The organism is Paenibacillus sp. J22P143, from assembly GCF_059692035.1.
Genome location: NZ_JCAUAQ010000008.1, coordinates 57,672 through 114,821, shown reverse-complemented (window position 1 = coordinate 114,821; position 57,150 = coordinate 57,672). Strand labels below are relative to the sequence as shown.

The window sequence follows — 57,150 nt, the reverse complement described above, 5'->3', positions numbered from 1 at the left end:
GGATTCGGATGGTCCAGCCATGAGTTTGGAAATAAGTTTTTTTACTGTTTCGTAGTTCAACTGGACTTCCACAATCCCTTGCTGATTGGATCCGAACTCCCAAGGAAACATCCTAGTCAATGAAATTACTTCTTTGTTTCTTGAGCTCCAATCGTCGAGATGCGGAGCGGTTACAAACTTTCTGCCGTCTCGATCCAGCGATTCTTTTACCCAATCTAGCTCTTCCGGCCTGCTGCCGAAAGAGGTAATCAAAGAATTGTTGCCGATTCCTACAAATCTTCCTTTGATATCGAATAAATTAATTTGCCAATCCAGCTGAAGAGGCCCCATGATGGAATATATGATCTCATTGATTTGGCGTTGAATACCCAACGAAACATTTGTATCGGTGAAATCTTGATCTTGAAAGAATAAATCCCTCACTTTTCCAGAAGAGATGACTTTAACTGCTGTATTATCCATGTTTTCTATTTGAGAGTCCAATTGGGTCGATATGTAGGATGCCGACTGGTACGCGGATTCGGAAGCTCTTTCTTTGAGAATATGAGCTATATAATAATAAAACGGTGCGGAAAGAAGCATTACAATGCTGACAATAAGAATCGAAAATGTGAAAAACAATTTGGATTGAATCGTCTTTATCGCAAATCTTGGCATGGTAAGACCCATCTCCTGAGGTTCTATTTTGGTTCCCATTATAACATGTACTTAATGGAACTCAATCAAAATAAAGAGGTGAATTTCGTCCAGTTGATAGGTGGATTTTGTGCATCGCAAATGATTTGAAAGCGTTTTATACTGACGTTAGACACTCGAGGGTCTCACAATATAATTAGGGGGAATTGCAAATGAAACGCAAATTAATATCCGTTTTTGCTCTCGCCACTACATTGACTGTAATCGCAACAGGTTGCGGAACTAAGACAGAAGTATCAACAACACCGGCAGCAAGTGAGAAGGCACCAGCAAGTACAGTAGCAAGCACACCAGCAGCAGTGAAAAAAGATGTGACACTTACAGTAGGTGCTTCGCAAAACTGGATTAAGGACATCGATCGTAAGCAAGCGGAAGCGTTTACGAAGGAAACGGGTATCAAAATCGATTTTCAAGTCAATCCAGACGATCAGTATATGAATATTGTGAAAACGAAGATATCGACGCATGAAGCGCCGGATGTCATCTATATGCAGTCAGGCATCGGAATGGACAATTTCCAGCCAGATAAAAATTTCCTTGATTTATCCAACGAGCCTTGGGCAGCCAATTTGAAAGGTTGGGCTAAGAGCGGAGCCTCGATAAATGGCAAGCTGTACGGATTTAACACTTGGTCCGTTGATGGTTGGGGAGTACTATACAACACGGATTTGTTTGCCAAATATAGTTTAACACCTCCAAAAACATACGCGGAATTCGCAGCACTTTGCGATAAGTTGTTAGCGAACGGCATCACACCAATCTACGAAAATGGAAAAGATGAATGGCATTTGCCGCTTTGGCTGTCAGGCGTGTCGACAGTAGCAGGGGCTGGGGCTGACTTAACGGCTAAATTTAACAAAAACGAAGCGAAATTTGCTGATCAGGCAGTTTTGGAAACAGCGATGACGCAATTAAATGAAATGAACAAAAAAGGTTATTTTGGAAAAAATGTTTTATCTAACGATTGGGATCATGGCTATGAAGCAATAGGAAGTGGTAAATACGCGATGGATCTTGTTTATACAACGTATCAGCAAGAAGTGGTTCAAAAGTTCCCTAATTCGGGTGCGGATAAATGGAAAATGTTCCCTATACCACTAGGGGATAATCAAGGGTTCGCAACCTCTTCGGGAGGTGTCGTCCGCGTTGTTAACAAAGAAAGCAAAAATATTGACGCTGTGAAACAATACTTTGCATTCCTTTCCAAACCAGACAACTTGAAAGCCTACTATACGGAGAGAAAAGATTTGGGTGAAGCTTCTTTTAACGGTATTGAAGTGGCACCGCCAACCGCAGCTCTGAAAAGCATCAATGAAATTGCAGGTAAAAACATTAGCCAAGCTTACGAGGTTTCCCTAAAGTTCTGGGATGGCGGACTAGTAGGCAAGTCAATTCAGGATATGCTTGCAGGGGCATCGCAGCCGAAGCAAGTTCTGCAAAAGTTGGATGAAAGCCGCGATAAATCCTTTAAAGTAGCAAAGTAATTCCGATGTCAAATAAGGGGGAATTGTCGGATATAAGGCGATGTCTTATCAGGACATTCCTCCTTTTTTACCTCAAAAAACAAATAGATCAGCTGTGCGAGCAAGAGGAGTGAGAAAACCATGAATATGAAAAAAATTTACCCTATGTATTTTTTAATTGTTCCTGTAATTATTTATACGCTGTTGTTTTTTATACCTAGTTTGTTTAGCTTCTATTACTCGTTAACGGATTGGAATACGTTCAGCGATGATGTTAATTTCGTAGGCTTCGATAATTTCAAACAGATGATCACGGAAGGGAAAGTTTTCGTTAAATACATTGAAAATACAGCGGGATTTGCGTTGTTCACTACGTTACTTAAAAATGTGCTGGGGCTGTTGCTTGCGCTCTTATTGCATGAAGGGCTGAAGTCGAAGAACGTGCTCCGCACCCTGTTTTACTTACCCGTGACGATTTCTCCGCTTATTATAGGACTTGTTTTTTCATCCGTATTCGACGCGAATCATGGCATTATCAATTCGGCTCTTACCTCGATTGGCTTGGAATCCTGGACGCAAGGTTGGCTAGTAGATATCAAGTTTGCATTGGCTTCAGTCATTACCGTAGAAACTTGGAAATTTGTTGGCTTCAACATGATTATTTATTTGGCCGGCTTGCAAACGATCGATAAGTCTTACTACGAGGCTGCTTCCATGGATGGAGCTAATGCGTGGAGTAAATTTTGGAACGTTACACTGCCTTTAATTATGCCGGCATTAACGATTAATTTAGTTCTGAACCTGATAAATGGATTCAAAGTGTTCGATTTGATATTTGTATTAACAAAAGGTGGGCCTGGCAATGCTACAGAAGTGCTAAATACTGCCGTTTTCAGGGAGTTTTCAGCAGGGCGTTACGGACTTGCTACCGCATATGGTGTGCTAATATTCCTGTTAACTACGATTGTCGCACTTTCCGCGCTTTCCATTTTATCTAGAAAGTCTGAGGTGGAAGCATGAGAAGTGTGAAAGAGGCTGGAGTATGGATCATTACATTGATTTTTTTAGTGCCACTTTTTTTAGTGCTTATAAACGCATTTAAAACGCCAGTTGAAGCTGATTTAATGAATTTACGTCTGCCAGCTCATTTTCAATTTAAAAATTTTTGGACGGTTATTGAAGAAGGGCATATGATCCGCGCTTTCAGGAACAGCACGATCATTTCGATGGGGTCGGTCTTGTTGACAAATGTCGCTTCCGCGATGGGGGCATATATTTTGTCCCGCAGAAGAACAAAGGCTAATCGTGCACTGTATCTTTATTTTATTATCGGATTGATCGCACCGTTTAATATAATCCCTACGATTAAGGTCATGCAGCTCTTGCATGTCATGAATACATTTCAAGGCATTATCTTGCTCTATTCGGCGCTAATGATCCCTTTTACAGTGTTTCTATACTATGGGTTTATCTCCTCCGTGCCTAGAGACTTAGACGAGTCTGCCGTAATCGACGGATGCGGCCCGTGGCAGCTTTTTTTCAAGATTTTGTTTCCACTACTAATACCAGTCTCGATTACGGCGCTGTTGATTAATTTTATGAACGCTTGGAACGATTTTGTCATTCCACTTTATGTGCTCAATAAGACAGCCTACAATCCGATGACACTGGCCGTTTATAACTTCTACGGAACTTATATTTCCAGTTGGAATTTGGTATGCGCATCAATCGTTTTAACGACGTTGCCGATCATTATCGCCTATGTAATCGGTCAACGTTACATCATATCAGGCATGATGTCCGGCGCAGTAAAAGGCTAATGGAGGATGACGATGATACATTTTGATGAGAAAAGAACGATCTGGGTACTCGAAACAAAAACGATGGCGTATGCGATCGGGCTTTGTGAAACAGGGACAATTAATCAAACCTATTTTGGTGCCAAACTTCCCTACCTTTCCGATTATCCCAACGCAGACACTGAGGCAGAATATCCATTTACTTTGGGGAGCGAATTAAGCGCCGAGGAATATATGGGGTGGTCCAAAGCTAAATATACGGAACCATGCTTAAAAGCAACATTTTCCGATCATGTGCGAGATGTCGTGCTTGAGTATGAAACTTGGAGCATGACATCCGATACGTTGACAATTACGCTTAAAGACAATCACTATCCGTTAATTGTTCATCTAAGTTACAAGATATATGAAAATATCGACATTATGGAACGGAAAGCGGAGATCGTGAATGGCGGCGAGACTAGCATAGCATTGGAAACGGCATTATCCGGTTCTACGTACGTGCCTAAACATAAAGATTATCGGCTCAGCTATTTGACAGGGAAGTGGGTCGGAGAAACCCAATTCAGTCAGATCATGCTTCCAACTACCAAAGTAGTGCTGGAAAGTAGAAGAGGTACGACTAGTCATTATGCGAATCCTTTTTATACGTTAGATCCGAATGGACTTGCGACAGAATCAGTAGGCGAAGTGTATTTTGGAGCACTTGCGTTTAGCGGTAATTGGAAAATTGCGATTGAAAAGGACCATTTTGGACTGGTCAAAGTGAGCGCAGGCGTGAATGATTTTGATTTCTGTTGGGATTTAAAACCGCAATCCAGCTTTACTACGCCTGGTTTTTTTATCGGTTATACCAGTGGTGGATTTGGAGAAGCGAGCCGCAATCTTCACCGTCTGCAGCTGCAATATTTACTGCCTGCTCCTAACAGAGAAAAGCTCAGAAAAGTATTCTATAATTCGTGGGAAGCGACTAGTTTTGACGTGAGGGAGGATCAGCAAGTCAACCTTGCAGAAATTGCTTCTTCCATTGGCGTTGAGTTGTTCGTAATGGACGATGGATGGTTTGGAGCACGAAACAGTGATCGAGCAGGTTTAGGCGATTGGCATGTCAACCCAGAGAAATTCCCGCAAGGCTTGGAAGGCTTGATTTCTAAGGTAAATGCATTGGGCATGGATTTCGGACTGTGGGTGGAACCGGAAATGGTCAATCCGGACAGCGAATTATATCGGTCCCATCCTGATTGGGTCTATCATTTTCCAACGAGGCAACGAACTGAAATTCGAAACCAGTTGATTTTAAATTTGACTAGGGAAGATGTACGCCAATATATTTTTAATTTTATGGATCAGCTTTTGGGCACCTACAACATCAAATTTATTAAATGGGATATGAATCGGAATTTTAGCGAGCCTGGATTCCCTTCCGTTGCTGTAACGGAACAACGGGAGATTTGGGTAAAACATGCTATGGGCGTATATGAAATTGTGAAAAAGTTGAAGGAACGATATCCTGATGTCATTTTTCAATCTTGCTCCGGTGGCGGCGGTAGGGTTGATCTAGGCGTATTGCAATATTTTGATCAAGTCTGGACTAGCGATAATACGGACGCATTTGATCGGTTGCGAATTCAAGAAGGGTTTTCATTTGCTTATTGCGCCAAAATTATGGAATCCTGGGTGACGGACGAAGTCAATTGGGTGAATCAAAGAAAGTTATCTTTAAAGTTCAGATTCCATTGCGCCATGATGGGGAACTTGGGGATTGGCGACAATCTGCTGCATTGGTCCGAGTTGGAGAGGGAAGAAGCTAGGGAGCTTACCCTACTTTATAAAGAGATTCGTTCAACTGTACAGCATGGTGATCAGTACAGACTTCTTTCACCGAGAGAAAATAGTGTGTCAGCGAGTATGTATGTGAACGCAGATCAAGATGAAGCCGTTGTATTCGCCTTTTTGCACAGCAATTCATTCGGAAATCAATTGCCTCGTGTCCGTCTTGCGGGTTTGGATAAACATGCGCTTTATTCGATTGACTCCGACCCGCAACATGCCAGTGGTGAAGCATTGATGCAGATTGGGATTAAGCTGGAATTGAAAGGTGATTTTGATAGTGCGGTTATTCGTATTACTAAAGTCTGAGACAAAAAAACTCAACCTAAATTCGCTCTGAACTTAACAATTATACGACTAAACTTTCATTATTGGTTTGAGAGTCAGATCTTGAGAAGACAGGCTAGTTGCCTGCTTCTTTGAGGAGTTAATTATAATCGCTTACATTTTAATTTTTTACCTACTTGGCCGATTAACGCGTCGACGACGGTTTTGGCCTTGTCGCTGATGGGAAACATCCGACCGTTGTCCTCTTCTTTGAGTGGATGCCGAGATTTTCAAAAAACGCAATAATGTCCTTATTCCCGAAATAGGTGAATGCACTATAAAAGAAGCGCCCGTTGCCAGGGATATGCTTGATCAATTCATCCATGTCTTTGTTGTTTGTCACGTTGCATCTGCCGCCGCCAGAAATGATGCGTAGGGCTCCATATTCAAAAGATACACACAACCCGTGGATAACTTGTTAATAAAACGGGTGTTTTTGTGGGTAACTAACATCTCGAGTGTGGATAAATGAAGTTGAATTGTGGATAACACCTTGTTTTCCTAATTTCATCCACAAACAATCTCTTTCTTACATTCTTTAGACGAAGCTATCAACATCATCACGAAGATTACTGTCACTAAAATGGTAATGATCCACCTCCAGGTCTAACCATCGTTGTCCAAGAGAATCTTCTTTCCCGTAGTAGTGCAGCTCGCCTTGCTTGGAAAGTACAATAGCTTCGCATGCTTCGCTGCGTTTGGCAAGAGGGGCTAGCCCAGCCTCCAGCCCAAATGAGCCCAACAATCGTGCCCATACGTGGCACTCCACTAGGTCTTGACCCGCAACCGTACATTGCAGCACATCGCTGCTAGCGTCACCCTGCTTGTGATCCTGAAGCGGGCTGTACGTAGAGAGCGCACCCTCCAGCATCACAATCGCAGCTAGTTTGGCGTTCTTGTTCCATGGATTTTGAATCCCGATCGTCCATGGCTCCTGCTGAGCCCCAGATTGCCCCCATGCCGTCACATCACCCTCGGATAGCATGAGCCCCCGTGCAAGCGATAAGGTTTTCTTCATATAATTGACAAATCGTTTCAACGACCAGCTTTTCTCAAGACCTTGCAAATGAATACGTGTATGCGGAGGCAGTGTGACCGATTTCATTGTTGGATTGACTCGCCAGCCAAGTGAACTTGGCGTTTGCTTGGGTGTTCCCGGGGGTGATTGGATAGAAAGCAGCGGTGTATAATAGCCATCCGTGATAGCTTGATACATTTCAGCAAGAAATAGTACCTCCAGCATTGTCGTGGACACGAGGCAGCTTTCACCTGCCAACGTATTAAGAAGGTTGATTTCGCTGTCAGCTACATCTGAACTGAATCTTTTGTACTCCCGTCCAAACCAATCTTTGCCGATATCTTGTATACATCGTTTATCCTTATTAGATACGATCAGTATAGGGGATTTACCTGAGATTCAATTGATCGTTAGCTGAAAAATGGCTGAAGATTTCCTGATTTTCAGCAAGTTTTCAGCCACTGCTCAGATTGCTTTTAGGCAGGATATGGGATACTGATTGTAGAAGTCGTGTACGAATGAAATGCGGGGGAGTCGAATGGGAATGCAGATGCGTCAATTAAAAGGTATTAAAATTTTACTCGTCGATGACGAGCCTCATATCTTAGAATTTCTAGAGCTCGGGCTTACAAACGAAGGCTTCGAGGTGATGACAGCACAGGATGGCATCAGTGCGATCACAGCTTGTAATAAATTTCAGCCGCATATCGCGATTCTGGATGTCATGATGCCTGGCATGGACGGGTTCGAGGTGTGCCGCATGATTAAGAAGACGGACAACGTCGCGGTTATTATGTTGACAGCTAAAGATGAAATCGATGATCGGGTGAAGGGGCTCACATTAGGAGCCGATGATTACATGATTAAGCCGTTTAGCTTTGAGGAGCTCCTGGCGCGCATCTACGCGCGGATTCGGAACCATTTTCCAAACTTGTTCGGGGAAGTCATTATTGGGCCATTACGTATGGATGATCGCCGCAAAGAAATTTCCATGCATGATCGTGTCTTAGAACTATCGCCGACGGAGTACGAACTGCTTAAATTTATGTCGATCAATCACGGTCTTGTGCTAAGTAAGACGATGATTCTGGATAAAGTGTGGGGCTATGATTTTGGCGGTGAAGAAAATATTGTGGAAGTGTACATACGCTCCCTGCGCGAAAAGCTTGGAGATAAGGAGCATAAGCTGATTCGCACCATTCGCGGCGCGGGGTATCGGATGGATTTGACATGAAGAGGCGTGACTGGTTTGCAAATAGCTTCGAGACCCGATCCTTAAAGTTTCAAATCTTATCACGCACGTTATTGGTCATGTCCGCACTATTGCTGTTAATTGGTGTGTTTCAATATGTGTTCATGCAGCAGTTTATGTTTCAAAATAAGGCGGAGACCATTCGCAATCAGCTTGCTGCGCTGCCGCCCAACGTGTGGCTTCGAGCTGAGCAAGGGCTAGATAAGGGAACGAGTCCATTCCTTCCTAGGCAGGATTTCATGCGCAATAATCGGCAGGATGCTTTCGGTGAAGGCCCGCGGATTTTTGTGCCGGATTTAACCATTGCGCTGATTGATGACAAAGGGACATATAAACTGGTTTCATCGCAGGATGAACAGTCGACGTTGGAGTTAGATAAGGAAGCATATTTAAAAATCCTGCAAAAGAGATCGAAGAAGCAGGAGCATTTGATTATGGAAGACAGTCAAGGGAACGAACAGTTGGTTGTCTTTCATCAAATAGGAGGCGGGGAACCTGATCGTTCCCGCGGCTATCAGGCGCTCATTCAAGCAAGCACAAGCACCGCTCCGATCAAAGATGTTCTTCTAAGGCAGCTGCTTACCTTCTTATTTCTATCGATGCTCGCGATGGTTATTGGGCTGCTAGGCTTCCTGCCGGTGCTGAGACGGACACTCGTGCCACTGTCCAATTTAGTAGATACGGTGAAAAGTATTGATTCGGGTAACTTGAATGAACGCTTTCCCGATCATCAGGGGCAGGCGGAGATGGATCGTTTGGCTACCTCCTTCAACAGCATGCTAGAGCGTTTGGAATTTTCATTTGAAGCTGAAAAGGAAGCGAAAGAACAGATGCGCCGTTTTGCTGCAGATGCCTCGCATGAGCTTCGAACACCGCTGACCTCGATACACGGCTTCCTGGAGGTATTGCTGCGCGGAGCGTATCAACAGCCCGAACAACTGTTGAAAGCGTTGAAAAGCATGCACGGCGAATCGGTCCGCATTAATAAATTAGTCGAGGATCTGCTGCTGTTGGCGCGGCTTGATCGAACGCCGTCTTTTCAGAAGACGGAGGCAGCTATGGATGACTTGCTCCACGAGATGGAGCACCAATTGCGTCTGCTTGCAGGTGAGAGAACAGTCACCTTCCTTTTGGAGCCAGAAACACAGTGTCATTGTGATCCGGACAAAATCAAACAAGTGATCCTCAACTTGTTCCACAACGCGGTTCAGCATACGCATCCGGAGACGGGTGAGGTGAGAGTCTCACTGACGCGAACGAACGCAGGCGTTGAAATCGCTGTACGCGATAACGGACCCGGGATTGCGCCAGAGCATATTGCGCATTTGTTCGATCGGTTCTACCGCATCGATTCCTCGCGGGCAAGACGCAGCGGCGGCGCGGGCTTGGGCCTATCGATTACTCGTTCCATTGTAGAGGTGCATGGCGGAACAATAGATGTGGAGAGTGTAGTCGGTGAGGGGAGCATGTTTATCGTGCGGTTACCGAGATAGTATGGGGAAGAAGCTGCGCTGATGCGTCAGCTTCTTTTGTTGTGTGGCGGGTGCGAGTGATGGGTGAGCTCAAAAGTAGGGCTCAGAGCTCCAAAAGGAGCGGTTGACCGCCCTTAATTCGCCCGAAAGCTGCCAAAGCATGAAATTAAGAGTGGTGGACCACTCTTAATTGTCAGTGGAAGGCTCAAAAGTAGGGTGCAGCGCTCCAAAAGGGGCGGTTGACCACCCTTAATTCGCCTGTAAGCAGCCAAAGCATGAAATTAAGAGTGGTTGCCCACTCTTAAACGTCAGTGGAAGGCTCAAAAGTAGGTTGCAGCCCTCCAATAGGGCGGTTGCCCACCCTTAATTCGCCTGTAAGCAGCCAAAGGAGGAAGTTAAGAGTGGTAGACCACTCTTAAACGTCAGTGGAAGGCTCAAAAGTAGGGTGTAGCGCTCCAAAAGGAGCGATTGCCCACCCTTAATTCGCCCGAAAGCGGCCAATGCATGAAATTAAGAGTGGTGGACCACTCTTAATTGTCAGTGGAAGGCTCAAAAGTAGGGTGCAGCGCTCCAAAAGGAGCGGTTGCCCACCCTTAATTCGCCCGAAAGCTGCCAAAGCATGAAGATAAGCGTGGTATACCACGCTTATCCCCACATAAATAGGGCCTCCACAAAGTAGGAATCGCTACTTTGTGGAGGCCTATTTACTCGGCGTTTAAGAGACAAGCTTGCGGCTGCGCGGGCGAAGGGCCCATGAAGCCATGACCAGCGCTAAGAACACTAGCGGTTGAGCAGCGAGAGCTAGGCCGTCACCATTTAAAATGTGCGAAGCTGCGGCTCCCGTGAGCTCGAAGAAAAAGCCAGCGTAAGCCCATTCCTTCAGCCGCGGAAAGCGCGGGATCAGGATGGCGATGACGGCCATTAGCTTCCAGAAGCCTAGAATGGTTAAGACATACTCGGGATATCCGAGCCCGTTCAACGTGGCGATCTGCTGCTCACCATGCGTGATGAAGAAGAATCCGCCAATCACGAAGCTTGCAGGCCCTAGGATGGTAGTTACCCAGTAAGCGATCAGCTTGTTGCGTTCTTTACGATAAGACATAATTCAGCGTCCCCTCTTTTTGAAATTGTGCTCATATAATCCTTAGTCTACCATAGATATTGTCAAAAAGAGAACACCAGTACGTAAATTTGGGAATTAATTTTACCATACTATTTTCAGCTAATGCTCAGATAGCTCTCAACGAACCTTCAGTTTACGCTCAGATGGGTTTCAGGTAGGGGGGCTATACTAGGTTTTGTAAGGGAAACAAAACACAAATCCAAAGATGAGGTGGAATAACAATTATGAAAAAAATCAGCAAAAAAATTCTCGCAGGTTCGCTAGTAGCATCTTTTGTCATCGGAGTTGGCTTAGTAGGAGCCTTACATAATGAAGCATTCGCAGATACAGCAGTAGGTACGTCAACAAGCACAACAGCGCCAAAAGCCGATAAAGCAGGCAAAGGCTTCGGCGATCGCGGCCGTGGTCACATGGGAGACCGTGGTGGCTTCCGTGGCGGCAACGTGATCAAAGAGACGGCAACAATCCTAGGTGTTGAAGAAAGTGTTGTGCAGGAAGTACTTAAAGCAGATAAAACATTAGTGGCGTTTGCCATTGAAAAAGGACTGACGAAGGAAGATTACTTGTCCAAGCTTGTTGCAGCAGAGACAACTGCGATTACTGCTGAAGTCACAGCTGGTAAGCTGACACAAGAGAAGGCAGATGAGATCATCAAAGGTCTGAGCGACCAATTAACGAAGCAAATTGACGGCACCGGCTTAAAGGGGGGCTTCCCGGGTGGCGGTAAAGGCGGCCAAGGCGGTCCTGGCGGTAAAGGTGGTCCCGGAGGCTTCGGTGGCGGACATTTCGGCAATCCTGAGGTCATCACGACAATTTTGGGTATTACACAAGATGAGCTGAGAACTGAGCTTGAATCAGGCAAATCTCTCGTGGATATCGCAACAGCGAAAGGCATTAGCGAAGATGATTTGATCAGCAAAATTAAAGACGGCATGACGGATTCTATCAAGAAGGCTGTTGAGGAAAAAGGCACGGCTCACAAACGTCCGGAAGGTGCGCAAGGTCGCCCAGATCTCAACGCATCCAAAGGTGCAGCAACACCTGCTCCAACAGCCACAAACTAAGGGGAAGTTATGAAAAGCTGCTCGCTATGCGAGTGGCTTTTTGTGCTTGAGGTGGAACAGGCCTGAGATCTCGTCCCCATTTTCAGCAAACCCTCAGCTTTCGTTCAACTACCTTTCAGCCCGCACTCAGACAGGTTTCAGTCGTCCCTAGTAGACTACATCTTGTGAAGATTGTACAGCCTAGGCAAGCAGTGTCTGGGTAAACCGGGAGAGGGGTTATGACGGATGAAAGCAAGCAGTAAGAAGAGGTGGCTAATCGTAGCCCTGGCGGCCATCCTTTGTGGGGCGGGTACATACTATTATGTACATAATAATTCGAAGCCAGCTGCAGCGGCTACGCAACAAACAACGATGAAAGTGACCAAGGGTGCTATCTCGATGGCAGTTTCGGGGACATCCCAATTGGACGCTAAGGATAAGCAAAACATTGTGATTCCGATGGAAGGAATCATCAAAACGATGAATTTAACCCAGAATCAAGCGGTCAAAAAAGGCGATGTACTCGTCGAGCTCTCCGTTCCGTCAACGGAAACGAATCTGAAGGAAGCGCAAGTGAGCTTGGGGCAGCTAGAGAGTGATCTAGCGGAGCTGCAGTCTGAACAAGGAAATATGAGCGTATCCGCTCCGATGTCGGGCAAGATTTCCTTGAATGCGAATTTTGACGTTGGCAGCCAAGTAAATAAAACGACCAAGATCGGTACGATTTCGGATACAACGCAATTTAAGGTGAAGCTGCCTTTTTCCCTGCAAGAAGCTGTGCAATTGAAGAAAGGTGATCCTGTGGAGCTGAGTGTGGATGGCTATTTGCTATCTAAAGTTGGAGCTGTCGACACGATCGGTCACGAAATTAGCGCAGACACGAATGGTAACAAAGTGGTGTTGGTCGATGTACTCGTCGATAATGACGGCACGCTTTCGGCAGGATTGAAAGTCAAAGGCAGCATTGGCGGCGGGAATACGAAGGTAGAGTCTTCCGATCAGGCAGCGCTCGCCTATGTGCGTACGGCTTCTATTTTCTCAGAAGCTAGCGGTACGGTGAAAACGCTGAAATTCAAAGATGGCGATACGATTAAACAAGGCGATCTGATTGTGACTCTTTTTAACGATGACCTTCAAAAGAATATCGTCTCGAAACAATCTGCGATTGAAAGTCAGAAGATCCGTGTCAGCGATGCCCAGCAAAAGGTCGATCAATTAACGATCAAAGCACCGTTTGATGGCGTGTTCTCGGCGGATTTTGCCAATAGTAAAAACAATGTCTTACGGAATTATCCAGTGGGCGCGCAAATCAATGGGAATACAACGCTCGGTGCTGTTGCAAGCTTAAGTACGATGCAGCTCGCGATTGCGGTGGATGAACTGGATCTGACAACGGTGAAGGTGGGTCAAAAAGTTAACGTGAAGGTAGATGCGATTGCAGGCAAAACCTTTACAGGTGAAGTGACCTCCGTCTCGAATGTCGGAACAACAACGAATGGCGTTACAACCTATGATGCGGTTGTAGCAATTCCAAATACGGCTCAGAATGATCTGAAATACGCGATGACGGCGACAGCTGAAATCTTGATCCAAGATAAGAAGGATATTCTTGTGCTGCCGATTCAAGTGGTGACGACAACAAGAGGCAAGTCGACGGTTACGGTGAAGAAGGCTGATGGCACGACGGAAGAGTGGGAGTTAAAAGTAGGTATCCGCAGTAAAACGCAGGTTGAAGTGCTAGGCGGGGTAAATGAAGGCGATGAAGTTGTGATGCCGGTGCGCAGAGCGACAACAACGACGAACCAACAACAGCAAGGCTTCCCAGGTGGAGGTGCATTCCCAGGCGGCGCAGGAGGTTTCCAAGGCGGCGGTGCAGGAGGAGCTGGCGGAGGCTTCACAGGTGGTGGAAATGCTGGCGGTGGCGGAGGAGGAGCGCGTCAATAAGGAGCTAGCCTCGCGCGGAAAGGAGCTAATGGGATGAATATCATTGAGTTAAATGAGATCACGAAGAGTTACACCCGTGGTGCGGAGGAATTGCAGATTTTGCGCGGCATTACCTTGCATATTGCAGAAGGCGATTTTGTCGCTATTATTGGTCCCAGTGGATCGGGTAAATCGACGTTGATGAATACAATTGGGCTGCTAGATAGCCCGACGTCAGGTTCATATACATTGGATGGCGTGGCAACTGAGAAAATGTCAGACAACGGACTTGCTCAGCTGCGCAATCGGAAAATCGGGTTTATTTTTCAACAGTTCAACCTGTTGCCAAGACTGACAGCGACGGAAAACGTTGAGCTCCCGATGATTTATGCCGGTATTCCGGCCAAGCAGCGGAGAGAGCAAGCGAAGCGCATGCTGGAGAAGCTGGGGATGGGTGAGCGCGGACATCACAAGCCGAGTGAGCTTTCTGGGGGACAGCAGCAGCGGGTCGCGATTGCACGTGCGTTGGCGATTTCACCATCGCTAATTCTAGCGGATGAGCCGACAGGTGCGTTGGATTCCAAGACGGGCATCGAGGTGCTCGAGTTGATCAAGGAACTGAACCAGCAAGGCAATACGATCGTTTTGATCACACATGATCATCACATCGCCGATAACGCCAAGCGTGTCGTAGCGCTGCGCGACGGTGAAATCGTCAGTGATACCCGGGGCGGTGCATGGTCGGTTGAAGTGCCTAAGCTAGAGGAGGCGCATTCATGAGAATTTGGGAGCTTTTCCAAATGGCGATGAGCACGATTCGCTCTAATCCCTTACGAACGGTGCTGACTATGCTAGGCGTTATTATCGGGGTGGCTTCGGTTATCACGCTCGTGTCGATCGGTCAAGGGACGTCCAAAGCCATCGAAAAGCAGTACGAAGGGCTAGGAACGAACCTACTGACGGTTAATTTACAAGGCAACGGGCGCGCCACGCAGTTAAATTATGACGAGTTCATGACCCTTGAGGGGACTGCGGGCATCTCTTCGATTGCCCCGACGATGACGCAGAACAGTTCCATTAAATATGATCGGACAACCGAAAGCTACAATGTAATTGGAACGAATGACCGGTACTTGGAATTGCAAAAAGGGAAGATGGCTAGCGGACGGTTCCTCGCTCAGGCGGATCTGGATTTCCGCAACCACGTTGCGGTTATCGGTAGTGAAGTAGCAACAAAGTTCTTCGGTAAGGAAGATCCGATCGACGAAGAAATTAACGTGAAGGGCTACATGTACACGATTATCGGTGTCCTACAATCGAAGGGCTCTAATACGAGCGGTACCTCGTTGGATAGCTCGGTGTTTGTACCGCTGCCGACGATGAGCAGGGATTTTAAGCTAGGGAGCATTCGGACTGCCTATGTGGAAGCATCCTCCGGTGATCTCGTCAGCCGTGCACAAGTAGCCTTGGAAGCTTATTTATTTCAAAAGTTTAAAAGCACGACTGGCTACAATATTTTGAACTCATCCGAGCTCATAAGCGCAAGACAAACGGCATCTAGCACGTTGACTAATCAATTGGTCGCTGTTGCGGCGATTTCCCTACTTGTAGGTGGCATTGGGATCATGAATATTATGCTTGTGACCGTGAGTGAGCGGACAAGAGAGATCGGGATTCGGAAGTCGATTGGGGCGAAGCGGCGAAATATTTTGCTGCAATTCCTAGTCGAGGCTACGTTAATTAGTGGGATGGGCGGTTTGATCGGTTTACTGGTTGGGGTCGCGTTATCGCTGGCCTGGCCGTATATCAATCCAAGCCAAGAGACGAGCCTATCGCTCAATATTGGACTCTATGCGTTTTTATTCTCAGCACTCGTTGGTGTCATTTTCGGCTTATATCCAGCGAATAAAGCATCGAAATTAAAACCGATCGACGCCCTGCGTTTCGATTAGGCAACAGGAGGTTTGTACCATGATTCGTAAACTAACATCGATCCCGCTTAAACAGACTAGTCTAGCTGTGCTGCTGACAGGAAGCTTGCTGGCTGCCTCGTGGGCAGCTCCGACTCCGGTCGCACATGCCGCTAATGAGGGCGTTTTTATCTCGAATGATTCGTATTTTATGCTGGGTAAAGCGGCATTGTCGTCTTCTTCCCTACAGTTCTCCGTGTTATTTCATAATGGGGAAAATCAGACGTTGGATTTTAACAAGTATGGTGTACGTGTGACGGATGGTGCAGGACATAGCTACACAGCCAATTTAAGTGAGAAAAAGAGTGGGATCGTGAGCGGCGGGGAAGAACAAAGCTTCCGTTTCTATGCGAACTTGCCAGCTGGCGAATCCGCCGCTGATCTCAAAGTAGATGTATTCCGTTGGGATTACAATAAATCGAATTTCATGAATCATCTCGGTGAGCTGCCGATTTCCTCGGTGATCCAAGAAGGGCAGTTGGAAGCGCCAGAGGAAATCATCAGCTTGCGCACGTTAGATAGCACACTCGCGAACGATGCTTCACTTGCTTTTGGGCTGGGCCAGAGCGTACGTGTGACCGAGAATGGCAAATGGTACATGTACACGCAAGTTGCTGCCAAGAATTTAGGCTCAACCAGCGTTGCGGTGCCAAAAGGTCTACTGGTTAGACTTGTGGACGCGAACGGTTTGAAATACACATCAACGATCGCAAGTGGGTCGGATACGTCAATATTGCCGAATCAATCCGATACACTGACACTCAAAACACTCATTTCTAAGGGCATGCCAACAAGTAGGCTATCGCTGGAATATTATTATTTGAATAAAACAGAGGATGTTTCTCTGGGGACAACGAGCATGAACTCGTCGCTGAGCACTGTCGCTTTGGGCGTGAAACAGATCTATGCTGGACAGCAGGATGGCGAGAAGGTAACGGCAAAAGTAAGCTCATCAACGTATTCGAACCAAGCAGACGGTGTTCATGTTCAAACGGTGATTACGCTGAGCAATGATGGCGACGTCGTCGCTCCTGTGCCTTCGTTGCTGGCATCCTATCAATTCGGCGACTCCGGTTCGACCGTTTCGTCTACAGATAACAGCACGCGAAGCGGTTTCTTAGCTCCGAAGGAAACAGCGACGTATTACTTCAACGCGACATTGCCAACGGGTGTTGATCCGAATGCGGCACAGCTGGTGCTGTGGCAGAAAGCAGCGGCAAGCACAGGCAGCACGACGGGAAGCGGGACAACGGGTACAGGGAGCAGCGGGGGAGCGACAACAGCAACGACAACAACAGGTCAACAGCCTGTGGCTGTGTTCCTGCTGAAAGGTGCTAGCGAAGCGAAAAACGGCTTCACCACAGCCGTCAACTACGAGATGGGCAGTAAGCTCATTTTCAGCAATAGCAGCGTAGTCAATGCGAATCTCGATGTTTCGCTAGTTGAGCTACATGCGCATGAGAACGATGATCTGGGTTACAAAACCGCGATTGCCAAATACAAAATCACCAACAACGGCACAAGCACACTCGCGTTGCCTGAGCTGCAGAACGAGCTTATCGATGGCAAAGGGAATGCCTATACCGGCTCTCGCCAAAGCGCGGCTGCGACACAAATTACACCAGGAAGCTCCTACGTTGTAAGCTATTCGTACTTACTGCCAAACCAAACAGCTGCCGAGGAGGAAACATTCGCGCTTAACGTATATGATGATAAATCCGTTTCCGAAGGTAACGTGTTGGTAGGGACGTTCAAAGTAGCGTTGCAGGAAGAAGTTGCTGGGGATACCGTTGACATCTATCCATTCTCATTCAAAATCTATGACAGCTCGTTTAGCTGGAATTATAGCGGCGGCGCTTACTCGTATAACCTCCGTTTGAATATGGATATTACGCATGAGGACCAAGTCATTATCGATTCGAATTTCAACAAAATCCAGTTCGAACTGGTCGATTCTTTCGGTCGTAGCCTTGGCACTCAGGATGCTGCACTCACAGGTGCGAACAAATTAACAAGCGGCAGTCAGAAAATCAGTATCACTGGCGTGAAAATTGATCAAATGAACTCAGGTATGTCGATCAATATGTACGAAGTCATTAACACGCCGAATGGAACGGCGAAGCGTCTTTTGAAGCAGTTTAAGTAGGAGCGGAAACAGGGACGGAATAGAAACAGAAATAGAAATAGCCCAACCACGGCCATTGGCCTAGGGTTGGGCTGTTTTTATTTAGTGTTATATTTATTCCCATAAATGGGTGGATATGTTATCATTTATTTAAGACAAGTCCATAGCGGTTGGGAAACTTTCATCTCATAAGCAAGGAGGTGAAAGCGTATGGACGATAACGTCAAGTATTTTATTGCAGGAGCCATGTTCACAGTTACTTTGCTAAAAATTTTAGCCAACGTTTTGAACGGTTCCCAAGATAAAAGAAAAAAGTAATCCTCCCGACCCTAGATAAGTTGGGGATTACTTTTTCTGAGAGGAACCTGTAAACCACCAATCGGTTGTGTACTTGTCCCTTGCCTATTTATACGCCATTTATAAGCAAATTATACCAAGACGGGCAGGTGCAGTCAATGGACCCTTTACTAATTCAGTCAGCGGACAGTATGTCAGACGTATACTGGTTTCTCTTGGGAGGTGGGACAGGGGTACTGTTGTACATGGCCTGGAACATATATGTAAAGAAGAAATAAGTGAAGTAATTAAGAAAAACAGCCTAACCTCTGGAAAAAGAATGTCCGGGGTTGGGCTGTTTTTACGCTAGGGGAGGATCATTTGAAATATAAATCATTATACTTATAGCTCAGTTCATAAGTCCCTAAATCGAGATTGGGTTCGATCGCGTAATCAATTTTAAAATCTCTTATAGTACTTTGTTCACCCTTAACGTGGTAGCTCCCACTAACGATTAAGTTTTCAGCAGCTCCTTCAGTTGCTTTAAGAGTTAGTGCCTCAGTTTGGTGAGCAGGAACGAGAAGTTCTTGTACGGCGCCATCGGGAGTTTGAATGTACTTACTGAGTAAAAGGGTATCAATACCGTCTATCCACATACCAGGGCCATAGGCTTTTAAGGCTTGAATTTTCGTAGTTCCTGAGGGGATTTTCTGCGTGTAGGTTCGAATAACTTTCTTGTCACTCGGCCCAAAGGAAACATAAATGTCATGGTCACTTTCATTATGAAGTGAAATTTGGCTGTAGAGTTGATTGTCTTCGATCCCATAATGCTCGACGAATATATTAATTTTGTTTTCAAAATCGAATAGGGAATTCGCGCGTTTCTTACCACTCATTGCAATGGTTGTACTCGGTGGTGGTGTAAGCGAAGTCACTTGTTTACTTTCATAAATCGCTCTGATGTAGATGGATTTCGTTGAACCTTCCCAAATCACTGTGCTGCCTAACGCTTCACTAATGAATCGTAGAGGCACTAAAGTCCGATTGTCGATATTCATACTTTGTAAGCCTAACTGAATCTCAGCTCCGTTCAGGAATAAACTTGTTCCCGACGTCGGATAAACGATATGCAAATCATCGAGTGTTGCTGTTATTACTTTCGTTGCTTCCGCCCATTCCACGGTGGCACCGTGTGCTTCAAAGATCGTACGCATCGGCACATATGTGAAACCGTCGACAATCATAGGCGGCGTGTCAAGAACCAGTTCATTGCCATTTAGATAAATGGTGATCGGCTGCTCTTGCGCAGAAGATGGTGTCGTAGTCGTCAAACTTAGTGTGAGTAGTAGACCCACGAGAAAGAATAATCGGGTAGTAAGTCTGTTCTTCTGCATAGAGGAAGTCTCCTTAATTGATCCAAACATGAAATAATGCCGATGCTAAGTATAAGCTTTTTTGATGGGGGAGTCATGGTTATTATTGGTTAAAGAAAATATTACCAAAAACATTTCTTGGTTGAAGCACCCCATGGTTAAACTTGCTAAGACCGATTATACTAGTTATATAAAGGGAAATGGAGGGAATTCCATGCGGAAACTGACGCTTCAAGACATTCAGACTAAAGTTAATGAAACGAAGGAAGAAGTCAACCTTGCTGTTGCAAACTTTCGAGAAAAAACAAGAGAGCAAGGTTGGGAGATGTCCCGTAATCGCCCTAGATCAGAAGACGAAATACTAGCATTAAATTATCTTGCAAGGTACTCATTTAGAAAAGGCTTACAGTCAGGCAGCATCAAATACGATAATGAAAGAAGGGTGCTGTTTATTGAAGAATATACTAGAGGCTAAGGATGCGCTAGAGCAGCTTCAGGATAAAAGTAAATTTGAAAAAATGCTTCACACAGCAGCAATATTAACTGATTTAGTACGTCCTCAAGGCATTCGACCAATTATTGTTGGAGGCCTTTCCGTAGAAATATACACGTTGAACGGATATGCTACACAAGATATTGATTTTGTAATGGATGGCTATGATATAGCCAATGAGATACTGCTCCAACTTGGGTTTACAAAGTTGGGCAAGAACTGGGTTCATGGCATGTTAGGGGTTTCAATAGAAATTCCATCTAATTTTTTGACAGGTGACTATGACAAAATCACAGAGTTACAAGTTGGCGAAAGAAAAGTGTATATCATCGGTATCGAGGATATAATTTTGGATCGGTTAAGAGCCACGGTCCATTGGAAGTCAGGCGAATCGCGGGAGTGGGGATACCGTATGCTCCTTATGTACTTCGAAGAATTGGATGTTGAATACATAACGAGTAAATTTGAGCATCCACTTGAAGAGGCTGAATTTAATTTGTGGATCCATGAGGCAAAAAAGGAGAAATCTCAAATTACGGATAGAGATTAAGACAATAGGCACGGATCTAAACAGATCTAAGCCTATTTTTTTATGATAAGAAATAACCGTAGAAATAAGTACTCATCCTCGTAAACTTCGATATCCTTGAGTTAAAAGGAAATAAATGGATAACGTAGAATGTACTAGAGATACAATTTTTATTTGATCCTAGTGGAGGTCGTTCTTTTGCTTAAAATATCACGTTTAGTTCTACATACGGTTATACTGGTTTCTGGTTTTTCAATGGGGGCCACAGCAACTTTGGCTGATTCTGCACCGCAAGCAACATCAACAAATGGAAGTCCAACTTCATCACCTGCAACAGCCGTAGCCAGTTGTATGCAGCAAGACGTAAAATCGCAGCAACAGCCGCTGCCACCACCAGGTTCTCACGTGCATGAGTTGCGAACAATTACATTAGTGGAAGAGGCGGATTTGTACGATGATATCTTTGTAAATTTGACCATGGGGTCAATCTCGCCCCAAACGGTGGATGTCGTAAATCGCAAAGTGATTTATAAGTTGGATGGTGAACAAAGCAGCTGGTACCAAATACGCACATGGCTAGGTGACAAATGGGTTCGTAGTAACTCTGCAATGCCAGGAGATCAGAAAAATGTGAACATGAAGATGATACTGACTGGTGAAGAAAGTCTTTACACGTTTACTGCTGGATTCATGGGGGAAAGCGCGACGATCTCGCCACAAACGGTAACGGTCAAGGGAGAATGGCAGGGGTATTATTTAATCGATACGTGGTTGGGAGATAGATGGATCGCACCTGCCCACCAAGTGTGGAAGGATATTCGGAAGTTGGATGCTTTTATGCCAATCACGGCCAAAACGGAGTTGTTTACATTTCCTGATGAAGGTTGCAGTACGAACACGTATGTGACATTACCAACGGTATATGCATTCGAACAGATGAACGATTGGATTCATATAAGGACGAACCAAGGTACTTTTTGGATCAACCCCAAGTTATCTGATTTTGATACTGTAGATAGCGACGAATATATGGAAGCGAAGATCGTACATGCTGAGGTTATAGGCAAAATGACAAAGCTAACAATACAAGCTAGACTCACGGATAAATTGAAGGACTGGAGTCGTCCTCTCCAATTGACACCGGGTTTCACGCTGTATGACAAGCAAGGCATGCTGTTGGCATCCAATTTTGGAACGGGACCACTCACGTTCAAGGCGGATGAAATTAACAGATTCGTGGTGTATGTGCAGGGGGATGTGGCGAACTTTGGATTAGCTACCTTGCGCATTTACACATTAAATAACACAGCACTGCCGAGTTCGACGCTCTCTTGGAGCGGGCTGCGATTCAATTTGAACCTGACAGATTCGAAATATCCTGAGGTGCGCGTCGGTGAACTAATCGTAACGAGATCAGGGAGCCATTCTATTATTCGTGGCAAAATTCAAGTTGCGCTCCCAAATCTGAATGATGTGAGTGTGGGACTTAACTTTTACAATGACAAGTCGGAGATGATAGGTACGACTACGATCAAAGGAGCCTATGGAAACATAGGCCCCTACGGGGATACCACTTTCCAATTCGAAGCTATTTGTAAGGGCGATTTAACTGCCTACACAACGGTGAAGATGGCGGTCAACACTTTGCATAGGCTGAACCAATAGTCAGGATTAGCCTACTTAAATGAGCCAAATCGCCCCAAGAGGTGGCTATAGTTCGATTTTGCCGAACTAATTAGCTAATTATCGTTGTGACAGTTAGTTGTGGGCGGTTTAAGTGGGTGAAATCGAACTAATGCGACTAAACGCCACCGAATCTCATCATTAAGTAGGCAAAATCGAACTATTGCTTCACATCATACCCCTTCGCGATGGATGGTTCGATCCATCGCTTTTCTGTGTGTTCACGGCGCAGAATAACGACGCGATCTGGGTAGACGTCGACGACGAGGCTCTGGCTGAGTGACCGAGTCTCGGGCTCGTTCTTAGCGCTCCATACCTGGCGGATGGAGGCGCTGGAAGCGGCAAGAAACTTCAGCTGCTTCACTTGGTTGGTTGTTTCGATGTTCCAGTGGGTGTGCCCACTGAACAAAATGACGTTCGGGTGCGCGTCGAGCAGCGCACGCAGTTCCTGGTGCTGGACGACGCCCAGCTCCAGATCCGTGCCATCCAGCGTACGCGGCAGCGGCTGGTGGAGGAACACAAACACGGGCTTGCTGGCATCCGCCGCGCCCGTGGCCGTGAGCCGCTCGCGCAGCCAGCTGAGCTGCGCGGGTGAGAGGAACGCATCCTCGTTGATGGATGCGTCAACGTCTCTGTACGCTTCCCCGCTAAGGAATAGGAAGCGGTAGCCGTCCACGACAAGCTCGTGATACGGCTTGTCGTACCCCCAGATGCGGTCGAACAACGCGACCGCTTTCGCGCTTGACCACGAAGGATTCATCTTCGTGTAATCCATCTTGCCATCCGGCTTGTGCCACACGCCGTAGTAATCATGGTTGCCCATGGTCGCCTGCACAGGGGCATGTGGCTGACGGCTGAGCAGCGCCATCAAGCTGCGGTAATCGTCCTCACTGCCATTCGTGAGATCACCGTTCAGGACAAGCAGCTTGCTGTCGGGGCGCAGCTCATGGTGATCTATGAGCGCTTGTTTCAGCAGCAGCTGGGAGATCTTGTCCGATGAGATGATATGCAGATCGCTCAGCACCGAGAAGGAAAACAGCGGCGGGGCTTGTTCAGCTTCCGCGTGAGCAGTAACGGGGACAGCAGGCTGGTGAAGCCCATGCCCGTCCTTCCCAACAGGACTGACCACTGCCAACCCCAACAAAACCACCAAACTACTCCGTATGAGAAATAGAAACATAGAGAACCTACCTTCCTATAAAGTGCGATATGATGCATTTCGTCTAACGATATCACTGTGTGTTCATCCTATATTGGTATTCCCCTTTAAAATGGGAATTATTTAATTACCCATTTTTTGTAATTTGCTTGACATAGAACCTCTTTGGTTGTATGGTTAATTACATGAGTAACTAACCAATGTGGTAATGAAAGCGGTGGTGAGAATTGTGGGATTTATGATGGACGATAGCCGCCCGATTTTTGTGCAAATCGCAGAGCAGATTGAAGATGACATTATCGAATCACGTATGCCGGAAGAATCGCAGGTTCCTTCTACGAATCAATTTGCAGCCTTTTATCAGATCAATCCGGCAACAGCGGCCAAGGGTGTTAATCTGCTGGTGGATCAAGGGATTTTATACAAGAAGCGTGGAATTGGCATGTTTGTAGCGGAGGGAGCGCGAGTCAAGCTGATGGAGAAGCGAAAAGAACTATTTTATGAGCAGTATGTCGTGACAATGGTTAGGGAAGCTGAGAAGCTAGGCATCACGTTAGAGCAACTGACAGAAATGGTGCGGAGAGGGGAGAAAGCCTAATGACGAACATTGTAGAGGTAAAAGGACTTACGAAATCCTATGGCAAAGTGACCGCGGTGGATCACGTAAGCTTTAAGATTGAAGCGAATAAAATCTACGGTTTACTTGGCAGAAACGGCGCTGGCAAAACGACCATCATGCATATGATCTCCGCACAGCAGTTCGCGACTAGCGGTGAGCTTACGGTATTTGGCGAGGATCCTTTTGAGAATAGCAAGGTGCTGAATCAGATTTGTTTTATCAAAGAGAGTCAGAAATATCCGGATACTTTCCGTATTATCGATGTGCTCGAGGTTGCCAAAACCTTGTTCCCGAACTGGGATGACGCGTTTGCTTATGCGTTAATTGAGGATTTCCGACTTCCGATCAAAAGGAAAATTAAAAAGCTATCCCGCGGCATGCTGTCCTCCGTAGGGATTGTGGTTGGTCTCGCAAGCCGCGCGCCATTGACAATCTTCGATGAGCCGTATCTCGGTTTGGATGCAGTAGCGCGAGTACTTTTCTACGATCGTTTACTGGAAGATTACGCGGAACACCCGCGAACCGTTATCCTTTCCACCCATTTGATCGATGAAGTGAGTCGCTTGCTGGAGCATGTCCTTGTGATCGACAATGGTAAATTGCTTTTAAATGAAGATGCAGATGCGCTTCGCGGTCGTGCTTGTACGGTTTCTGGTCTGAAATCAGCCGTAGACGCGTTCACACGGGGAAAAGAAGTGCTGGAACGCACAGCAATTGGTTCGGCTGCTACAGCAACCATCATCGGCGAACTGAGCGTACAAGAGCGAAAATATGCCGAAGAGTTAGGGCTTGAATTTGCCCCTGTATCCATCCAACAGCTCATCGTTCATCTGACACGCACGCAAGTGGCGGGAAAGGGGTCTGAGTCCATATGAATCGAGTTAATCAAGTCGTGAAGCTTCATCTTCGAAATCAGAAAATGTGGTTTTCCATTCCATGGATCATTTTAGGAGTTAACTTTGCAATTAACCTGCTGATCGCGTTGTCACTTAATAATGATGAAGATTTGCATACAGGTTCGCTTTCTTCTATTTTCGTTTTTATGTTTGTAGCCGGGACCCTTACGCTCAAAGAGACGTTTCCTTTTGCCATAGGACTCAGTATTCGGCGTAAGGATTATTTCTGGGGAACAGTACTAACGGTTCTCTACGTGAATGCCGTTTCAGCGGTTGGGCTAACGATTCTAGCTGCGATTGAAAAAGCAACCCATGGTTGGAGTGTCAATCTGCATCTATTCCAGCTGGAATTCCTTAGCGATATCTCCTTCATCGGCATACTGGGTATCAATTTTATCGTCTTAATTCATGCGTTTTTCCTTGGTTTGATGATATCGAGCATCCATCGTCGTTGGGGTGGCATTTCAATGTATATCTTTTTTACCGCGATGCTTGTATTGGGTACGCTCATCTCGTATATCATGACACGTTTGGAACTATGGATTGATCTAGGGAATTGGATTGGTGATAATTATTTAGATCTGTTCTGGTGGTTGATTCCAATTGTCCTGATCTATTGGTTCCTCTCCTATACCGTGTTGCGCAGGGCAGCCGTATAAGCGTACAGCTCTTGAATAGCAAAAGAGTCTAAGAAGTTACCTTCTTAGACTCTTTTTTGTAGTTTTTGGGATATTAAGCTTTGATTTTGACCAAGTATTCGTCCAATTGCTTGAATGTTCCGCCGAAGCCTTCTTCCATAGAACCTTTCATGGAAGCGAAGAAATTCAATTCCTCTTCTGTCGCGTTGATTGGACCCCCACGCATAGTAAGAATCGTCTTCCCGTCCTCTTCTGTGAATGTTAAGTGATTCATAATTTCCATTGGGAAAATGGGGCTAAATGGGGCGCGAATCACATTAGCTTCTGCATCAGAGAATGAGCTTACGTAAGCTAATGTCTCAGGTGCAGCAACTTCGTGATAAACGAATTTGCCAAACATTTCAAAGCCCTCAGGTGACTTCATCGAGTAGTGGAAGCTGCCGCCAGGGCGAACATCTAAGGATTCTACCGTTAGTTTCATGCCCGTAGGTCCCCACCATTCTGCCAAATGCTCAGGTGTCGTCCATACTTGGAATACAAGCTCGCGAGGGGCGTTAATGATGCGTGTTATCACCAATTCTGAGCCATCACTCTTCATTTCATATTTGTATGTTGCATTTTCTTGTGTCATTTTTCATTCCTCCATTTTTTCTAAAAGTGGTTCCTGATCCGTCGGTTTGCTGTTTTTGGCTTGGAGTGCTTCTATATAAGCCTCCATTCGATCGAATTGCGTTTCCCACAGGCGCCTGAAGGAACCGAGCCAAGTATCCATAGCTTGAAGGGACTGCGGCCGCAGTTTGTAGACCCTTCGATTCGCTATCGGCTGTACATCTACAAGTCCGGCCTCGCTAAGTACGCGCAGATGCTTTGATACTTGTGGCTGGCTAAGGCCAAGCCGTTGGGCGATTTCCCCTACGGTCAGGGGGCCGTCTCGCAAAAGCTCAACGATGTGTAAGCGGTGTGGTTCGGCAAGAGCACTGAATATCGTATTCATAAACACAATATACCTCGAACGGAATATTCCTGTCAAGGAATATTCGAGAGTGTAAATAACATGGAACTCGACCATGTCGGTCGTTTCTATTTGAGGTTGATACCATCCATAGGTTAACTATCGTAAACAGAACGAGATGGAAATATACAAGGCGGCCTTCCTTGTTCTCTCGTATTCAACCACCTATCTATCATTTATTTCATAGGGAATGTATAGAAATGCAATTTTTGACCGAGTCTAGTAGCTATAACTCTATTAATTTTTAGGAGGAACTATGGCTATGATGTTTCGTAAAATATGTATTTCGACCTTATCCCTTACTCTGTTGCTAGGATTGTGGTTCATGCAAGCGAAAGTATATTCCTATCCGACGAGTGATGAAGATGGGGAAATGTCACCTGTCTATGTGGCTACTTCGAACGAAAGCGTGGATAAACCGATAGAAGAAGCTCCAACCGCTGAAGTTGAGAAAGCTACGACTGCGTACAAAGTAAGCCAAGGAGATACCCTGTTCAAAATAGCGAAGAGCTTTGATATCGCCGTTGATGACCTCATATCTGCGAATCAAATTTCCAATCCGAATCAACTGGTAATCGGACAAAGTCTAACGATCCCCATCGTAGCTGCAGGAGCCTCATCGTCAGAGGGACAGCCGAAAATTATTAAAAAAGTAATCAATACAACGCTAACCGCGTACACCGCGGGCTTTGAATCTACTGGCAAAAAAGCGTCTCACCCTACATACGGCATTACATATAGCGGTATCAAAGCCAAAGAGGGACGTACGATTGCTGTGGATCCAGCAGTTATTCCATTAGGATCAACCGTGTTCATCGAAGGCATCGGCATTCGGAAAGCGGAAGATATCGGATCAGCGATTCGCGGTTCTAGAATTGATGTTTTCATGAATGATTTGGGCCAAGCCCAGGAGTTTGGTGTGAAAAAGAATGTAAAGGTCTATGTGTTAGATAAGGAAACCGTGTAGCAGCGACTATAAAACAAAGAAAGACCGACGTTGTTGACGTCGGTCTTTCTTTGCATGTTCAGCATCTATTTTGGGTTTTCAGACGTAAGCGTCTGTCGCTCCAACCAACCTAGTAAATCAGCAAGGAATTGCTCTCGTCCTAGGTCATCAAAGGGACGATGGCGCATCGTCTCATAAGCGTAGCTTTTTTTATCTTGCGAACCCACGGATTGCAGGAATTGTTCCAGCTTCTCAGGAGGCGTCATTTTATCTTCTCGGCCATATTGCAGGAGGAGAGGGAGTGTAAATGAATGTGCTTGCTTCATCAGTCTTGGAACAGCCTGACTTAATCCTAGTCCTAGGCCTGGCGTTACAGTACTATGACGCAAAGGGTCTGATTGCAGTCTTGCAATCATGACGGAATCTTGTGTTAGTCCTTCGATGCTGCCTGATTTCTGAATGGTAAGTTGAGGTCGCAGCTTCCCCAGAAGCTTAATGAGCCATTTTTCGAAGGTTGTCATTTCATACGAAATAGCGGGGGCCACCAAAACGAGTCCGCTTATCCCGGAAGCATGATCGAGCACATAGTCCGCACTAATCACGCCACCCATACTGTGACCGATGATAAAGAGAGGCAACCGAGGATTCTCTGATAGGACGAGTTCTCTAAATACATGAAGATCTTCTAAGTATTCATCCCATGAACGAATGAACCCGCGAATACCCGGGCTTCTTCCATGACCGCGCGAATCAGCGGAATATACGATATAGCCGCCCTGTACGAGCGCTTCACTCATATTAATTAAACCGCCGCTATGGTCTCCATGACCATGGACAGCGATAACCATGCCTTTGGCTGGTACATCTGACGGAGTGGCTCTTCTATAGAAGAGTTCAACACCGCCAGCTCCCTGAAATGTTCCCTCAGTAACGATCACAAGAGAATCCTCCTTTTGAAATAAGCGAGATAGTTCGAACTACCCCTCATTTTACCATACAACATAAATAGCACTCACGATAATTTTAGACAAGCCAGCAGGGAAAGTGCCTGTCTATCACAGGTCGTAGACCCACCCCGACTAAGGTCTAGGAGCAAATACCGTCCATGGTCCGTTTTGGAAAGCTGCGATTTTACCTAGAATAAAGACATGAACAAGACAACAGCATACAACGAAAGGCGGTGACGAAACGATGAAAAGAAATACAGGATTTGCCGCTCTGCTAATCGCATTCGGCGCACTGATTTTATTCAATAAGCTAGGCTTTCACTTAGGAGACTTTATAGGTTCAGTTCTGGGATACGTAATTCCTCTGATTATGGTTGGACTGGGTTACGTGGGCATTAAGAACGGAAACAAATTAGGATGGATCATTGCGGGAATCGGGATCATCATTCTAGTAAGTAAGCTGGCAGGTTGGATCATTATCTTACTTGCGATCGGGTTGATTGGATATGGTGTTTCAATGTTAAAAGGAAGAACGGCGTAACGTAAGGCCTGAACCGAATACAGAGAGTGAAAAAGGTGGAGTGAAGATGAGCCTATTTAGGCGGATGAGAGATATAACCGTGGCAACTTTGAATGAGCATTTAGAGAAGTCAGAAGATCCGGTACGCTTGATTGACCAATACTTAGCGGCCCAGCGTGAGCAGCTACAGCAGTCCGAAAGGCTGTATCAGCAATGCGTGAGTCACGCAGCATCACTTCGGCAGCAATATTTAACCGCACTTGAAACGAAAGAAAAGCGCGAGCATCAAGCGCTGCTAGCGTTGAAGGCTGGCGAAGAGCACATGGCACGAATCGTGCTGCAAGAGAAGTTGCAGGCGGAAGAGAAAAGCGTGCAATATCATGAATTGTATGAGCAGGCGAAGCAGTCCATCCTTGAGCTGGATGAGGAGCTTGGGCAGCTGAAAGCCGATTACAAAGAAGTCGCAGACAAACGCAGCTACTACTTGGCTCGTATGGAGTCCGCCCGCTTGCAGCAGCGTATGCACGCTCGCAGCAGTGTTACACAAGATGGGGCACCGCGGATGTTCGGCCGATTGGAAGAGCGCGTATCCGATATGGAGCTGCATGCCAGAACACTTCGCGATGTTCGTCGAATGGGTCGCGAAAGCTACTACAGCGGGGGCAACCCAGCTGTAGATGCGGAAATGGACGCACTTCGCAATAAACTGAAACAGGAGGGAACACAGGATCATGAACAAACTATATCGCTCACGAAGAGATAAGAAACTTACGGGCCTATGCGGGGGACTTGCAGAAGCCATGAATGTAGATGTCACACTATTACGTTTACTAGTCGTGATCACCACGTTTTTCACCGGAGGCACCGTCATTTTCATCTATTTTGTAGCGGCGATTGTTATTCCGAAGGAACCTGGGTTTGATCAGCCCCCATTTGATCCCTATGCGAACTCATATGGTAGTCAAAACTATTCAAGCGGCGGATGGAATCACCATAAATCCCACCATAATCACCACCACAATCACCACCAAGCTCCACAGCCGACTAGCAAGTATGCCTCATATGAAGCTAGCCAACCAACGAACAACATCGATGAGATGATGAAAGACATTGAGAAGAAAGCTTTACAAAGAGAAGTAGATGAACTAAGAGCCAAAGTAGCTCGCTTTGAAAAACAAACATTGGATAGTAAAAAAGGAGACGTGTAAACCATGGGTGTATTTACAAGAATGAAGGATATGACGAAAGCATCAATTCACGAGGTATTAGATAAAATCGAGGATCCGATCGTGATGTTGAACCAATATCTGCGCGATATGGAGCAAGAAATTGCTCAAGCTGAAGTAACGGTTGCACGCCAAATCGCAAGTGAGCGCAAGCTGAAGCAGCGCCTTGAGGAATCCGTTCGCCTAGTGGCTGACCGTGAAGTGAAAGCTTCGGCAGCGATCAAAAACGGTCAAGAAGCGATTGCTCGCCAAGCTGTTGAAGAAAAGCTGTACCACGAAGATAAAATTGTCGAATACACAGATCTACATGCTGCTGCGAAAGCACATGCCGACGAGCTGACACAGCAATTGCACGAGATGAAAGATGAATTCTACAAAATGCGCAACAAACGCAACGAGCTTGTATCTCGTGCTCAATTGGCGAAAGCCAAGAAACAAATGGCGCAAGTATCCTACAACGGTGTGATCGAAAGCGGCAGCGCATCCCGCGGCTTCCAACGCATGGAAGAGAAGATCATCCAGCTTGAAGTTGAAGCTGAGATCGCTCGAAAGCCTTACGTGCCTGCTGGTTCTGTTAACAGCTACGCACCGATCGACACAGCGAAGCAAGCTAAAGTGGATGAGCAGTTGAACTTGCTCAAAGAGAAATTGAACGGTCAAGCTGCTGAATAGCAGCTTGGGTGAAGAGCGGAAGGCCCCTCCTGGTGATATCCTGGTGAGGGGCTTTTTGGTGTTTTGTGTTGTACCCCCAACCCAACCCCAATCCCAGTCGCTGCCCATTGAATAAATCCAATGGAATGCTCTTAAAAGTAGTCAAATTTTGAATTTGATTTGGACAAATCCAGTCAGACCGAGAGTGTAGGTCCTTTTTAGGCCGATTAAATCCAATGAACGAGTGTAGATTCAATGCTGCTGGAACTCAACCTGACGCGGGAAACGAGCCTTTCCCGCACCTGTAAGCGTGTTTTACATCACTACAGAGCTAATACTGAGCATTCCCCCATCTGTAGTGATGTTTTTCAACCTTACAGAAGTAGAATCGCGGGAAACGAACCCTTCCAGAGGCTATAAGCGTGTTTTACATCACTACAGAGCAAGGTTTGCGCATTTCCCCATCTGTAGTGATGTATTTCAACCTTACAGAAGTAGAATCGCGGGAAACGAACCCTTCCAGAGGCTATAAGCGTGTTTTACACCCTTACAGAGCTAAGTTAGCGCATTCCCACCCATCCCAAATCAGAAGATTTTCAACATTTTTTAAGAGATTTATCCACTCTCATTCCAACTTCCGGCAGGTAGAATGAACTCATGAAGCGAGGGACATTACGAAACAGCGCAATGAGGTGAGATAGACGATGAGTGAAGAAGTTTTGCTTAGGATGGAAGGGATAGAGAAGCATTTTCCTGGCGTGCACGCGCTGCATCAGTGCCAGTTGACCTTAGCGGCTGGTGAGGTTCATGCGCTAGTTGGTGAGAATGGAGCAGGGAAATCGACGTTGATGAAAATTGCCACGGGTGTGTACCAGAAGGACGAAGGTCGCATCCTCGTGAAGGGGAACGAAGTGAGCATCCCCCATACAAGAGCAGCACAGCAGCTAGGCATTTCGATGATTCACCAAGAACTGAATCTCATGCCGGATTTGACGATTGCTCAAAATATTTTCATCGGCCGCGAGCCGAGACACGGTATCAAACTTTTCGTAGATGAACGAAAGCTGAACGAGCAAGCGCAGCGCCTCCTCGATCAGATGAACCTTCCGCTAGATCCCCGGAAGGTGGTGGCGGATTTGACGGTAGCTAAGCAACAGATGGTTGAGATCGCGAAGGCGCTATCTTTTCAATCCGAGGTGCTGATCATGGATGAACCGACAGCCGCGCTAACGCACGCCGAGATTGAGGAGCTGTTCCGGATTATCAATCAATTACGCAGCCGTGGTGTGGGCATTGTCTACATTTCACACCGGATGGAGGAACTGAAGCGTATTAGCAATCGCATCACGGTGATGCGTGACGGCCGCTATATCGATACCGTCCAGACGGAGACGACGTCGATCGATCAGATTATCTCGATGATGGTAGGCCGCGAGCTCTACGTCAGCCCGAACCAGCAAGCGACAAACACCTCACAGACGAAGGTGCTTGAAGTTTCCAAGCTGAACAGCGGTTCAGCGGTGAAGGATGTTTCCTTCCATCTGGCCAAAGGAGAAATCCTCGGCTTCGCTGGCCTCATGGGAGCGGGTCGCACGGAGGTGGCTAGGGCTATTTTCGGCGCAGATGCCATTGATTCCGGTGACATTCGCATCCACGGCGAACAGGTTAACATCAAAGCTCCGCATGATGCCGTAAAGCACGGTATCGGCTATTTATCTGAGGACCGCAAGCGCTACGGGCTCATGGTAGACATGGATGTGAAGATGAACATTGCACTGGCTTCGTATCGTAAGGCAAGGCGGGTTTTTGGCTGGATGCGTGATGGCGTTATTGCTCAAACAGCGCAGCACTATGTGGAAGCGCTTCAAATCAAAACACCGACCATCCACCAACAGGTGAAATTCCTATCCGGCGGTAACCAACAAAAGGTCGTTATCGGCAAATGGCTGCACCGTAACTGCGATATTCTCATCTTCGATGAACCGACGCGAGGGATTGATGTCGGGGCCAAAACAGAGATCTACAAGCTGCTCGATGATCTAGCGGCGCAAGGAAAATCGATCATTATGATCTCCTCGGAGCTGCCTGAAATACTGCGCATGAGCCATCGCATTATGGTTATGTGCGAAGGACGCATTACCGGAGAACTCACACAGCAGGAAGCAACACAGGAAGCTATTATGAGATTCGCTACGATGCGGATCAGTTAGGAGGGGTCCCATGTCTACACGACTAGCACATGCGTACAAAAAAACCATCCCCACCTTGTCCAAACAAAGCGGGGCTGCACAGAAGCTGTTGGCATTCGCCAGCTTGATCATGCTCGTTCTCATCTTTTCCATATCGTCGAGCAACTTTTTCCAATTCGATAACCTAGTCGCGATCATGCTTTCAACCGCCGTTATTGGGGTTCTAGCCTTGGGTTCTACGTTCGTTATCATAACTTCCGGTATCGACTTGGCCGTGGGAACGGTGATGACCTTCTCCGCCGTGATGGCCGGCGTGATCATCACGACGTGGCAATTGCCGATGCCGCTCGGCATACTCGGAGGTATTCTCGCCGGAGCGATCTGCGGTCTCATTAGCGGGCTGCTCGTAGCCAAAATGAAAATTCCGCCCTTCATCGCGACGCTCGCCATGATGATGGTGACGAAGGGCTTATCGCTAGTTATTTCAGGTGCGAAGCCGATTTATTTTAACGACACACCCGCATTTACCAAGATTTCAATGGGCTCGATCATCAGTGGAATTCCGAACGCGATTCTCATCTTCTTCGGAGCCGCGATTGTGGCCAGTATTATTTTAACCAAAACGATTATTGGCCGTTACAACTTTGCCTTAGGGAGCAATGAAGAGTCCACGAGACTCTCAGGTGTCAACGTCGACTATTGGAAAATCGTCATTTACACACTCACAGGTGTATTCAGCGGGATTGCCGGCATTATGATGGCCTCAAGGCTCAACTCCGCACAGCCCGCACTCGGATCTGGTTATGAGCTGGAAGCGATCGCAGCCGTTGTGATTGGCGGAACTTCCCTCAGTGGGGGCAAGGGCTCGATCCTTGGAACGGTGATCGGGGCGCTGATCATGAGTGTGTTGACGAATGGGCTACGGATTTTATCCGTGAAGCAAGAGTGGCAGACCGTCATTGTCGGTATCGTGATTGTGTTGGCGGTTTATGCAGATATGATGCGCCGTCGCAAGAAGTAACCGTGGTATTTACTCCATCAGGAGTCCTATACAAACCAAATTAGGAATAAGGGGCGATCAACCGTGCAAAAACGGACTAAGAAATTTGCAATAGCGTCATCATTAATCTTGCTATCCGCTATCTTTTTGAGTGCATGCGGTTCCGAGACAAAAACAGCAACTTCAACAGCAGAGACAACGACAGCAGCTGTGAAATCAGATAAGATGTACATTCCTGTCATCTCCAAGGGCTTCCAGCATCAGTTTTGGCAAGCGGTTAAACAAGGTGCCGAGAAAGCAGCGAAAGAATTCAATGTTGAGATTACGTTTGAAGGTCCTGAAACAGAAACACAAGTCGATAAGCAAATTGAAATGCTGCAAGCGGCACTGGGCAAAAAGCCTGCGGCAATCGCTTTCGCTGCACTTGACAGCAAAGCGGCATCACCGCTGCTAGAGAAGGCTAAAACGAGCAAGATCCCGATTATCGGGTTCGACTCCGGTGTTGATAGCGACATTCCGGTAACGACTGCCGCTACGGATAATAAAGCTGCAGCAGCACTGGCTGCTGATAAAATGGCTTCACTGATTGGGAACGAGGGCGAGATTGCTCTAGTTGTGCATGACCAAACGAGCCGTACGGGTGTTGATCGCCGAGATGGCTTCGTGAACCAAATCAAAGCGAAATACCCGAATATCAAAATTGTTGATACGCAATACAGTGGGGATCCACTGAAAGCAACAGACTTGTCCAAGGCCATCATCCAAGCTCACCCGAATATCAAAGGTATCTTCGGTTCTAACGAAGGTGCGGCCATTGGGGTTATTAACGGGATTACAGAAAGCAAAAAAGACGGAAAAATCGTCGTTATCGGCTTCGACTCCGGTAAGCAACAAATGGATGCGATCAAGAGTGGTAAAATGGCGGGTGCCATCACCCAAGATCCGATCGGCATCGGTTACTGGTCTGTGAAAGCGGCTGTGCAAGCGGTTAAAGGCGAAACGGTTCCGAAAAATATCGACACGGGCTTCCACTGGTACGACAAAACGAACATTGATTCAGCGGAAATCAAAGCACTCTTATATGAATAGAACTCAGAGGCTGACCCCCACGGGCAGCCTCTATTGCCATTTACTGGTACTGGTGTGTACAATACAGATAAACATATTAGTTAGAGCCTAATTCGATTTCGCCAGAGGTGAACACGCATGTACACAATCATCATGATTGATGATGAGGATGAAGTCAGAGAAGGCATTAAGAAGAAGACGAACTGGGAAGCATGCGGCTTCCAGCTTGTCGGCGATTACGACAATGGCCGGGACGCCTATGAGGCGGTCGAGCGGCTGCAGCCGGATGTCGTCATCACTGACATCAATATGCCGTTCATGGACGGACTTCAGCTGACAGAGCGGATCGTCGCCAAATATCGCACCATCAAAGTCGTGATTGTAACCGGTTACGAGGATTTTGATTATGCGAAGCAAGCGATCAAGCTGAAGGTCAAAGACTACTTGCTGAAGCCGATCAATAGTGCTGAATTCACCGAATTCCTGCAGAAGCTGTGCCTCGAGTTGGATGAGGAACGCAAGCAGCGAGAGGACATCACGTTCCTTCGACGTCAGTTTCAAGAGAGCATGCCCTTACTGCGTGAACGGTTTCTAGAGCGACTAGTCACGTCCGGCATGAGAAAAGATGAGATCGAGCGGAAGCTGCCGATGTTTGGTCTGCATTTGAACGGAGCGGGCTCTGGTTCGGGTACAGGTACAGGTTCGACTTCTGGTTCAGTTTCTGGACATACGGTACTAGCATTGGATATTGATGATTTCGGGCGGGAGTTGTACAGCGACCAAGTGGCGGAAGAAGAGCTGCTGCGATTTGCGGCTTATAATATTTTGCATGAAATTGTGGAGAAGGAGCATAGCGGTACGGTTTTCCGAACCCGTGATGATAAGCTCGTAGGACTCGTGTCGGGTCACCAAGAGCAGGTGGAAGTTATTTGCCAGACGCTGGCTGAACAAGCGAGATATAGCATTGAGAAATATTTGGGGATGACAGTCACGGTAGGCATTAGCCGTATGTATGCGGGACTTCAAGAATTGCCGAAGGCTTTTCAAGAGGCGCTAACGGCGCTCGATTACCGTTTTATGCTGGGGAATAATCGGATCATCGCTATTGGCGATATGGAGTTCGGGAGCAGTTTGGACAATACCAGCTATGTGCGGATGGAGAAGAGACTGATCTCGGCGATCAAAACCGGGGAAAAGTCCGTCATTTCCCAAACCCTGCACGAGTGGATCGACGATTTGAAGAAATCGGCTTGTCTGATGGAGACCTGCTATGGCAAGCTGCATAAACTGCTCGTCGCTCTGATGAATGCTGGAGCGGAGACGGGGCTGGATGAGGGCGACATGCTGGGCGATCACTCATTCATGGAACTCTATACGCGCAAAACATTAGATGATGTGCGGCTTTGGTTAGAGGTAATTTGTTTAGCCTCTGTAGATCGACTCGCAGAGAAACGAACACATGTGTCTGAGGCGCAGCTCGAGTCAGCTGTAGCCTATATCCATGAGCATTATGCCGATGAGCAGCTTTCGCTGCAGCAGGTATGCAATCATATTTATATGAGCATGAGCTACTTCAGCGCCTTATTCAAGCCGCATACAGGTGAAACCTTTATTGAGTATGTGACGCGTTATCGTCTGGATAAAGCCAAAGAAATGCTGGCTACCACACAGCTCAAAACGTATGAGCTCGCTGCCAAGGTTGGCTATGGGGATCCGCAGTATTTTAGCGTAATATTCAAAAGACATACAGGCATGACGCCGAAGGAGTTCAGAGCCGCCAACAAGGCTGGGCTGAGCTTATGAGAAACGTACTTCAAGCTTTTCAATTCAAAAGCATCCATACCAAGTTCGCACTGGCCTTTTCTTGTTTAATTTTATGTACAACGGTAATTCTCAGCTATAGCGCATATCGGCTCTCGACGGTCGCTGTTACTGATGCTTCGCTGACGTATACGAATCAGTTAATCGAGCAAGTCAATAAGAATATCCAAACCTATATCGGCAATATGGAGAGTATTTCAAATCTTTCCTTGAGTAACACAGATCTAAAGAAATATCTCTCTTTGAAAAATCCGCAGGAACCTGAAGCGCTTCAGTTGGAGCACCAGATCAGCAGCTATTTCAATACGATTGTTGCATCGCGAAATGATATCGCTTCCATCGTGTTCATCGGTTCCAACGGCGCCATCGTATCGGATCGAGTGGCACCCGAATTTAAACCGTATGCTGAACTTATATCGCAAGAATGGTATACGAAAGCGAGCAGGAGTAAGGGGGATATCGTAATTTCATCCTCCCATGTGCAGCATGTGTATAAAGATGAATATAAATGGGTCGTTTCGATCTCGAAGCAGATGCCAAGTCCACAACCAGGCGGCGCAAGTGGCGTGCTGCTCGTTGACCTGAACTTTAACCTGATTAATGATCTCTGTAATCAAATTCAGTTGGGCCAACGGGGCTATGTCTTCATCCTCGATCAAAGCGGTGATCTGATCTATCATCCACAGCAGCAACTGCTGTATTCCGGTTTGAAATCGGAGGATATTCGCGCACTGATGCAAGCCCAGAATAGTACATTCGAGACGGTGACGTCGGATGAAAATAAGATCTACACTGTGCGCACCACGAACTTCGGTTGGAAAATCATTGGCGTGACCTATGCCGGCGACCTAAGCGGGAACAAAAAAGACATGCAGCTGACCTCCGTCATGTGGGGCGGTATCGCGCTTATTATTGCGCTAGCCATTTCAATCTGGCTGTCGATTACGTTGACCAAACCGATCAAGCAGCTGGAAGTGCACATGAAGCAGGTGGAGAAAGGGAACTTCGAAATCCGCGTCGATGTGGAAGGTGCGAACGAAATCAGCAAGCTGTCACGGACGTTTAATCTGATGATTGGCAAAATCAAAGAACTGATGAACCAGACGGTACTGGATCAGGAGGTCAAACGGATTAGCGAGCTGAAGGCGCTGCAGGCGCAGATTCAGCCGCATTTTCTCTATAATACGTTGGATTCGATTATTTGGATGGCGGAGATGGGGAAGGTCGATGACGTTGTGACGATGACCTCTGCCTTGTCCAAGCTGCTTCGATCGAGCATCAGTAAAGGTGAGGAGCTTATTCCCATCCGTGTGGAATTAGCCCATATTGAGAATTATCTAACGATCCAAAACATCCGATATCGTAATAAATTTACGTATGACATCGAGGTGGAGCCAGATCTGCTAGAGGATCGCAGCTTGAAAATCGTACTTCAACCGCTGGTCGAAAATGCGATCTATCATGGTATGAAGCATTTGCCGGAAAAAGGACATATCCGTATAACGGGACGGAAACGGGACGGCGTAATCGAGTTGAAGGTCATGGATAACGGGGTTGGGATGAGCGAGGAGCAGTTGAAGGCTTTGAAGATGAAGACCCATCAGTCACAATCAGGCAAAGGCTTCGGTTTGCATAATGTGAATCATCGCATCCAGCTGTATTTTGGTGAACTGTACGGATTACAATTCGAAAGTGAGCTGGAAGAGGGCACAACGGTTACGATTACGTTTCCTGAAATGCCGTCCGTGCCTGATCAAAGTGAAGGTTAGAAGTGAGGTGTTCGATTGAAAATAAAAGTTGGCACACTCGTGAGTACGGTTGCCGTTGGTCTTGTTCTGATCTTGGGGTTACTTGTCGTCGCGAAGAGCCTGAGCGAGAAGAACGAAACGATCATTTTGATCCCGAAAACGATTGATCCGCATGTGGAATTTTGGCAGGTACTGAATCAAGGTGTCTATGCAGCCGCGAAAGAGTACAATGCGGAGATTAAGATCATGGGGACGGCATCCGAATCGCAAATCGATGAGCAGATTAAGCTTGTTGAACAAGCTATTGCTGAGAAGCCGAAGGCGATCATACTGGCTGCTACGGATTACAATCGCCTCGTACCCGTTGCTCAGCATGCGATAGATGCAGGCATTACGCTAATCACGGTCGATTCGGGTCTTGAGGGCGGCGTTTCAGAGAGCTTTATAGCGACGGATAATTACGCGGCAGGTCGCAAAGCAGTGGAAACGATGAAAGGTTATGTGCAAGAGCCAGCAACCTATGCCATCGTTAGTTTTGTCAAAACCTCGAACACCCAGATGGATCGCGAGAACGGGGTAAGGGATAGTTTGAAGAACGATATTTCTATTAAGTTGCTAGATACGTTGTATAGTAACGGGTCCGAGGACAAGGCGTATGAGTTGACAAAGGAGCTGCTTCGGGAGCATTCAGATATCAGCGGCATATTTGGTTTGAATGAGCCATCCACCATGGGCGCGGCGCGTGCGCTGAAGGAGTTGGATCCCGACCGAGCGATCAAGCTTGTGGGCTTCGACAGCTCAATGAATGAAATCTCCTTCCTGGAGGCGGGGATTTTGCAAGGGACGGTCGTGCAGAAGCCCTTTAATATGGGCTATCTAGCTGTCAAAACAGCCCTCCAAGCTCATCGTGGCGAATCCGTCAAACGGATGATGGATACGGGCTCCGAGGTCATCACCAAAGAGAATATGTATACGAATGAGAATCAGAAGCTGCTGTTTCCTTTTGTGGGGAAATAGGATGAGGAGGACAACCTGCGGCAGAAGGGACTTCCTCAATTTCGAGATATTTAGACAAACGCCACCGTCATTCCGCAAAATTTCCCAGGAAATAGTAAGCGCATTGTCGAAAGTTAAGCTCATTAATGATATGTTTAGGGAAAAAGAGTCGGAGGATGCTACATGCCTGATGTCGTACAAATGGGACCGCTGCAATTGTCAGGGCATGGTTTGGTGCTCCTATTGGCGTGTATGCTTGGATTCTGGCTCATGAGGCGAGTATTGCAGCAGTTGAATCGGGTAGAGCTTGGAGTGCCTGCAACTGATGGAGCCGTAAAAGGCATGGAAAATCTGCTCTTAAACTGTGTCCTGATCGTGTTTTTTACATGGCGCTTGGGCAGTCTTCTGACGCAGCCATCCTTGCTATGGCAAAGCCCGATGAAGCTGCTCCTGACTACAGGCTCCAATATGGAGGTCATTTTAGGCATCGTATTAGCCTATATCTATTTAACCTATCAAGTACGTAAGCGTGCTATCCCATGGCGGCTTTTGCTTGATATTTTTGCCATCGGAGCAGCATCGGCTGTATTTCTGTATGCGGCGTTGACGCCTACCTTCGGATTACCAACCACATTGCCGTGGGGCATCGGTGTTGAAGGTACGGTGTCCCGGTTTCATCCGAATCATGCGTATCTGGCGATCTTACTCCTACCGTTACTGGTGTGGCAGCAGTTGCTGGCAGCTCGTTCGACAACAGTTCTAGGATCAGGCATGCTGCTAAAATATACCTTCCTTTATGGCGGTGCTGCGGGGATGATAGCCAGCTATTTTGCTTTGGCCGAGCCAACCGCGGTGTATCTCAGCCATGGACAGTTACTGAATCTACTCATGTTGATTATTGGAATGATCCTTCCTATTTTGTCACATACTACGGGCAGAAAGGAGCTGATGGATATGAGTCAGAACGATTCCAAAACACAAATCCAGCAAGAGCAGCAAAACCAAGAGCGCGCCAAAACAACTACTAGTAAAGAGGGCTATGTCGATAAAAAACTGGACGGTCCCAATCGCCCATCCACATGAGTCAAGATCATAAAAAGTCGACCAAGTCATCCCAAGAGCAGAGTGATCTCGATCCCTTTGAGATTGATTTTCTGCCACAGTTTGAGCGGGGGCGAGGCCCGCGGGCTCCATTTGTAAATGAATATGGGGTCACCATCGGTGATCATGACTATGAATCCGACAACTCCCCGCTTGAGCAGTGGACATCGGATACGAACCCCGAGGTTATGGCAGGTGATCAGTGGGTTCATCCCTTTAAGGATGTCGGCTTCCAAAGCGCCGAGAATCGGGAGATTTTTGAAGAGGGCGTTGCTCCGCAAAGCGGGATTTTTACCCATGCGGATAAGAATGTGGCCTCTGTGACGGCCGAAGCAACGACCAGTAAAAAGAATGATCAAGCGGAAGCCTAACAGCTTTCGCTTTCTTTCTTTTGTCATGCAGCTGGGACATTAGACTTTGCTTTCACCGCTAACGGATGTATAATATAAGTTATAGTCATTACGTTTTAAGAGTAACTATTAAATCCTAAGGGGTGGCACATATGGCAATGTCTTTTGATTCATACATGAAAGATATGGTTAAACCGATGAGAGAAGATTTGACTCGTCTGGGTATTACGGAGCTTTTGACTCCAGAGCAAGTTGAGGAAGCAATTGAGAAATCCAAGGATGGCACGATGCTGCTTGTCGTGAACTCCGTTTGTGGCTGTGCCGCTGGTCAATGTCGTCCAGGTGTAGCGAAAGCCCTACAAAACGAGACAACGCCAACTTACACATACACAGTGTTCGCTGGTCAAGAGAAGGATGCTACAGCGAAAGCGCGTGAATTCCTAGCGCCATACCCGCCATCATCCCCATCCATCGCGTTGTTCAAGAACGGTGAGCTAGCTCACTTCATTCAACGTCACCAAATCGAAGATCGTTCCGCAGATATGATCGCTGGCGATTTGATTGGTGCTTTTGAGCAATATTGCAAATAAGATAAGCTAGGAACCATACAGATAAGGCCCGCTCTGCGATCGTGCAGGTGGGCTTTTTCTATATGCAGACTTGTGCGAAACGAGTCCGCAGCCTCGAGTTACTCGAAATAATCGAGTAACTCATCGCGAAACGAGTCCGCGGCCTCGAGTTACTCGAAATAATCGAGTAACTCATCGCGAAACGAGTCCGCGGCCTCGAGTTACTCGAAATAATCGAGTAACTCATCGCGAAACGGGTCCGCGGCCTCGAGTTACTCGAAATAATCGAGTAACTCATCGCGAAACGGGTCCGCGGCCTCGAGTTACTCGAAATAATCGAGTAACTTGCCTACCGCGTAGGCCTTGTCTCTGTTTTTCGAATTTACAGTGGATTACACTTTGAAATTTGAAGGCCGAAAGTCTATACTAGATCTCAAAGAAGGCATCATTCCAAAATTTAGATAAAAGGTGGAGAGTTGCATGAGTTTGCAAGCAGAAATCATCGCCAAGCTTGGCGTGAAACCCGAAATTGATATTGACGAAGAGATCCGTAAACGTGTGGATTTCCTGAAAAATTACGTGCTCGGCGCGCACGCGAACGGCCTGCTGATCGCGATCAGCGGCGGGATCGACAGCGCGGTAGCGGCAGGACTATGTAAGCAAGCAACGGACGAGCTGACAGCGGAAAAAGGCAAAGAATACAAAACCGTTGGCGTGTTCCAACCGTATGGTCAGCAAGTCGACATCGAGGACAGCTATGCGGTAGCTAAGGCCTTTGATTTGAAATATCAAATCGAGAACAACATCGAAGAGTCCGTCGACGAGATTGCCATCGAAGTCGAGTACGGCCTCAAGCATATCGGCGTTCACCAGCATGTGAGCCGCGGCGGCAAGGGCAACATCAAGGCACGTACACGCATGGTCATGCAGTATGCCTTGGCTTTTGAACTCGGCTTGATCGTAGTAGGTACGGATCACGCGTCCGAAGCGATCACCGGCTTCTTCACGAAGTACGGCGACGGTGCGGTTGACATCACGCCGCTTAGCACGCTGAATAAGCGTCAAGTGCGTTCGCTTGCGGCGAAGATCGGCGTGCCGCAAAGCGTGCTAGACAAAGCCCCGACAGCCGGCCTTTGGGACGGCCAAACCGACGAGGATGAGCTCGGCATCACCTACGGTGATAACAGCGACTACCTCGAAGGCAAGCAAATCGATCCAGCGGTGCAAGAGAAGCTGGAGAAGCAATACATGAAGACCGAGCATAAACGGATCCCGATTCCGGGCGTTTAAGCCATAGCAATGCAATGATCGAAGACCTGAGGCGATAGCCTCAGGTCTTTCTCTGCTTCCCCCCCAAAAAAATCACCCGAAAAATAGTAACCATAGCTGAAATTTGCAGCCTTACATCGCCACTCCGAATCACAAGTCAGTCCCATTTAAGAAATCTGCGTCAAGGCTGCTCCGTATCGTATATGCACAGCGATACTTACAGGTGATGGCGCTGCTGGGCGTCGCGTGGATGATCATTTTTCACTATGTACCCATGTACGGGATCATCATTGCCTTCAAGGATTTCAATATTGTTAAACCGATATCTGCAGCGCCCTGGGCGGGGCTTGTGCACTTCAAGGCCTTTCTATAAGATGACAATTTAGCCAGTGTCATTAAGAATACCGTAGGTATGAGCGTGTTGAAGCTCGTTATTGGCTTTCCGCTTCCCATCGTATTCGCGCTCTTCTTAAACGAACTCCGTTCTATCCATTTCAAGAAGCTGGTGCAGACCATTTCCTACTTACCCCACTTCTTATCATGGGTCATTCTCGGAGGGATCCTCGCCACTTGGTTAGCAGACGTTGGCTTGGTCAATAAGGTGCTCCTGGCGCTAAATATCATTCAGGAGCCTATCAGCTACTTGGCAGAGCCTTCGAATTTCTGGAGTATTATCATCACCTCTGATATTTGGAAGGAGCTGGGCTGGTCGGTCATTATCTACCTGGCCGCGATGTCCGGCGTATCCCCGGAAATGTATGAGGCGGCTACGATCGATGGGGCAGGACGTTTTCAGAAAATGTTCTATGTAACCCTTCCTTCGATTAAAGGAACGATCACGATCCTGTTCATTCTTTCTGTGAGCGGTATCCTGAACTCCAACTTCGATCAAATTCTCGTGCTCAAAAATCAGCTGAACGCAAGCCCCTGAATCGCAGAACCTACTGTCATAAGAGCAAAGATTTCAGTGTACCTCTTGATCGCATTCAAAGAATCGCCAATATGCTCGGAACGGACCACAATAAGGACATGGCTGCGCTGCTGCTAGAAGTACTTGATATGAAAACCGTGTCTCAGTTTGATATCGCCTATCTGGAGGCTGTGAGCAAGGCCTTCAATGAGCTTGTTTTTGATAAAGTATTTCATGTGTATGGTGGAGAGTCTGTAGAGATCCTTCGGCTGTTCAAAAAGGTGGGGGATATCTCTAATTTCTATTATTTCTACGATTATTTTCATAGTGTTGAAGGCCTGTTGAATCGCCTAAATGAGTATGTGCGAACCATGAAGACATTCCATATCGATCACAGGGAAATGAAGAAAGCTACACAATACATCCAGGAGAACTTTGATAAAGATTTGAATATGGCCATGGTTTCGAACCATGTTTCCTTCAACTACTCCGATTTCAGCCAGGCGTTCAAAGAGATGGAGGGGGTTAGTCCACAGGAGTATCGGGATTTGCGAGAAGTGATAAGCTGAGAGAGAGCGGCTAGATGCTAGATGCTAGAGGCTGTCCCAGCACTGACGATCAAAAATGCAAAAGTACACTTATTTTCGGGGGAAACGGTTAAACATGGATGAATTAGTGCAAAAGTACATCCTTTAGGAATGAGAAGGTGCCAGAATGAGGAATGCAGGCAGAAATGGTTGCACTTTTGCACGCATTTCAGATAGTGGGGTTAATTTGGTAAAAAAGGATGCAAATTCGCATTTTTGCATGCGTCACATCCCTATTCATGATACAAATAAGGTAATTGTGAGGAATGTCTTCATTGCAAAAAGAGGGCCCCCCGCCACATAAACGGCTCTTGGGGACCCTTTTTCGTTATTAACCGCTATGGCATACGCGCTCCGCGGGAGCTTTCCAGAAGAGCGTACCACTCTTCACGCGTCATGGTTTCTGAGATGCGAACCGCGTCTTCGCAAGCGACGATACGCTTCGCGGAGGAAGTTCCGATGACCGGCTGAATGCGAGCCGGATGCTTCATGAGCCAGCCGAGTACGATGGCTTCAGCTGTCGTTTCTTTCTCAGTAGCCAGCTTCTGCACGAGCGCGGCTGTGTTCTTGACGGTGTCAGGCGCATCAGAGATATCGCTGCCGGAGAATTTACCTTTGGCGAGCGGGCCCCATGCCTGAATTTGAATGTCATGCATTTGGCAATGCTCGAGGATACCGTCGGCAAAATTGATGCTGGTTCCGGCTTTTTGATTCACTAGAATGCCTTGCTCAACCCAATCCAAGCGCGCCAAGCTCATTTCCAATTGGTTTACGACAAGCGGCTCAGGTAGTGAGTGTTGAATGAAGCGCATCTGCGCCGAAGTCATGTTGGACACACCGAAATGGCGCACCTTACCAGCTGAACGCAATTGATTGAAAGCTTCTGCGATTTCTTCAGGCTCCATGAGCGGATCCGGGCGATGCAGCAGCAAGATATCGATGTGCTCAACACCAAGACGACCGAGAATACCATCGACGGAGCTTAGGATGTGACTTTTGCTAAAATCAAAACGCTGCGGATTCTGAACATCTTGAAAGCGAATCCCACATTTCGATTGTAAAATGATTTGGTCGCGCAAATCAGGTCTATTCTTGAGGACCTGACCGAATACGGTCTCGGAATTGCCTTTTTTATAAATATCAGCATGATCGAACATGGTAATTCCAATTGATAATGCGGCTTCTACAGCTTTTTCAGCGGTGATGTAATCTTCCTTGGTTAATGGATTTCCGGCCCAGTCTCCGCCTAATCCCATACAACCGAAAACAATTCGACTGTTCGAAATCCCGCGTCTTTCCAATGGCATGATTTTCACAATAATGGCCTCCTAGCTATCATTTCTAAGCCTAGTATAACCCCTGTGGATGATTGACATAAGAGCTGAAAATAGTGTTACTTACTTACCTGGACGTAAGTTGTGGCCCTTATGCACGTTCTTTCCCTTGACCTTGGGCGGGGAATCGGTTAAATTGTACGCAAAGCGTATCGTTATTAGAAATGAGGCTAGTTTAACGATGATCATTGGGATCGGAACGGATTTAATTGAAATTGCGCGTGTAGGCAAAATGGTAGGAGGTACTTCAGGCGACCGGTTTCTGGAACGGATTTTGACACCAGCGGAGCGGGAGTTGGCGCAGAAGCGTCGCGGAAGACTCGCGGAGTTTGTTTCTGGCCGTTTTGCAGCGAAGGAAGCCATTGTGAAAGCCATTGGCTGCGGCATCGGTAAGCAGATCGGTTTTCAAGATGTAGAAGTACTGCCGGATGCACTAGGGAAACCGGTCTGCACCGTGAAAGAGGATGCTCTGCTGCGAGCAGGCCTGGAAGGCAACTACCGCATCCATATCAGCATCACCCATACGGAATCGATGGCAGCCGCTTATGCCATCGTAGAACAAGTGTGAGTATAGGCAGCGTACGAAGCTACTTCATTATTGGAGCTGTCTTCACATACAGTGTGATACGATGTCCTCGTTGGAAGAGATATACCGTTCTTCGCGAATACAGCAGATTACCATGCCTTAAGAGCGTCGGTGCAATAACTGGATTTTAAGTAGCTAAAATTAAGGTATTTGGGAGTTTTAAACGAATAAATGGATTTTCTGCCGTTAACTTCAACCGATCGAGCTAAACTAGCTGCTTTCGGCGAAAATAGATACAGAAAATCCATCTAATTGTAGGGAATCTTGGATTTTTTTGAAAATAACTGGATTTTTCCAGTTATTTGGTGGCAGTACTGGTATTGTTGCTAGTTTGTGAAGTGTTGGTGTTAGTTTTGTTGTTGTTGTTGTTGTTGTTTGTCCGAGCCTTGCTGGGCGCAGGACTTCAAGGCAGACCTACCGTCCCCAAACGCGCAGCATATAACCACTCACGAGCAGGCTGATGCCGCCCATGCCCTCAAGAATCACACCCGAATAACCCAAATACCACACGCCCATTACCGCGGTCAGCGCGAAAAGCCACAGCCCCAAATAAATCAGGGATCTGCCGAGTAGCAGACCAACCTGAACGAACCCGATGGCGAGCAGAAATGCTCGCAAAATAGGTGCAAACAGCGGATTCACAGCGCCGATCGCCTCTAATAATGCCACAGCTGCAATGAGCATGGCTCCTGGCAGCACAAGAAATATCGGATGCCCCCATCCGGTGCGTTCGGAATCATCGTTTTCCCGGGAATCTCCGGTACCCAAGGACTTCCGCATCCCCCAAATCTGGATCAAGCTGGCCACCACAGCGGTAATAAAAGCCGCTTGCTTTAGCCAATCTAAATTTCGCCAGTAGATGGCGAAATCTACCCCTGCACTAAAGACCCACTCGGCGCCCCAAATAAACAGCAAAGCAACTAAACCCTGAGCTTCTCGCAGCCAATCTTTTCTTTTATTTTCTAAATGTTTCTGTTTGGCCCCGGCCAAATCGGTTTGCTTCGACGTTTGCATACATTCACCTCTAGTTTTATGTTCCGGACTTCTCGTATAATGGTACCATATTCATTCGTCCATTATAACTTGAACGTGCCTCATAGAGAAGGAGTGCTTATGTACAGCGAACAACAGAAGATGTATTTTTCCAAGAATCTCTTGGATTGGTACCAGACACATAAACGTGATTTACCTTGGCGTAGAAGTAAAAACCCTTATTATATATGGATTTCCGAGGTTATGCTGCAGCAGACGCGCGTGGATACGGTCATACCGTATTTCCATCGGTTCGTGGATCAATTTCCAACTGTGGAAGCATTAGCTACGGCACCGGAAGAAAATGTGCTCAAAGCATGGGAAGGTCTCGGCTACTACTCACGAGCGAGGAATCTGCAAACGGCAGTCAGAGAAGTGCACGAACGCTACGACGGTGTTGTTCCTGCGAATAAAGAGGAAATTTCCGCGCTTAAAGGCGTTGGACCGTACACATCCGGTGCGATCCTAAGTATCGCTTACAATAAACCAGAGCCGGCTGTCGACGGCAATGTGATGCGCGTGCTTTCGCGCTATTTTCTCATCGAAGAAGATATTATGAAGCCGTCCACGAGAACGATTATGGAGAAGCTGGCGCGCGAGCTAATTCTGGAGGGTACTGCAAGCGACTTCAACCAAGCGCTCATGGAGCTAGGTGCCATGGTGTGTACGCCACGGTCACCTCACTGCTTGACGTGCCCCGTAATGGCACACTGTTCAGCACGGGAAGCTGGTATGGAAGAAGGTCTGCCTATCAAAAAGAAAGCCAAACCGCCCCGTCCAGAGCTGCGGGCAGTGGCTTTCATCGAAGGTACAGGTGAGCATGCAGGCAAATGGTTGATCAGACAGCGCCCGCAAGAGGGGCTGCTTGCCCGGATGTGGGAGCTCCCACATGTAGAATGGACGACCGCTGCATGGCAGTCAGACGAAGACAATCAGGAAGTTCTTCGCCAAGCCCTTGCCGAGCAGGAGCAGATCGGGATTCAAACCGATGAATGGTTTATGGATACGGAGCATATTTTCAGTCATATCATTTGGAAAATGAAGGTGTATCGCGCTAAACTGGGTGATCCGAATCGACCGAGTAACGGGGAAGAATGGATCCCGTTTCATTACCGATGGGTAGGTCCAGAGGATCTCCAAAACTACGCCTTCCCTAATGTTTTCGTACGGATCATGAAAGAATGGCAGGAGCGGGGCGGAGCGTAATGGTGTCCACTAGGTAGACTTTACATTTCCGCTACGTTTCCAAGCTGCCCAGCCCTTACGCTATGATGTTATCGAAGTTCAGCCTGGATGGCTTCGATGTTTTTTAAGGTGATTAGCTTTTTATCAATGTGAATGAGGTCATCATCTAGCAACTCTTGCAGGACCTTGGTGACAGACTCCCTCACCGTGCCCACTAAGTTGGCCAACTGCTGGTGAGTCAGTTTAACATCAATGAGTAAACCGTCTGACGTGGAGATACCATGCTGCTCAGACAAGCGAAGGATCGTTTTAATAATACGAGAGCGAACCCCAAGGAACGTCAAATCATAGATTTGATCATTGGCATGGCGTAATCGTTGCATGGTTGTTTCAAGGAGCTTTAGGCATAGCCTAGGGCTCTTTTCCATGAACGAAGTGAAGGCTGTTCGGCCCAGCATATACAGGGTGCTGGCCGCCATCGTTTCAGCCGTAGCCGAACGTGTCATCCCACTGCTGAGCAAGGACATCTCTCCGAAGAAATCCCCATCCCGGAACAAGGCTAGTGTGACCTCTTTGGCCGCGTCCAGACGATATATTTTCACAACACCAGACTGGATCAAGAACAATTCCTCACCAACGTCGCCTTCCTCAAAAAGGATGGTTTCCTTCTTTACTTTTTTCTCCGTAAATAAAGGGGCAATCCCGATCAGATCTTCTTCCGAAAGCTCTTGAAACAGGGGGACATGTCGAAGTAAAGGTACGATGGTCAAGGGTTCGTCAACTCTTTCCGATTGTAGGTTCATATACCATTATCGTACAACTTCGTTTTCTTGGCGTAAAGAGGAAAGCGAAAGAACATGGTTACGGTCGGAAATGATGTATGAGATTCCTCAATCTGGAATATGAATGGGAGAATGTAGAATAACTGAGGATATCGTTCGTTGATTACATGAAAAGGAGTCGTTGCAGATGGAATGGTATGTGAAGGTGTTATCCAATTATGTAGGGTTCTCAGGCAGAGCAAGACGGAAAGAATATTGGATGTTCGTGCTGTTCAATATTATCATTTCAATTGGTCTTGGTATCGTCGAGTCCGTTATTGGATTGGATAAGGTCTTGACCGGTCTTTATTCTTTAGTCGTCCTTCTACCTTCTCTAGCTGTAGCCTTTCGTAGATTGCATGACACGGGTAAGAGTGGATGGTGGCTGCTGATTGGATTAATTCCCTTTATTGGCTTCATTATTTTGCTTATATTCTACTGTCAAGATAGCGACGACAACGATAATCAATATGGTCCAAACCCGAAGAGGGAATAAGAGCTACGAGGAAAAGCAGCATACAAAAAAAGCGACCCCAAGGGTCGCTTTTTCAATGCCAATTACTTCGCTGCGTCGTAACGTTTGCTAACTTCGTTCCAGTTAACAACATTCCAGAAAGCTGCGATGTAGTCAGGGCGTTTGTTTTGGTAGTTCAGGTAGTAAGCATGCTCCCAAACATCAAGACCAAGAACCGGCGTTTCGCCTTCCATGATCGGGCTGTCTTGGTTTGGCAAGCTGTATACTTTCAATTTACCAGCTTTGTCAACAGCTAGGAAAGCCCAGCCAGAGCCAAAACGTGTTGTAGCTGCTGCAGCGAAGTCTGCTTTGAATTTATCAAAACCGCCAAGCTCGCTGTCAATCGCTGCTGCTAGTGCGCCTGTAGGTGCGCCGCCAGCTTCTGGTCCGATTGTTTCCCAGAATAGGGAGTGGTTAGCGTGGCCGCCGCCATTGTTACGAACGGCTGTGCGGATATCTTCAGGAAGGCTGTTCAAGTCAGCGATCAGGTCATTTAGAGATTTGTCATGCAGAGCTGGATGTTTGTCCAAAGCTGCATTCAGGTTTGTTACATATGCGTTATGGTGACGATCGTGATGGATTTCCATTGTTTTTGCATCGATGTGCGGCTCAAGAGCTTCGTTTGCGTACGGTAGAGCGGGTAGTTGATGTGCCATTGAATAAATACCTCCTAAAAATTATGTAGTTTCAATTTCATTATGAAGGAACCCAGCTAATAAAGCAACATTTGTGTTTACTAAGTCGGCAGTCTCTTAAATGCCGCGGCGTTCCATTTCACGCGTAATTTGATTGTGCATGGCTGTATCTTGTTCATGAAGATAAGGAGATAAGTCGCTCATCGTCCGGTGGAGTTGAAGCAGCTCAATTTCGGTCCATTCCTCAGGCTTTTTCGTGCTCAGGAACTGGAAATCCGGAATTTCCCGGGGGTACTCGTGCGCCGTAAGTTCATGATCTAGTTCGTTATCTGACATAGGTTTCACCTCTTTCTCAGGGGAATATCCTCCTATAAGATGGTGTTTTTTCACGCATCTCATACATGCTTTATAGGGTTTCACCCATATTCTTTATTTTCGTCTTTACGTGTATACGTACTTCGGATTCCGAAAACGCATGACCCCACTCATCCTGTACGTGCTCCCATGCCTTGAATTGATAGGCACGTGCATACAAGCCAAGTCCGATAGGATCAATTTCATGCTTTTGCATCTTGGTAACTAGCGATTTCATTTTCGCTTCTAGCTGCTGATTGATCTCAGCTTCAAGTTTAGACGCATCATTCCTCACATCGAAGGTGAAAGGTTTTTCAGTCAATTGAATAGGCATGGAACATTGGATATCAAAAACGAACTTATTTTGCTCGAAGGTGACTTTAATGTCCCTTTTTACACGAAACGCATAGAAGCTGAGCGTGCCTGTGTCAAAGATGGAATCGCCGTTCTCTTCAGGAAGCGTAACGGATATGGATAGAGCGCCATTTTTCTCCTTTTGCAGCATTTGAAGAAGTTGATTTTCGTTATTGTTGATGGTGTATGCATACTTTCCTTTTTTACTCAAAAGCAGCGTGCCCGCTGCCACAACTTCCGTATCTTTCCGAAGGGAGGTTAAGTAGGGAGTAATGCCTTTCTCATACATGTGCCGATGAAGGTCAAATAGTGTTGTGACTTGTACCAAGTTGCGCATATGAGCGGTGTCCAGGAGCTTGGCAATATGCAAGGACATTCTCCGTTTATCTGCTGGCGCAAAGTTAATAATCTCCTCGACGGAGCCCTCGACAGCGATCACTCTGGCTGTTTCAGATGTTTTGGGGTCACGGTAGAAGACATCCATCAGTTTGAACCAGTCGTCATGGGCCAAAATACGTTTGCTAATGAGCACATTTTGGATTTTACCTGCGCTAATAAGCGCTGAAGCTCGCGTGTCAAATTCGTTTCGGCTATCCCTTACGTTAATTGATGATACTTTTGTGACTTCATTTTTCTCTTTGGCTTCCTTGTTAAAAACGGGGCTTGATGCATAAATGACGAGGTTATTATCCTTATCTAAATCCAACCCGACCATGAGAACAAGCGTAATATTTTCTAAGGGCATTCGATCTTTACAACTAGATATCAAAATGAAGAGAGCGAAAAGCGGGAATAAAATAAGGCTTGTTCGCATCGGCTTCATGGGGATGACCTCCTTGAGATTCGACGCATGCCAGCTAGAATGACCCATAAGAGCGGTGGCATAACAAAAGCAATCCCGATTCCGATAGTTTGAACGACATCTTTTAACCGCATACTGTCATTCCAACCAGGATTCCAAATCATTGTGATGCCAACCATAACGACAAGTATGAGGAGGATGTGCAGTCGGGGCTGCCCTTTGAACCCAAGCTGCTGTGTACAAATAACAGTTGCATACAGCACAGGAATGAAAGTTCTTACGATAATGAGTAAGTAGGTGGAGAGGATTAAAATATCAAAGCGTTCCAAGAAACGAAACTCAATGATTTTGAATAAAGAGATGAGTGTATTATGGTATTGCGTGATTTCGTCCGGACTGAAATTGACAAAAGCAAGTATTGTAAACAACATGTAAATAAAGAAGGTAATCGAGTTCGCAATAATGATGCCGAGGGATGCAGAGTTTTTTTTTTCTAAGTACGGATATAGAAAGAAGGCAATCTCGAACCCAATAAAAGACAGAATGTTGGTTCTTACGGTTTGTAAGATGGGGATCCAGCCATGTTTCAGGATGGGAAGCAGATGAATCCATTGCGCATATTTGAATAGATAGAGGGAAGTTAATATTAAACCGCTAGAAAGGACAAGGAGAATTTCAGAATAGCGCCCAATGATGCGAAATCCACCTCTGGCGATCATATAAGCTGGAAGAAGGAACAGCAGCATGAGAACGGCTGGATTGGTTTGCTGCATAATCCAATTCTGAAGTAGCAGGGCCATGCGATTATAAATTAAATAGATGAAGAGGAGGAAATAGACGACAAACATAATCATTCCTACTTTTCCAACCCATTTTCCAAAGTAATGACTCAATAAGTCAATGATCGTGCCATTGGGGTGCCTTTGCATGATCTGAATGATAATCAGGCTGCTAGCCATAGAAACAAGCCATCCGATGATTAATACAATCCATCCATCCGTACCGCAGCCTTTCGCAAGATCGCCAGGCAAAGGGATAAGGCCAATACCTAGTTGAACACTGTGAATAAGCAAAATATACTGAAAGAGCGTAATCTGATTACCTTTACCTGGATTCATGAAGAGTCATCTCCTTCCTTTTTCATCATGCCGTATCGACGTTTTTGAAGCGTGCGTACACTTTGGGGTCGGTGGACCATTTTTTTGAGCGGCAGGCGGATGAAAACATCTTTCCAGTCCGTCATTCGCAGCGGTGCAAGAGGGGCGCTATACGGCTCTTCAAGTGATTTTAAACTAATGAGGTGAGCTAGTATGACCATTGCGCCTGCCATAATCCCAACGATTCCGTACAGGGATGCAATCGTCATCATCGGGAACCGAATCAAACGAACAGAAGCTGCCATGTCATAGTTAGGAAGAATGAAGGATGCAACCGCCGTAGATGCAACGACGACGACCATGAGGTTGCTCACTATGCCCGCTTGAACAGCGGCTTGTCCAATGACTATACCTCCTACGATCCCCACAGTTTGGCCAACCGGCGCAGGAAGACGGACGCCTGCCTCTCTTAGCATTTCGAGCATAATCTCCATGATGAGCGCCTCCATAAAAGGTGGAAAGGGGACCGCTGATCGAAACTCCCCGATCGACAAAATCAAGTCCAAGGGAATCAACTCATGGTTAAATGAAACGCAGGCAATATAGAAAGCCGGAAGAAACGCAGCGATGATACAGGCGAAGAAACGAAGCAGTCGAAAGAAGGTAGCAACGGGCCAACGCGTGCTGTAATCATCAATACCCTGGAAGAAGGCTGCTAAACCTACGGGTGCAATCAATACACTCGATGATCGATCCACAACGACACAATATCGCCCTTGCAGCAGCTGGGATGCGGCAGTGTCCGGCCGTTCGGTGGTAATCATTTGCGGAAACAGGGAGAAGGGGTTATCTTCAATTAATTCCGCCAGTTCGCCCGTATTTAAGACGCAATCCACCTGTAAGCTCGAGATACGACGCTCTAATTCAAGACGTATGTCAGGAAGTGCAACATCTTCTAAATACAGGATGGAAACTTTGCTTTTGGTCCTGTTTCCGACAAGGAACTCTTTTATTTTCAGCTCTCGGCTGGAGATGTATCGACGAATTAAGGCAATATTTTGACTGCCTGTTTCGATGAAGCCTTGATGAGCGCCTTTCAGCGAGGCTTCAATCTGAGAATCCGAAATAGCTCGCTGCGGCCAGCCTTGTGTTTCTAAGGAAAAAGCATGGGCTTGCCCATCAATGAAAAGAACGCTATAGCCGTACAATATAGCCGACTCAACCGCTGCCCAAGCAATGAGGCTTTGGAGGTCCCCTAGAGCGACTGGTATCTCATCCTTGTTATCGCTCGTCGTGTAAAACATAAGCGTATGCAGGACGTTATTATTAATGGAATTTTTATCTACAAGACCATCCAGATAGACCAGTGCTGCCGGGGCTCCGGATTGTTTATACGTGAATGTTCGAACGATCAAATCAGGTGTGTCACTGAAAATCGTGGAGAGGTGATCTATATTGTCGGATAGGCTTGTGGAAATTTCGATGCTCTCAGATGTTGGCGTTTCCTGTTGGTTTTCCGAGCTTTCTTCAATCATCCGATGTGCGGCTTTAAATAAACGGCGGATCAGTTTCATGTCAACCATCCCATAAATTCTCTTTTTTCAGATGCTGTCTATCATTGTTCCTTGGCACGCGTCATTTTATGCGTCCTATAGGCGAGGGTAAACTCGAGCAAAAGTGAGGTCAAAGGCATGGGGAATAATCAGAAAAAATTAGTGAAAACGCTTGCATATAAGCGCTTTCACGAGAAAAACCGAAAAAAACAAAGTTTTTTGTGAATTTCATCACATTTTCAGCAGGATTTCGTGTTTTTTTGTCGTATTTACTTCTTTACCAGAAAATTAATCGCTACAAATTAATATGGAATTGGGAGAGAACCGTATGCATGTTCGTTCATTTCAGCTTGGTGATACCTCTTCGGTTAAAGAACTTCTAGAAGACGTTCTGTCGGAAACCTGCTATGAGGAGACGATTGAAGCCTTCGCACGCCAGCTATCGTGGGACACGGAGCTTGTTTTAATCGCTCAAGAAGAAGATCAAGTCGTAGGCATGATTATCGGCACGATTGATAATAACAATGGCTACTTCTATAGGATCGCAGTCGCAACAGCATATCAACGTAAGGGTATTGGCAAAGCTTTGATCGAGGCAATGAAGCAGCGGTTTCTCGGGCGGAATGTGAAGAAAATTATGGTAACGGTAGATGTACACAATGAAATGGTGCTGCCTGTGTATGAGTCCGCTGGCTACAGTACAGTTGACTTTTCCAGAGCAGCACATCGGCTCAGCATTGTGAAGAAAGTAAGTGTATAGTCTCTCGCTCGGCACGGTAGCACAATAAACGACTCCGCCGTCCTCCTTGGACGGGAGCGTTTATCTAGAAATATAGCCGACTTATCGTGTGTAACACATCATAACCAATATTTGGAAATAAATAGGTTTGGCTTATAGGAAGCATATCTGTGCCGCCATTGCAATTGGGGGTCAGATATGCTTTTCTAGTATAATAAGGTGACGTTTCGGCAGCAATTTATAGAGGAGCTTTGAACATGGATAATTTCACGCCGTATGTGATAAAAAGCTTCAAACACGACGGGCATCTACATCGCATGTGGTTGACCAATTGGCGGGTTCCTCCAAGTATGCTCCATGAAGAGCATCAGAAACAGGGCATGCTAGTGTTCATCAATAGTCAGACTAAGATTCAAGAAGCGGATGGCAAGGAGTGGGTCAGTCGCATTCCAGGGGTTTCTTTTTTCATACCGAAAATGTGGTTTAATATTGTTGCTCTCATGGAGGAGTCTGGGGTACGCTATTATTGTAATGTAGCCTCTCCTCTGTATGTGAATCAGCAGGTATTAACCTATATTGATTATGATCTAGATGTGATTCGCTTGCCGGATCGAACCGTACATATTGTGGATCAAGATGAATACGAGCGTCATAAGCTGGGCTACCACTACTCGTCCCTTGTGGAGACGAAGGTGAAAGAAGGGCTTGCAGCGCTGCTGGCGTTAGTTAATGAGGACAAGCCCCCTTTCCAGGATGATATGGTGATCTATTATTACGAGCAATGGGAAAAGTATAAGAACGGGGGCGGATAAATGAGCTTCTTCGTAGGGCAAGAAGATTCCAATAAGATTGTTTCGGCGCCGAGGCATGTTCAAGAATCGAAAAGCTTCACGCATGAGCTGTGGGATTGGACGAAATCCATTCTCGTAGCTCTTCTTGTTGTTATCATTGTTCATCAATTCGGCTTCAATTTATCGACCGTGCGCGGTCACTCGATGGACCCGACACTCGGGGATGGTGAGTGGCTGTTCGTGAATAAAGCCATTACGTATTTGAAACCTCCGGGGCGCGGCGAAATCGTTATTCTTAAGGAGCCTGAGAAGCTTGCCTTACCCCAGAACCCTTTATTAGTCAAAAGGGTCATCGGCATCTCAGGCGATGAGGTGCAGAGCCGCGATGGAGCTCTTTATCTGAACGGCGATAAAGTCACGGAGCCGTATGCGGATACGCTCATCGAGGATGGGGATTTCGGGCCGATCGCGGTCGGACAGGGCCAAATCTTCGTAATGGGCGATAATCGCCACCTGGCGGCGAGTGCAGACAGCCGCATGTTCGGGGTCATACCGACCAGTCTCGTCCAAGGACGGGCGGAGTTCGTACTGTGGCCATTAGACATGGTCGGCAAGTTGTAAGTCCAAGAAAGACATCAAAATAGAAGAGAGAGGTGAGTGGGTTGGCGGTTTCTGGTGATTCCAGCATCAATGAAGCAAGAACAGATTGGCGAAAGCTGCAACAAGAGATCGTAGA

General features: G+C 46.7%; 56 protein-coding genes and 2 pseudogenes (2 of these 58 running past the window's edge). 41 read left to right on the top strand and 17 right to left on the bottom strand.

The annotated features are described in order from the left end of the window. Nucleotides 1-657 carry the 5' end (the start) of a cache domain-containing sensor histidine kinase gene (locus tag AC58PQ_RS14705; RefSeq protein ID WP_497242657.1) on the bottom strand. The gene continues 1,173 nt to the left of window position 1, outside the view, so only the first 657 of its 1,830 coding nucleotides appear in the window; it begins with the start codon at nucleotides 655-657; the stop codon falls past the left edge of the window. Between the two features lie 191 nt (nucleotides 658-848). Here AC58PQ_RS14705 and AC58PQ_RS14700 point away from each other — a divergent pair, with 191 nt between their 5' ends. The 4 genes from AC58PQ_RS14700 to AC58PQ_RS14685 all read left to right on the top strand — a co-directional run bounded on the left by AC58PQ_RS14700 (nucleotide 849) and on the right by AC58PQ_RS14685 (nucleotide 6,097). After that, entirely contained in the window at nucleotides 849-2,180 is a 1,332-nt protein-coding gene (locus AC58PQ_RS14700; protein WP_497242656.1) for an ABC transporter substrate-binding protein, read from the top strand. Nucleotides 2,181-2,300: 120 nt separating this feature from the next. Then, a complete protein-coding gene (locus AC58PQ_RS14695; protein ID WP_497242655.1) occupies nucleotides 2,301-3,179 on the top strand; it encodes a carbohydrate ABC transporter permease in 879 nt (292 codons plus the stop codon). Then, nucleotides 3,176-3,979 (top strand): carbohydrate ABC transporter permease, encoded by an 804-nt coding sequence (locus AC58PQ_RS14690; protein WP_497242654.1) that lies wholly within the window; start codon nucleotides 3,176-3,178, stop codon nucleotides 3,977-3,979. The genes AC58PQ_RS14695 and AC58PQ_RS14690 overlap by 4 nt, the downstream gene beginning before the upstream one ends. 12 nt (nucleotides 3,980-3,991) lie before the next feature. Next, nucleotides 3,992-6,097 (top strand): alpha-galactosidase, encoded by a 2,106-nt coding sequence (locus tag AC58PQ_RS14685; RefSeq protein ID WP_497242653.1) that lies wholly within the window; start codon nucleotides 3,992-3,994, stop codon nucleotides 6,095-6,097. A gap of 152 nt (nucleotides 6,098-6,249) precedes the next feature. Here the strand turns inward: AC58PQ_RS14685 and AC58PQ_RS14680 are convergent. Together AC58PQ_RS14680 and AC58PQ_RS14675 are read right to left on the bottom strand one after the other, a co-directional pair. After that, a pseudogene (locus AC58PQ_RS14680) lies at nucleotides 6,250-6,482 on the bottom strand (NAD(P)/FAD-dependent oxidoreductase); the annotation flags it as partial. A 171-nt stretch (nucleotides 6,483-6,653) separates the two neighbouring features. Then, entirely contained in the window at nucleotides 6,654-7,472 is an 819-nt protein-coding gene (locus AC58PQ_RS14675; protein ID WP_497242779.1) for an FAD:protein FMN transferase, read from the bottom strand. 211 nt (nucleotides 7,473-7,683) lie between these two features. Here AC58PQ_RS14675 and AC58PQ_RS14670 point away from each other — a divergent pair, with 211 nt between their 5' ends. Next, nucleotides 7,684-8,367: a response regulator transcription factor gene (locus tag AC58PQ_RS14670; RefSeq protein ID WP_497242777.1), complete on the top strand. Its 684-nt coding sequence runs from the start codon at nucleotides 7,684-7,686 to the stop codon at nucleotides 8,365-8,367. Beyond that, complete coding sequence (locus AC58PQ_RS14665) at nucleotides 8,364-9,878, top strand: sensor histidine kinase (protein WP_497242652.1); 1,515 nt, start codon at nucleotides 8,364-8,366, stop codon at nucleotides 9,876-9,878. Before AC58PQ_RS14670 ends, AC58PQ_RS14665 begins: the two co-directional genes overlap by 4 nt. Before the next feature lie 694 nt (nucleotides 9,879-10,572). Here the strand turns inward: AC58PQ_RS14665 and AC58PQ_RS14660 are convergent. After that, the gene (locus tag AC58PQ_RS14660; RefSeq protein WP_497242651.1) at nucleotides 10,573-10,959 is read right to left on the bottom strand and encodes a DoxX family protein; all 387 of its coding nucleotides are present in this window, start codon (nucleotides 10,957-10,959) and stop codon (nucleotides 10,573-10,575) included. Nucleotides 10,960-11,204: 245 nt separating this feature from the next. Here AC58PQ_RS14660 and AC58PQ_RS14655 point away from each other — a divergent pair, with 245 nt between their 5' ends. The 5 genes from AC58PQ_RS14655 (at nucleotide 11,205) to AC58PQ_RS14635 (ending at nucleotide 18,062) form a co-directional block, all read left to right on the top strand. Continuing rightward, nucleotides 11,205-12,044 (top strand): hypothetical protein, encoded by an 840-nt coding sequence (locus AC58PQ_RS14655; RefSeq protein WP_497242650.1) that lies wholly within the window; start codon nucleotides 11,205-11,207, stop codon nucleotides 12,042-12,044. 225 nt (nucleotides 12,045-12,269) lie between these two features. Beyond that, nucleotides 12,270-13,967 (top strand): efflux transporter periplasmic adaptor subunit, encoded by a 1,698-nt coding sequence (locus AC58PQ_RS14650; RefSeq protein WP_497242649.1) that lies wholly within the window; start codon nucleotides 12,270-12,272, stop codon nucleotides 13,965-13,967. A 33-nt stretch (nucleotides 13,968-14,000) separates the two neighbouring features. After that, nucleotides 14,001-14,726: an ABC transporter ATP-binding protein gene (locus AC58PQ_RS14645; RefSeq protein ID WP_497242648.1), complete on the top strand. Its 726-nt coding sequence runs from the start codon at nucleotides 14,001-14,003 to the stop codon at nucleotides 14,724-14,726. Beyond that, entirely contained in the window at nucleotides 14,723-15,898 is a 1,176-nt protein-coding gene (locus tag AC58PQ_RS14640) for an ABC transporter permease (RefSeq protein WP_497242647.1), read from the top strand. The genes AC58PQ_RS14645 and AC58PQ_RS14640 overlap by 4 nt, the downstream gene beginning before the upstream one ends. A 19-nt stretch (nucleotides 15,899-15,917) precedes the next feature. After that, nucleotides 15,918-18,062: a hypothetical protein gene (locus AC58PQ_RS14635; RefSeq protein WP_497242646.1), complete on the top strand. Its 2,145-nt coding sequence runs from the start codon at nucleotides 15,918-15,920 to the stop codon at nucleotides 18,060-18,062. Nucleotides 18,063-18,694: 632 nt separating this feature from the next. Here AC58PQ_RS14635 and AC58PQ_RS14630 read toward each other — a convergent pair. Then, nucleotides 18,695-19,711: a copper amine oxidase N-terminal domain-containing protein gene (locus AC58PQ_RS14630; protein ID WP_497242645.1), complete on the bottom strand. Its 1,017-nt coding sequence runs from the start codon at nucleotides 19,709-19,711 to the stop codon at nucleotides 18,695-18,697. An 85-nt stretch (nucleotides 19,712-19,796) separates the two neighbouring features. On the opposite strand from AC58PQ_RS14630, the gene AC58PQ_RS14625 reads away from it, so the two are divergent. The 3 genes from AC58PQ_RS14625 (at nucleotide 19,797) to AC58PQ_RS14615 (ending at nucleotide 22,377) form a co-directional block, all read left to right on the top strand. Beyond that, nucleotides 19,797-20,165, top strand: a complete 369-nt coding sequence (locus AC58PQ_RS14625; RefSeq protein WP_497242644.1) for a hypothetical protein — start codon at nucleotides 19,797-19,799, stop codon at nucleotides 20,163-20,165. After that, nucleotides 20,143-20,733 carry a DUF6036 family nucleotidyltransferase gene (locus tag AC58PQ_RS14620; RefSeq protein ID WP_497242643.1) on the top strand — a complete coding sequence of 197 codons (591 nt, stop codon included), beginning with the start codon at nucleotides 20,143-20,145 and terminating at the stop codon, nucleotides 20,731-20,733. Before AC58PQ_RS14625 ends, AC58PQ_RS14620 begins: the two co-directional genes overlap by 23 nt. Before the next feature lie 177 nt (nucleotides 20,734-20,910). Beyond that, nucleotides 20,911-22,377 carry a hypothetical protein gene (locus AC58PQ_RS14615; RefSeq protein WP_497242642.1) on the top strand — a complete coding sequence of 489 codons (1,467 nt, stop codon included), beginning with the start codon at nucleotides 20,911-20,913 and terminating at the stop codon, nucleotides 22,375-22,377. Nucleotides 22,378-22,555: 178 nt separating this feature from the next. Here AC58PQ_RS14615 and AC58PQ_RS14610 read toward each other — a convergent pair whose 3' ends face one another. Continuing rightward, on the bottom strand, nucleotides 22,556-23,524 hold the full coding sequence (locus AC58PQ_RS14610) for a metallophosphoesterase family protein (RefSeq protein ID WP_497242775.1): 969 nt from the start codon (nucleotides 23,522-23,524) through the stop codon (nucleotides 22,556-22,558). Between the two features lie 259 nt (nucleotides 23,525-23,783). Between AC58PQ_RS14610 and AC58PQ_RS14605 the strand changes: the two genes are divergently transcribed. The 3 genes from AC58PQ_RS14605 to AC58PQ_RS14595 are packed head-to-tail and all read left to right on the top strand — an operon-like array spanning nucleotide 23,784 to nucleotide 25,728. After that, nucleotides 23,784-24,152, top strand: coding sequence for a GntR family transcriptional regulator (locus AC58PQ_RS14605; protein ID WP_497242641.1), 369 nt, complete (start codon nucleotides 23,784-23,786; stop codon nucleotides 24,150-24,152). Next, entirely contained in the window at nucleotides 24,152-25,048 is an 897-nt protein-coding gene (locus tag AC58PQ_RS14600) for an ABC transporter ATP-binding protein (RefSeq protein ID WP_497242640.1), read from the top strand. The genes AC58PQ_RS14605 and AC58PQ_RS14600 overlap by 1 nt, the downstream gene beginning before the upstream one ends. Continuing rightward, nucleotides 25,045-25,728, top strand: a complete 684-nt coding sequence (locus AC58PQ_RS14595) for a hypothetical protein (RefSeq protein WP_497242639.1) — start codon at nucleotides 25,045-25,047, stop codon at nucleotides 25,726-25,728. Before AC58PQ_RS14600 ends, AC58PQ_RS14595 begins: the two co-directional genes overlap by 4 nt. 73 nt (nucleotides 25,729-25,801) lie before the next feature. Here AC58PQ_RS14595 and AC58PQ_RS14590 read toward each other — a convergent pair whose 3' ends face one another. Continuing rightward, nucleotides 25,802-26,338 (bottom strand): SRPBCC family protein, encoded by a 537-nt coding sequence (locus AC58PQ_RS14590; RefSeq protein ID WP_497242638.1) that lies wholly within the window; start codon nucleotides 26,336-26,338, stop codon nucleotides 25,802-25,804. A 3-nt stretch (nucleotides 26,339-26,341) separates the two neighbouring features. Then, nucleotides 26,342-26,701: an ArsR/SmtB family transcription factor gene (locus AC58PQ_RS14585; protein WP_497242637.1), complete on the bottom strand. Its 360-nt coding sequence runs from the start codon at nucleotides 26,699-26,701 to the stop codon at nucleotides 26,342-26,344. A 280-nt stretch (nucleotides 26,702-26,981) separates the two neighbouring features. Here AC58PQ_RS14585 and AC58PQ_RS14580 point away from each other — a divergent pair, with 280 nt between their 5' ends. Continuing rightward, nucleotides 26,982-27,686 carry a 3D domain-containing protein gene (locus tag AC58PQ_RS14580; RefSeq protein WP_497242636.1) on the top strand — a complete coding sequence of 235 codons (705 nt, stop codon included), beginning with the start codon at nucleotides 26,982-26,984 and terminating at the stop codon, nucleotides 27,684-27,686. Between the two features lie 65 nt (nucleotides 27,687-27,751). On the opposite strand, the gene AC58PQ_RS14575 is transcribed toward AC58PQ_RS14580, so the two are convergent. Continuing rightward, nucleotides 27,752-28,603: an alpha/beta hydrolase gene (locus tag AC58PQ_RS14575; protein WP_497242635.1), complete on the bottom strand. Its 852-nt coding sequence runs from the start codon at nucleotides 28,601-28,603 to the stop codon at nucleotides 27,752-27,754. A gap of 253 nt (nucleotides 28,604-28,856) precedes the next feature. Between AC58PQ_RS14575 and AC58PQ_RS14570 the strand changes: the two genes are divergently transcribed. The 16 genes and pseudogenes from AC58PQ_RS14570 to AC58PQ_RS14495 all read left to right on the top strand — a co-directional run bounded on the left by AC58PQ_RS14570 (nucleotide 28,857) and on the right by AC58PQ_RS14495 (nucleotide 44,599). After that, complete coding sequence (locus tag AC58PQ_RS14570) at nucleotides 28,857-29,153, top strand: LiaF transmembrane domain-containing protein (RefSeq protein WP_477589166.1); 297 nt, start codon at nucleotides 28,857-28,859, stop codon at nucleotides 29,151-29,153. Between the two features lie 46 nt (nucleotides 29,154-29,199). Further along, entirely contained in the window at nucleotides 29,200-29,895 is a 696-nt protein-coding gene (locus AC58PQ_RS14565) for a PspA/IM30 family protein (protein ID WP_497242634.1), read from the top strand. Further along, a complete protein-coding gene (locus AC58PQ_RS14560; RefSeq protein WP_497242633.1) occupies nucleotides 29,864-30,340 on the top strand; it encodes a PspC domain-containing protein in 477 nt (158 codons plus the stop codon). The genes AC58PQ_RS14565 and AC58PQ_RS14560 overlap by 32 nt, the downstream gene beginning before the upstream one ends. A gap of 3 nt (nucleotides 30,341-30,343) precedes the next feature. After that, complete coding sequence (locus AC58PQ_RS14555) at nucleotides 30,344-31,030, top strand: PspA/IM30 family protein (protein ID WP_497242632.1); 687 nt, start codon at nucleotides 30,344-30,346, stop codon at nucleotides 31,028-31,030. A 683-nt stretch (nucleotides 31,031-31,713) separates the two neighbouring features. Then, nucleotides 31,714-33,219: a sugar ABC transporter ATP-binding protein gene (locus tag AC58PQ_RS14550; protein ID WP_497242631.1), complete on the top strand. Its 1,506-nt coding sequence runs from the start codon at nucleotides 31,714-31,716 to the stop codon at nucleotides 33,217-33,219. A 10-nt stretch (nucleotides 33,220-33,229) separates the two neighbouring features. Then, a complete protein-coding gene (locus tag AC58PQ_RS14545; protein WP_477569106.1) occupies nucleotides 33,230-34,219 on the top strand; it encodes an ABC transporter permease in 990 nt (329 codons plus the stop codon). 63 nt (nucleotides 34,220-34,282) lie between these two features. Then, a complete protein-coding gene (locus AC58PQ_RS14540; RefSeq protein WP_497242630.1) occupies nucleotides 34,283-35,287 on the top strand; it encodes an ABC transporter substrate-binding protein in 1,005 nt (334 codons plus the stop codon). Nucleotides 35,288-35,404: 117 nt separating this feature from the next. Further along, complete coding sequence (locus AC58PQ_RS14535) at nucleotides 35,405-37,069, top strand: response regulator (protein WP_497242629.1); 1,665 nt, start codon at nucleotides 35,405-35,407, stop codon at nucleotides 37,067-37,069. Then, complete coding sequence (locus AC58PQ_RS14530) at nucleotides 37,066-38,856, top strand: cache domain-containing sensor histidine kinase (RefSeq protein ID WP_497242628.1); 1,791 nt, start codon at nucleotides 37,066-37,068, stop codon at nucleotides 38,854-38,856. The genes AC58PQ_RS14535 and AC58PQ_RS14530 overlap by 4 nt, the downstream gene beginning before the upstream one ends. 15 nt (nucleotides 38,857-38,871) lie before the next feature. Then, the gene (locus AC58PQ_RS14525) at nucleotides 38,872-39,852 is read left to right on the top strand and encodes a substrate-binding domain-containing protein (protein ID WP_497242627.1); all 981 of its coding nucleotides are present in this window, start codon (nucleotides 38,872-38,874) and stop codon (nucleotides 39,850-39,852) included. Between the two features lie 162 nt (nucleotides 39,853-40,014). Beyond that, nucleotides 40,015-40,914, top strand: a complete 900-nt coding sequence (locus tag AC58PQ_RS14520; RefSeq protein WP_497242626.1) for a prolipoprotein diacylglyceryl transferase family protein — start codon at nucleotides 40,015-40,017, stop codon at nucleotides 40,912-40,914. Next, a complete protein-coding gene (locus tag AC58PQ_RS14515) occupies nucleotides 40,911-41,303 on the top strand; it encodes a DUF3905 domain-containing protein (RefSeq protein ID WP_497242625.1) in 393 nt (130 codons plus the stop codon). Before AC58PQ_RS14520 ends, AC58PQ_RS14515 begins: the two co-directional genes overlap by 4 nt. Before the next feature lie 131 nt (nucleotides 41,304-41,434). Further along, nucleotides 41,435-41,872, top strand: coding sequence for a BrxA/BrxB family bacilliredoxin (locus tag AC58PQ_RS14510; protein ID WP_477589184.1), 438 nt, complete (start codon nucleotides 41,435-41,437; stop codon nucleotides 41,870-41,872). A gap of 459 nt (nucleotides 41,873-42,331) precedes the next feature. Next, complete coding sequence (gene nadE, locus AC58PQ_RS14505) at nucleotides 42,332-43,141, top strand: NAD(+) synthase (RefSeq protein WP_497242624.1); 810 nt, start codon at nucleotides 42,332-42,334, stop codon at nucleotides 43,139-43,141. Nucleotides 43,142-43,307: 166 nt separating this feature from the next. Next, nucleotides 43,308-44,045, top strand: a pseudogene (locus AC58PQ_RS14500) (ABC transporter permease); the annotation flags it as partial. A 77-nt stretch (nucleotides 44,046-44,122) separates the two neighbouring features. Then, the gene (locus AC58PQ_RS14495) at nucleotides 44,123-44,599 is read left to right on the top strand and encodes a helix-turn-helix transcriptional regulator (protein ID WP_497242623.1); all 477 of its coding nucleotides are present in this window, start codon (nucleotides 44,123-44,125) and stop codon (nucleotides 44,597-44,599) included. A 356-nt stretch (nucleotides 44,600-44,955) separates the two neighbouring features. On the opposite strand, the gene AC58PQ_RS14490 is transcribed toward AC58PQ_RS14495, so the two are convergent. Next, the gene (locus AC58PQ_RS14490; protein ID WP_497242622.1) at nucleotides 44,956-45,933 is read right to left on the bottom strand and encodes an aldo/keto reductase; all 978 of its coding nucleotides are present in this window, start codon (nucleotides 45,931-45,933) and stop codon (nucleotides 44,956-44,958) included. Between the two features lie 199 nt (nucleotides 45,934-46,132). Between AC58PQ_RS14490 and acpS the strand changes: the two genes are divergently transcribed. After that, nucleotides 46,133-46,519, top strand: coding sequence for a holo-ACP synthase (gene acpS, locus AC58PQ_RS14485; RefSeq protein ID WP_497242773.1), 387 nt, complete (start codon nucleotides 46,133-46,135; stop codon nucleotides 46,517-46,519). A 432-nt stretch (nucleotides 46,520-46,951) separates the two neighbouring features. Here the strand turns inward: acpS and AC58PQ_RS14480 are convergent, their stop codons facing one another. Further along, nucleotides 46,952-47,551 (bottom strand): hypothetical protein, encoded by a 600-nt coding sequence (locus AC58PQ_RS14480; protein ID WP_497242621.1) that lies wholly within the window; start codon nucleotides 47,549-47,551, stop codon nucleotides 46,952-46,954. A gap of 99 nt (nucleotides 47,552-47,650) precedes the next feature. Here AC58PQ_RS14480 and mutY point away from each other — a divergent pair, with 99 nt between their 5' ends. Further along, nucleotides 47,651-48,775, top strand: coding sequence for an A/G-specific adenine glycosylase (mutY, locus tag AC58PQ_RS14475; RefSeq protein ID WP_497242620.1), 1,125 nt, complete (start codon nucleotides 47,651-47,653; stop codon nucleotides 48,773-48,775). A 68-nt stretch (nucleotides 48,776-48,843) separates the two neighbouring features. Here mutY and AC58PQ_RS14470 read toward each other — a convergent pair whose 3' ends face one another. Next, complete coding sequence (locus AC58PQ_RS14470) at nucleotides 48,844-49,524, bottom strand: Crp/Fnr family transcriptional regulator (protein ID WP_497242619.1); 681 nt, start codon at nucleotides 49,522-49,524, stop codon at nucleotides 48,844-48,846. Between the two features lie 199 nt (nucleotides 49,525-49,723). On the opposite strand from AC58PQ_RS14470, the gene AC58PQ_RS14465 reads away from it, so the two are divergent. Continuing rightward, the gene (locus tag AC58PQ_RS14465; RefSeq protein WP_497242618.1) at nucleotides 49,724-50,071 is read left to right on the top strand and encodes a DUF805 domain-containing protein; all 348 of its coding nucleotides are present in this window, start codon (nucleotides 49,724-49,726) and stop codon (nucleotides 50,069-50,071) included. A gap of 62 nt (nucleotides 50,072-50,133) precedes the next feature. Here the strand turns inward: AC58PQ_RS14465 and AC58PQ_RS14460 are convergent, their stop codons facing one another. From AC58PQ_RS14460 to AC58PQ_RS14440, 5 genes are all read right to left on the bottom strand, one after another. Then, nucleotides 50,134-50,745 (bottom strand): superoxide dismutase, encoded by a 612-nt coding sequence (locus tag AC58PQ_RS14460; RefSeq protein WP_477589195.1) that lies wholly within the window; start codon nucleotides 50,743-50,745, stop codon nucleotides 50,134-50,136. Nucleotides 50,746-50,841: 96 nt separating this feature from the next. Beyond that, nucleotides 50,842-51,060 (bottom strand): mother cell protein YfhS, encoded by a 219-nt coding sequence (gene yfhS, locus AC58PQ_RS14455; protein WP_497242617.1) that lies wholly within the window; start codon nucleotides 51,058-51,060, stop codon nucleotides 50,842-50,844. A 70-nt stretch (nucleotides 51,061-51,130) separates the two neighbouring features. Then, nucleotides 51,131-52,255 carry a Ger(x)C family spore germination protein gene (locus tag AC58PQ_RS14450; protein ID WP_497242616.1) on the bottom strand — a complete coding sequence of 375 codons (1,125 nt, stop codon included), beginning with the start codon at nucleotides 52,253-52,255 and terminating at the stop codon, nucleotides 51,131-51,133. Beyond that, complete coding sequence (locus AC58PQ_RS14445; protein ID WP_497242615.1) at nucleotides 52,252-53,352, bottom strand: GerAB/ArcD/ProY family transporter; 1,101 nt, start codon at nucleotides 53,350-53,352, stop codon at nucleotides 52,252-52,254. The genes AC58PQ_RS14450 and AC58PQ_RS14445 overlap by 4 nt, the downstream gene beginning before the upstream one ends. Next, nucleotides 53,349-54,905, bottom strand: a complete 1,557-nt coding sequence (locus AC58PQ_RS14440) for a spore germination protein (RefSeq protein ID WP_497242771.1) — start codon at nucleotides 54,903-54,905, stop codon at nucleotides 53,349-53,351. Before AC58PQ_RS14440 ends, AC58PQ_RS14445 begins: the two co-directional genes overlap by 4 nt. Nucleotides 54,906-55,212: 307 nt before the next feature. Between AC58PQ_RS14440 and AC58PQ_RS14435 the strand changes: the two genes are divergently transcribed. The 4 genes from AC58PQ_RS14435 to queG all read left to right on the top strand — a co-directional run. Continuing rightward, the gene (locus tag AC58PQ_RS14435; RefSeq protein WP_497242614.1) at nucleotides 55,213-55,644 is read left to right on the top strand and encodes a GNAT family N-acetyltransferase; all 432 of its coding nucleotides are present in this window, start codon (nucleotides 55,213-55,215) and stop codon (nucleotides 55,642-55,644) included. 236 nt (nucleotides 55,645-55,880) lie between these two features. Then, nucleotides 55,881-56,435, top strand: a complete 555-nt coding sequence (locus AC58PQ_RS14430; RefSeq protein WP_477589205.1) for a DUF402 domain-containing protein — start codon at nucleotides 55,881-55,883, stop codon at nucleotides 56,433-56,435. Next, complete coding sequence (gene lepB, locus AC58PQ_RS14425) at nucleotides 56,436-57,035, top strand: signal peptidase I (RefSeq protein WP_497242613.1); 600 nt, start codon at nucleotides 56,436-56,438, stop codon at nucleotides 57,033-57,035. A gap of 65 nt (nucleotides 57,036-57,100) precedes the next feature. Further along, on the top strand, nucleotides 57,101-57,150 hold the 5' end (the start) of the coding sequence (gene queG, locus AC58PQ_RS14420) for a tRNA epoxyqueuosine(34) reductase QueG (RefSeq protein WP_497242769.1). It continues 1,123 nt past the right edge of the window; 50 of the gene's 1,173 nt are visible here — the first part of the coding sequence; it begins with the start codon at nucleotides 57,101-57,103; the stop codon falls past the right edge of the window.

Excerpts from the sequence above, each read along its gene's own strand:
- AC58PQ_RS14635 (WP_497242646.1), top strand. The coding sequence starts at position 15,918 with ATGATTCGTAAACTAACATCGATCCCGCTTAAACAGACTAGTCTAGCT.
- AC58PQ_RS14700 (WP_497242656.1), top strand. The coding sequence starts at position 849 with ATGAAACGCAAATTAATATCCGTTTTTGCTCTCGCCACTACATTGACT.
- AC58PQ_RS14660 (WP_497242651.1), bottom strand. The coding sequence starts at position 10,959 with ATGTCTTATCGTAAAGAACGCAACAAGCTGATCGCTTACTGGGTAACT.
- yfhS (WP_497242617.1), bottom strand. The coding sequence starts at position 51,060 with ATGTCAGATAACGAACTAGATCATGAACTTACGGCGCACGAGTACCCC.
- AC58PQ_RS14465 (WP_497242618.1), top strand. The coding sequence starts at position 49,724 with ATGGAATGGTATGTGAAGGTGTTATCCAATTATGTAGGGTTCTCAGGC.
- AC58PQ_RS14695 (WP_497242655.1), top strand. The coding sequence starts at position 2,301 with ATGAATATGAAAAAAATTTACCCTATGTATTTTTTAATTGTTCCTGTA.
- AC58PQ_RS14515 (WP_497242625.1), top strand. The coding sequence starts at position 40,911 with ATGAGTCAAGATCATAAAAAGTCGACCAAGTCATCCCAAGAGCAGAGT.
- AC58PQ_RS14580 (WP_497242636.1), top strand. The coding sequence starts at position 26,982 with ATGATGTTTCGTAAAATATGTATTTCGACCTTATCCCTTACTCTGTTG.
- AC58PQ_RS14560 (WP_497242633.1), top strand. The coding sequence starts at position 29,864 with ATGAACAAACTATATCGCTCACGAAGAGATAAGAAACTTACGGGCCTA.
- AC58PQ_RS14630 (WP_497242645.1), bottom strand. The coding sequence starts at position 19,711 with ATGCAGAAGAACAGACTTACTACCCGATTATTCTTTCTCGTGGGTCTA.
- AC58PQ_RS14690 (WP_497242654.1), top strand. The coding sequence starts at position 3,176 with ATGAGAAGTGTGAAAGAGGCTGGAGTATGGATCATTACATTGATTTTT.
- AC58PQ_RS14520 (WP_497242626.1), top strand. The coding sequence starts at position 40,015 with ATGCCTGATGTCGTACAAATGGGACCGCTGCAATTGTCAGGGCATGGT.
- AC58PQ_RS14600 (WP_497242640.1), top strand. The coding sequence starts at position 24,152 with ATGACGAACATTGTAGAGGTAAAAGGACTTACGAAATCCTATGGCAAA.
- AC58PQ_RS14550 (WP_497242631.1), top strand. The coding sequence starts at position 31,714 with ATGAGTGAAGAAGTTTTGCTTAGGATGGAAGGGATAGAGAAGCATTTT.
- AC58PQ_RS14430 (WP_477589205.1), top strand. The coding sequence starts at position 55,881 with ATGGATAATTTCACGCCGTATGTGATAAAAAGCTTCAAACACGACGGG.
- AC58PQ_RS14650 (WP_497242649.1), top strand. The coding sequence starts at position 12,270 with ATGAAAGCAAGCAGTAAGAAGAGGTGGCTAATCGTAGCCCTGGCGGCC.
- AC58PQ_RS14440 (WP_497242771.1), bottom strand. The coding sequence starts at position 54,905 with ATGAAACTGATCCGCCGTTTATTTAAAGCCGCACATCGGATGATTGAA.
- nadE (WP_497242624.1), top strand. The coding sequence starts at position 42,332 with ATGAGTTTGCAAGCAGAAATCATCGCCAAGCTTGGCGTGAAACCCGAA.
- AC58PQ_RS14555 (WP_497242632.1), top strand. The coding sequence starts at position 30,344 with ATGGGTGTATTTACAAGAATGAAGGATATGACGAAAGCATCAATTCAC.
- AC58PQ_RS14435 (WP_497242614.1), top strand. The coding sequence starts at position 55,213 with ATGCATGTTCGTTCATTTCAGCTTGGTGATACCTCTTCGGTTAAAGAA.
- AC58PQ_RS14645 (WP_497242648.1), top strand. The coding sequence starts at position 14,001 with ATGAATATCATTGAGTTAAATGAGATCACGAAGAGTTACACCCGTGGT.
- AC58PQ_RS14570 (WP_477589166.1), top strand. The coding sequence starts at position 28,857 with ATGAAAAGAAATACAGGATTTGCCGCTCTGCTAATCGCATTCGGCGCA.
- AC58PQ_RS14445 (WP_497242615.1), bottom strand. The coding sequence starts at position 53,352 with ATGAATCCAGGTAAAGGTAATCAGATTACGCTCTTTCAGTATATTTTG.
- AC58PQ_RS14450 (WP_497242616.1), bottom strand. The coding sequence starts at position 52,255 with ATGAAGCCGATGCGAACAAGCCTTATTTTATTCCCGCTTTTCGCTCTC.
- AC58PQ_RS14640 (WP_497242647.1), top strand. The coding sequence starts at position 14,723 with ATGAGAATTTGGGAGCTTTTCCAAATGGCGATGAGCACGATTCGCTCT.
- AC58PQ_RS14670 (WP_497242777.1), top strand. The coding sequence starts at position 7,684 with ATGCGTCAATTAAAAGGTATTAAAATTTTACTCGTCGATGACGAGCCT.
- lepB (WP_497242613.1), top strand. The coding sequence starts at position 56,436 with ATGAGCTTCTTCGTAGGGCAAGAAGATTCCAATAAGATTGTTTCGGCG.
- AC58PQ_RS14595 (WP_497242639.1), top strand. The coding sequence starts at position 25,045 with ATGAATCGAGTTAATCAAGTCGTGAAGCTTCATCTTCGAAATCAGAAA.
- AC58PQ_RS14565 (WP_497242634.1), top strand. The coding sequence starts at position 29,200 with ATGAGCCTATTTAGGCGGATGAGAGATATAACCGTGGCAACTTTGAAT.
- AC58PQ_RS14510 (WP_477589184.1), top strand. The coding sequence starts at position 41,435 with ATGGCAATGTCTTTTGATTCATACATGAAAGATATGGTTAAACCGATG.
- AC58PQ_RS14480 (WP_497242621.1), bottom strand. The coding sequence starts at position 47,551 with ATGCAAACGTCGAAGCAAACCGATTTGGCCGGGGCCAAACAGAAACAT.
- AC58PQ_RS14460 (WP_477589195.1), bottom strand. The coding sequence starts at position 50,745 with ATGGCACATCAACTACCCGCTCTACCGTACGCAAACGAAGCTCTTGAG.
- AC58PQ_RS14585 (WP_497242637.1), bottom strand. The coding sequence starts at position 26,701 with ATGAATACGATATTCAGTGCTCTTGCCGAACCACACCGCTTACACATC.
- AC58PQ_RS14685 (WP_497242653.1), top strand. The coding sequence starts at position 3,992 with ATGATACATTTTGATGAGAAAAGAACGATCTGGGTACTCGAAACAAAA.
- AC58PQ_RS14545 (WP_477569106.1), top strand. The coding sequence starts at position 33,230 with ATGTCTACACGACTAGCACATGCGTACAAAAAAACCATCCCCACCTTG.
- AC58PQ_RS14495 (WP_497242623.1), top strand. The coding sequence starts at position 44,123 with ATGCTCGGAACGGACCACAATAAGGACATGGCTGCGCTGCTGCTAGAA.
- AC58PQ_RS14655 (WP_497242650.1), top strand. The coding sequence starts at position 11,205 with ATGAAAAAAATCAGCAAAAAAATTCTCGCAGGTTCGCTAGTAGCATCT.
- AC58PQ_RS14665 (WP_497242652.1), top strand. The coding sequence starts at position 8,364 with ATGAAGAGGCGTGACTGGTTTGCAAATAGCTTCGAGACCCGATCCTTA.
- AC58PQ_RS14535 (WP_497242629.1), top strand. The coding sequence starts at position 35,405 with ATGTACACAATCATCATGATTGATGATGAGGATGAAGTCAGAGAAGGC.
- mutY (WP_497242620.1), top strand. The coding sequence starts at position 47,651 with ATGTACAGCGAACAACAGAAGATGTATTTTTCCAAGAATCTCTTGGAT.
- AC58PQ_RS14530 (WP_497242628.1), top strand. The coding sequence starts at position 37,066 with ATGAGAAACGTACTTCAAGCTTTTCAATTCAAAAGCATCCATACCAAG.
- acpS (WP_497242773.1), top strand. The coding sequence starts at position 46,133 with ATGATCATTGGGATCGGAACGGATTTAATTGAAATTGCGCGTGTAGGC.
- AC58PQ_RS14590 (WP_497242638.1), bottom strand. The coding sequence starts at position 26,338 with ATGACACAAGAAAATGCAACATACAAATATGAAATGAAGAGTGATGGC.